The 57,109-nt window shown below is 66.0% G+C and carries 50 protein-coding genes and 1 tRNA gene; 15 read left to right on the top strand and 36 right to left on the bottom strand.

Going from position 1 to position 57,109, the window contains the following annotated elements; translation table 11 throughout:
* Positions 1–75: 75 nt before the first annotated feature.
* The 5 genes from U4012_RS05155 to U4012_RS05135 form a co-directional block, all read right to left on the bottom strand.
* Positions 76–1,287, bottom strand: a complete 1,212-nt coding sequence (locus U4012_RS05155; RefSeq protein ID WP_044844206.1) for a ribonucleotide-diphosphate reductase subunit beta — start codon at positions 1,285–1,287, stop codon at positions 76–78.
* A gap of 363 nt (positions 1,288–1,650) precedes the next feature.
* Entirely contained in the window at positions 1,651–4,647 is a 2,997-nt protein-coding gene (locus U4012_RS05150; protein ID WP_044844207.1) for a ribonucleoside-diphosphate reductase subunit alpha, read from the bottom strand.
* 463 nt (positions 4,648–5,110) lie between these two features.
* Positions 5,111–5,701, bottom strand: a complete 591-nt coding sequence (gene ampD, locus U4012_RS05145) for a 1,6-anhydro-N-acetylmuramyl-L-alanine amidase AmpD (protein ID WP_124488232.1) — start codon at positions 5,699–5,701, stop codon at positions 5,111–5,113.
* A complete protein-coding gene (locus tag U4012_RS05140) occupies positions 5,698–6,012 on the bottom strand; it encodes a PP0621 family protein (RefSeq protein WP_124488231.1) in 315 nt (104 codons plus the stop codon). The genes ampD and U4012_RS05140 overlap by 4 nt, the downstream gene beginning before the upstream one ends.
* 13 nt (positions 6,013–6,025) lie before the next feature.
* Positions 6,026–6,919 (bottom strand): inner membrane protein YpjD, encoded by an 894-nt coding sequence (locus U4012_RS05135; protein WP_124488230.1) that lies wholly within the window; start codon positions 6,917–6,919, stop codon positions 6,026–6,028.
* Between the two features lie 90 nt (positions 6,920–7,009).
* Between U4012_RS05135 and ffh the strand changes: the two genes are divergently transcribed.
* The gene (gene ffh, locus U4012_RS05130; RefSeq protein ID WP_039317379.1) at positions 7,010–8,377 is read left to right on the top strand and encodes a signal recognition particle protein; all 1,368 of its coding nucleotides are present in this window, start codon (positions 7,010–7,012) and stop codon (positions 8,375–8,377) included.
* Between the two features lie 94 nt (positions 8,378–8,471).
* A complete protein-coding gene (locus tag U4012_RS05125; RefSeq protein WP_044844211.1) occupies positions 8,472–9,023 on the top strand; it encodes a hypoxanthine-guanine phosphoribosyltransferase in 552 nt (183 codons plus the stop codon).
* Between the two features lie 85 nt (positions 9,024–9,108).
* Here the strand turns inward: U4012_RS05125 and U4012_RS05120 are convergent, their stop codons facing one another.
* Positions 9,109–9,717 carry a MarC family protein gene (locus tag U4012_RS05120; RefSeq protein ID WP_044844212.1) on the bottom strand — a complete coding sequence of 203 codons (609 nt, stop codon included), beginning with the start codon at positions 9,715–9,717 and terminating at the stop codon, positions 9,109–9,111.
* Between the two features lie 21 nt (positions 9,718–9,738).
* Positions 9,739–11,475, bottom strand: a complete 1,737-nt coding sequence (locus U4012_RS05115; protein ID WP_044844213.1) for a proline--tRNA ligase — start codon at positions 11,473–11,475, stop codon at positions 9,739–9,741.
* 218 nt (positions 11,476–11,693) lie between these two features.
* On the opposite strand from U4012_RS05115, the gene U4012_RS05110 reads away from it, so the two are divergent.
* Together U4012_RS05110 and U4012_RS05105 are read left to right on the top strand one after the other, a co-directional pair.
* Complete coding sequence (locus tag U4012_RS05110) at positions 11,694–12,341, top strand: RNA pyrophosphohydrolase (protein WP_044844214.1); 648 nt, start codon at positions 11,694–11,696, stop codon at positions 12,339–12,341.
* 13 nt (positions 12,342–12,354) lie between these two features.
* Positions 12,355–12,963, top strand: a complete 609-nt coding sequence (locus U4012_RS05105) for a CNP1-like family protein (RefSeq protein ID WP_044844215.1) — start codon at positions 12,355–12,357, stop codon at positions 12,961–12,963.
* Between the two features lie 102 nt (positions 12,964–13,065).
* Here U4012_RS05105 and proB read toward each other — a convergent pair whose 3' ends face one another.
* From proB to rplU, 4 genes are all read right to left on the bottom strand, one after another.
* Positions 13,066–14,184 (bottom strand): glutamate 5-kinase, encoded by a 1,119-nt coding sequence (proB, locus tag U4012_RS05100; RefSeq protein ID WP_121858525.1) that lies wholly within the window; start codon positions 14,182–14,184, stop codon positions 13,066–13,068.
* 90 nt (positions 14,185–14,274) lie between these two features.
* Entirely contained in the window at positions 14,275–15,387 is a 1,113-nt protein-coding gene (cgtA, locus tag U4012_RS05095) for an Obg family GTPase CgtA (RefSeq protein WP_321796714.1), read from the bottom strand.
* A gap of 188 nt (positions 15,388–15,575) precedes the next feature.
* A complete protein-coding gene (gene rpmA, locus U4012_RS05090) occupies positions 15,576–15,839 on the bottom strand; it encodes a 50S ribosomal protein L27 (protein ID WP_006476999.1) in 264 nt (87 codons plus the stop codon).
* A 24-nt stretch (positions 15,840–15,863) separates the two neighbouring features.
* The gene (rplU, locus tag U4012_RS05085; RefSeq protein WP_006025184.1) at positions 15,864–16,175 is read right to left on the bottom strand and encodes a 50S ribosomal protein L21; all 312 of its coding nucleotides are present in this window, start codon (positions 16,173–16,175) and stop codon (positions 15,864–15,866) included.
* 210 nt (positions 16,176–16,385) lie between these two features.
* Between rplU and U4012_RS05080 the strand changes: the two genes are divergently transcribed.
* From U4012_RS05080 to U4012_RS05040, 9 genes are all read left to right on the top strand, one after another.
* Positions 16,386–17,381, top strand: a complete 996-nt coding sequence (locus tag U4012_RS05080) for a polyprenyl synthetase family protein (protein ID WP_044844218.1) — start codon at positions 16,386–16,388, stop codon at positions 17,379–17,381.
* Positions 17,382–17,529: 148 nt separating this feature from the next.
* Positions 17,530–17,606, top strand: a tRNA-Pro gene (locus U4012_RS05075).
* A 149-nt stretch (positions 17,607–17,755) separates the two neighbouring features.
* Positions 17,756–19,042 carry an HlyC/CorC family transporter gene (locus U4012_RS05070; RefSeq protein ID WP_082088470.1) on the top strand — a complete coding sequence of 429 codons (1,287 nt, stop codon included), beginning with the start codon at positions 17,756–17,758 and terminating at the stop codon, positions 19,040–19,042.
* A gap of 82 nt (positions 19,043–19,124) precedes the next feature.
* On the top strand, positions 19,125–20,402 hold the full coding sequence (locus U4012_RS05065) for a GspE/PulE family protein (protein WP_321796710.1): 1,278 nt from the start codon (positions 19,125–19,127) through the stop codon (positions 20,400–20,402).
* 5 nt (positions 20,403–20,407) lie between these two features.
* A complete protein-coding gene (locus U4012_RS05060) occupies positions 20,408–21,613 on the top strand; it encodes a type II secretion system F family protein (RefSeq protein ID WP_321796708.1) in 1,206 nt (401 codons plus the stop codon).
* A gap of 45 nt (positions 21,614–21,658) precedes the next feature.
* Positions 21,659–22,570 carry an A24 family peptidase gene (locus U4012_RS05055; RefSeq protein ID WP_321796706.1) on the top strand — a complete coding sequence of 304 codons (912 nt, stop codon included), beginning with the start codon at positions 21,659–21,661 and terminating at the stop codon, positions 22,568–22,570.
* Positions 22,571–22,654: 84 nt separating this feature from the next.
* On the top strand, positions 22,655–23,263 hold the full coding sequence (gene coaE, locus U4012_RS05050) for a dephospho-CoA kinase (protein ID WP_124488225.1): 609 nt from the start codon (positions 22,655–22,657) through the stop codon (positions 23,261–23,263).
* Positions 23,264–23,372: 109 nt separating this feature from the next.
* Positions 23,373–24,128 carry a cell division protein ZapD gene (gene zapD, locus U4012_RS05045; protein ID WP_044844223.1) on the top strand — a complete coding sequence of 252 codons (756 nt, stop codon included), beginning with the start codon at positions 23,373–23,375 and terminating at the stop codon, positions 24,126–24,128.
* 28 nt (positions 24,129–24,156) lie between these two features.
* Entirely contained in the window at positions 24,157–24,357 is a 201-nt protein-coding gene (locus U4012_RS05040) for a DNA gyrase inhibitor YacG (protein WP_039317342.1), read from the top strand.
* A gap of 61 nt (positions 24,358–24,418) precedes the next feature.
* Here the strand turns inward: U4012_RS05040 and U4012_RS05035 are convergent, their stop codons facing one another.
* The 4 genes from U4012_RS05035 to secA form a co-directional block, all read right to left on the bottom strand.
* Positions 24,419–24,862, bottom strand: a complete 444-nt coding sequence (locus tag U4012_RS05035) for an NUDIX domain-containing protein (RefSeq protein WP_044844224.1) — start codon at positions 24,860–24,862, stop codon at positions 24,419–24,421.
* Positions 24,859–25,728 carry an ATP-binding protein gene (locus U4012_RS05030; protein ID WP_044844225.1) on the bottom strand — a complete coding sequence of 290 codons (870 nt, stop codon included), beginning with the start codon at positions 25,726–25,728 and terminating at the stop codon, positions 24,859–24,861. The genes U4012_RS05035 and U4012_RS05030 overlap by 4 nt, the downstream gene beginning before the upstream one ends.
* A gap of 19 nt (positions 25,729–25,747) precedes the next feature.
* The gene (argJ, locus tag U4012_RS05025) at positions 25,748–26,989 is read right to left on the bottom strand and encodes a bifunctional glutamate N-acetyltransferase/amino-acid acetyltransferase ArgJ (RefSeq protein WP_321796699.1); all 1,242 of its coding nucleotides are present in this window, start codon (positions 26,987–26,989) and stop codon (positions 25,748–25,750) included.
* A 143-nt stretch (positions 26,990–27,132) separates the two neighbouring features.
* Positions 27,133–29,931, bottom strand: coding sequence for a preprotein translocase subunit SecA (secA, locus tag U4012_RS05020; protein ID WP_124488223.1), 2,799 nt, complete (start codon positions 29,929–29,931; stop codon positions 27,133–27,135).
* 267 nt (positions 29,932–30,198) lie between these two features.
* Between secA and U4012_RS05015 the strand changes: the two genes are divergently transcribed.
* A complete protein-coding gene (locus U4012_RS05015) occupies positions 30,199–30,678 on the top strand; it encodes a DUF721 domain-containing protein (RefSeq protein ID WP_044844228.1) in 480 nt (159 codons plus the stop codon).
* A gap of 87 nt (positions 30,679–30,765) precedes the next feature.
* Here the strand turns inward: U4012_RS05015 and lpxC are convergent, their stop codons facing one another.
* The 18 genes from lpxC to coq7 form a co-directional block, all read right to left on the bottom strand.
* Entirely contained in the window at positions 30,766–31,683 is a 918-nt protein-coding gene (gene lpxC / locus U4012_RS05010) for a UDP-3-O-acyl-N-acetylglucosamine deacetylase (RefSeq protein ID WP_044844229.1), read from the bottom strand.
* A gap of 240 nt (positions 31,684–31,923) precedes the next feature.
* Positions 31,924–32,430, bottom strand: coding sequence for a peroxiredoxin (locus U4012_RS05005; protein ID WP_321796695.1), 507 nt, complete (start codon positions 32,428–32,430; stop codon positions 31,924–31,926).
* A 189-nt stretch (positions 32,431–32,619) separates the two neighbouring features.
* Entirely contained in the window at positions 32,620–33,813 is a 1,194-nt protein-coding gene (gene ftsZ / locus U4012_RS05000; protein WP_044844231.1) for a cell division protein FtsZ, read from the bottom strand.
* Between the two features lie 111 nt (positions 33,814–33,924).
* Positions 33,925–35,157 carry a cell division protein FtsA gene (gene ftsA / locus U4012_RS04995; RefSeq protein ID WP_044844232.1) on the bottom strand — a complete coding sequence of 411 codons (1,233 nt, stop codon included), beginning with the start codon at positions 35,155–35,157 and terminating at the stop codon, positions 33,925–33,927.
* A 26-nt stretch (positions 35,158–35,183) separates the two neighbouring features.
* A complete protein-coding gene (locus U4012_RS04990; protein ID WP_124520021.1) occupies positions 35,184–35,936 on the bottom strand; it encodes a cell division protein FtsQ/DivIB in 753 nt (250 codons plus the stop codon).
* A 19-nt stretch (positions 35,937–35,955) separates the two neighbouring features.
* Positions 35,956–36,897, bottom strand: coding sequence for a D-alanine--D-alanine ligase (locus U4012_RS04985; RefSeq protein WP_321796691.1), 942 nt, complete (start codon positions 36,895–36,897; stop codon positions 35,956–35,958).
* A 1-nt stretch (position 36,898) separates the two neighbouring features.
* Complete coding sequence (murC, locus tag U4012_RS04980; protein WP_044844234.1) at positions 36,899–38,296, bottom strand: UDP-N-acetylmuramate--L-alanine ligase; 1,398 nt, start codon at positions 38,294–38,296, stop codon at positions 36,899–36,901.
* Positions 38,293–39,396, bottom strand: a complete 1,104-nt coding sequence (murG, locus tag U4012_RS04975) for an undecaprenyldiphospho-muramoylpentapeptide beta-N-acetylglucosaminyltransferase (RefSeq protein WP_044844235.1) — start codon at positions 39,394–39,396, stop codon at positions 38,293–38,295. Before murG ends, murC begins: the two co-directional genes overlap by 4 nt.
* A gap of 121 nt (positions 39,397–39,517) precedes the next feature.
* Positions 39,518–40,801: a putative lipid II flippase FtsW gene (ftsW, locus tag U4012_RS04970; RefSeq protein ID WP_044844236.1), complete on the bottom strand. Its 1,284-nt coding sequence runs from the start codon at positions 40,799–40,801 to the stop codon at positions 39,518–39,520.
* On the bottom strand, positions 40,798–42,309 hold the full coding sequence (gene murD / locus U4012_RS04965; RefSeq protein WP_321796688.1) for a UDP-N-acetylmuramoyl-L-alanine--D-glutamate ligase: 1,512 nt from the start codon (positions 42,307–42,309) through the stop codon (positions 40,798–40,800). Before murD ends, ftsW begins: the two co-directional genes overlap by 4 nt.
* Positions 42,310–42,337: 28 nt before the next feature.
* Positions 42,338–43,507: a phospho-N-acetylmuramoyl-pentapeptide-transferase gene (gene mraY / locus U4012_RS04960; RefSeq protein WP_006752439.1), complete on the bottom strand. Its 1,170-nt coding sequence runs from the start codon at positions 43,505–43,507 to the stop codon at positions 42,338–42,340.
* Between the two features lie 16 nt (positions 43,508–43,523).
* Positions 43,524–44,930, bottom strand: coding sequence for a UDP-N-acetylmuramoyl-tripeptide--D-alanyl-D-alanine ligase (locus tag U4012_RS04955; protein ID WP_321796686.1), 1,407 nt, complete (start codon positions 44,928–44,930; stop codon positions 43,524–43,526).
* Complete coding sequence (locus U4012_RS04950) at positions 44,927–46,465, bottom strand: UDP-N-acetylmuramoyl-L-alanyl-D-glutamate--2,6-diaminopimelate ligase (RefSeq protein ID WP_321796684.1); 1,539 nt, start codon at positions 46,463–46,465, stop codon at positions 44,927–44,929. The genes U4012_RS04955 and U4012_RS04950 overlap by 4 nt, the downstream gene beginning before the upstream one ends.
* Entirely contained in the window at positions 46,462–48,309 is a 1,848-nt protein-coding gene (locus tag U4012_RS04945) for a peptidoglycan D,D-transpeptidase FtsI family protein (protein WP_124488219.1), read from the bottom strand. The genes U4012_RS04950 and U4012_RS04945 overlap by 4 nt, the downstream gene beginning before the upstream one ends.
* Positions 48,306–48,647, bottom strand: a complete 342-nt coding sequence (ftsL, locus tag U4012_RS04940; protein ID WP_044844241.1) for a cell division protein FtsL — start codon at positions 48,645–48,647, stop codon at positions 48,306–48,308. Before ftsL ends, U4012_RS04945 begins: the two co-directional genes overlap by 4 nt.
* Positions 48,644–49,585: a 16S rRNA (cytosine(1402)-N(4))-methyltransferase RsmH gene (gene rsmH, locus U4012_RS04935; RefSeq protein ID WP_044844251.1), complete on the bottom strand. Its 942-nt coding sequence runs from the start codon at positions 49,583–49,585 to the stop codon at positions 48,644–48,646. The genes ftsL and rsmH overlap by 4 nt, the downstream gene beginning before the upstream one ends.
* Before the next feature lie 23 nt (positions 49,586–49,608).
* Positions 49,609–50,037, bottom strand: coding sequence for a division/cell wall cluster transcriptional repressor MraZ (gene mraZ, locus U4012_RS04930; protein ID WP_006400450.1), 429 nt, complete (start codon positions 50,035–50,037; stop codon positions 49,609–49,611).
* A gap of 388 nt (positions 50,038–50,425) precedes the next feature.
* Positions 50,426–51,052: a 2-polyprenyl-3-methyl-6-methoxy-1,4-benzoquinone monooxygenase gene (gene coq7, locus U4012_RS04925; RefSeq protein ID WP_124488218.1), complete on the bottom strand. Its 627-nt coding sequence runs from the start codon at positions 51,050–51,052 to the stop codon at positions 50,426–50,428.
* 277 nt (positions 51,053–51,329) lie between these two features.
* Between coq7 and U4012_RS04920 the strand changes: the two genes are divergently transcribed.
* Positions 51,330–52,487: a porin gene (locus U4012_RS04920; protein ID WP_044844243.1), complete on the top strand. Its 1,158-nt coding sequence runs from the start codon at positions 51,330–51,332 to the stop codon at positions 52,485–52,487.
* On the opposite strand, the gene U4012_RS04915 is transcribed toward U4012_RS04920, so the two are convergent.
* The 3 genes from U4012_RS04915 to U4012_RS04905 form a co-directional block, all read right to left on the bottom strand.
* On the bottom strand, positions 52,484–52,708 hold the full coding sequence (locus U4012_RS04915) for a hypothetical protein (protein ID WP_321796674.1): 225 nt from the start codon (positions 52,706–52,708) through the stop codon (positions 52,484–52,486). The genes U4012_RS04920 and U4012_RS04915 overlap by 4 nt on opposite strands.
* Positions 52,709–52,902: 194 nt before the next feature.
* Positions 52,903–54,576 carry a long-chain fatty acid--CoA ligase gene (locus tag U4012_RS04910; RefSeq protein WP_257768783.1) on the bottom strand — a complete coding sequence of 558 codons (1,674 nt, stop codon included), beginning with the start codon at positions 54,574–54,576 and terminating at the stop codon, positions 52,903–52,905.
* Between the two features lie 136 nt (positions 54,577–54,712).
* Positions 54,713–56,788 (bottom strand): molybdopterin oxidoreductase family protein, encoded by a 2,076-nt coding sequence (locus tag U4012_RS04905; RefSeq protein ID WP_321796671.1) that lies wholly within the window; start codon positions 56,786–56,788, stop codon positions 54,713–54,715.
* Positions 56,789–57,109 lie beyond the last annotated feature (321 nt).

Raw genomic sequence — 57,109 nt, 5'->3', positions numbered from 1 at the left:
CTTGCTCCTAAACCTTGGGCCGGGGCCGAGAGGCCGCCGGCTGCTCACATCATGTGACGGGTTCGCTGCTGCGGGTTATTCCCAGGACAGCGCGCCGCCCGTCTGATACTCGATCACACGCGTCTCGAAGAAGTTGCGTTCCTTCTTCAGGTCGATCATCTCGCTCATCCAAGGGAACGGGTTTTCCTCGTTCGGGAACAGCGGGTCGAGGCCGATCTGCTGGCAACGGCGGTTGCTGATGAAGCGCAGATAGCTCTTGAACATCGACGCGTTCAAACCCAGCACGCCGCGCGGCATCGTGTCCTCGGCGTAGCGGTATTCGAGTTCGACAGCCTGCTTGAACAGCTCGCGGATCTCGGCGCGGAATTCCGCGGTCCAGAGATGCGGGTTCTCGAGCTTGATCTGGTTGATCAGGTCGATGCCGAAATTGCAGTGCATCGACTCGTCACGCAGGATGTACTGATATTGCTCTGCAGCACCCGTCATCTTGTTCTGGCGGCCGAGCGCGAGAATCTGCGTGAAGCCGACATAGAAGAACAGGCCTTCCATGATGCAGGCGAACACGATCAGCGACTTCAGCAGCTTCTGATCCGCTTCGAGCGTGCCGGTCTTGAAGGCCGGGTCCGTCAGCGTGTGGATGAACGGGATCAGGAATTCGTCCTTCGCGCGGATCGACGTGACCTCGTGGTACGCGTTGAAGATCTCGCCTTCGTCGAGACCGAGCGATTCGACGATGTATTGGTACGCGTGCGTGTGGATCGCCTCTTCGAACGCCTGGCGCAGCAGGAACTGCCGGCACTCGGGCGCCGTGATGTGGCGGTACGTGCCGAGCACGATGTTGTTCGCGGCGAGCGAATCGGCCGTCACGAAGAAGCCGAGGTTGCGCTTGACGATGCGGCGCTCGTCCTCGGTCAGACCGTTCGGATCCTTCCACAGGGCGATGTCGCGGGACATGTTGATTTCCTGCGGCATCCAGTGGTTCGCGCAACCTGCCAGATACTTTTCCCACGCCCACTTGTACTTGAACGGCACCAGCTGATTGACGTCAGTCTGGCCGTTGATGATGCGCTTGTCTGCAACGTTGACCCGCGCTTCCGAACCGCCGGCGGGAACAGCCGATGCTTGCGGCGGCACCGCAAGATCGCCTTCGAAAATGTCGCGGACCTGATGGGCGGCAGGCGTTGCAGCCTGCATTCCGACAGCCATCCCTGCGGAGGTGCGCAACGCGTTTTGCTGCGCTCCGCTCGCGGGGGTTACGGCAGTCTTCTCGTCATCCCAGTTGAGCATAAATTCTCACCATCAATTTAGAACGGTTTGTACCATCTTTTCCTGAGCGATAAAAGGGCTCGCTCACGAAAAATCCTTTTTTCGATTCGCGTTGCGACCTCGATACAACACTTTGAGCAACGCATCGTCGTTCATGCAGCGCGCGACGTGTGTCGCACGTGTATCGCGAGGTGCGCTCGACGCATCGAACGCTGATCGAAACGCGACGTCGTCGGGGATGTTTCGATCGCTTGTCACTGCCTGCAACGCGAGTGCCGCGTTACAGATTCCTTATCATTTTTTTAGTTGAGAGCGGCGCACACTTCAACCTCGATCGGTTGTCGTGCGCGCCGCCCGAACCTTCTTCAGGTCATGCGCGCCGCGTTACTGGCAGGCTTCGCACTCGTCGAAGCCGGGATCGCCCGGGCGCATCGTGCATACCGGACCGTCCGCTTCGACCGGTGCGAGTGCCGGCGCCGCGTCGACTGCGCCCGACGACGACGCTGCGCCGCCTGCCGCGCCGAAGCCGCCTGCCGCGCCTTGCGCGCCGCCGCTGCTCGAGCCGCCGCTCGTCGGCACTGCGTTCAGCGCGCCGTGTGCAACCGTCGACTTCTCGACGTGCGTCGCCGCCATCGTGCGGAGGTAGTAGGTCGTCTTCAGACCGCGCAGCCACGCGAGCTTGTAGACCTCGTCGAGCTTCTTGCCCGACGCGCCGCCCATGTAGATGTTCAGCGACTGCGCCTGGTCGATCCACTTCTGGCGACGCGATGCCGCTTCGACCAGCCACGTCGGGTCGACTTCGAACGCGGTCGCGTAGATCGCGCGCAGGTCGGCCGGGATGCGGTCGATGCGCGACAGCATGCCGTCGAAGTACTTCAGGTCGGCGACCATCACTTCGTCCCACAGGCCGCGTTCCTTCAGGTCGCGGACGAGGTACTCGTTGACCACCGTGAATTCGCCCGACAGGTTCGACTTCACGTACAGGTTCTGGAAGGTCGGCTCGATGCATGCCGACACGCCGATGATGTTCGAGATCGTCGCCGTCGGCGCGATCGCGACGCAGTTCGAGTTGCGCATGCCGTGCGCGGCGATCCGCGAACGCAGCGTCGTCCAGTCGAGCGACTCGGACGTGTCGACCTCGACGTAGCCGCCACGCGCTTCCGTCAGCAGCTTCAGCGTGTCCTGCGGGAGGATGCCGCGATCCCACAGCGAGCCGCGGTAGCTCGAGTAGCGGCCGCGTTCCTCGGCCAGCTCGGTCGACGCGTAGTACGCGTAGTAGCAGACCGCTTCCATCGAACGATCGGCGAACTCGACCGCCGCTTCCGACGCGTACGGCGTGCGCAGCAGGTGCAGGCAGTCCTGGAAACCCATGATGCCCATGCCGACCGGACGGTGCTTCAGGTTCGAGTTACGCGCCTTCGGCACCGCGTAGTAGTTGATGTCGATCACGTTGTCGAGCATGCGCATCGCGACGCTGATCGTGCGCTTCAGCTTGTCGTGGTCGAGCGCGTAGCTGCCGTCGGCCTGCTTCACCAGGTGGGCGACGAGGTTCACGGAGCCGAGGTTGCACACCGCGATTTCGGTGTCGCTCGTGTTCAGCGTGATTTCCGTGCACAGGTTCGACGAGTGGACAACGCCGACGTGCTGCTGCGGCGAGCGCACGTTGCACGGATCCTTGAACGTGATCCACGGGTGGCCCGTCTCGAACAGCATGCCGAGCATCTTGCGCCAGAGCTGCTGCGCCGGGATCTTCTTGAACAGCTTGATCTCGCCGCGCGCGACCTTGTCTTCGTAAGCCGTGTAAGCCGCTTCAAACTCCGCGCCGAACTTGTCGTGCAGGTCCGGGCAGGTCGACGGCGAGAACAGCGTCCAGTCGGCGCCTTCCATCACGCGCTTCATGAACAGGTCGGGAATCCAGTTCGCCGTGTTCATGTCGTGCGTACGGCGGCGATCGTCGCCGGTGTTCTTGCGCAGCTCGAGGAACTCCTCGATGTCGAGGTGCCACGATTCGAGGTACGCGCACACCGCGCCCTTGCGCTTGCCGCCCTGGTTGACCGCGACGGCCGTGTCGTTGACGACCTTCAGGAACGGGACCACGCCTTGCGACTTGCCGTTCGTGCCCTTGATATGTGAGCCGAGTGCGCGCACGCGGGTCCAGTCGTTGCCGAGACCGCCGGCGAACTTCGACAGCAGCGCGTTTTCCTTCAGCGCTTCATAGATGCCGTCGAGATCGTCCGCGACCGTCGTCAGGTAGCACGACGACAGCTGCGAGCGGTGCGTGCCCGAGTTGAACAGCGTCGGCGTCGAGCTCATGAAGTCGAAGCTCGACAGCACGTTGTAGAACTCGATCGCGCGCGTTTCGCGGTCGATCTCGTTCAGCGACAGGCCCATCGCGACGCGCATGAAGAATGCCTGCGGCATTTCGATGCGGCTGCCGTCGACGTGCAGGAAGTAGCGGTCGTACAGCGTCTGCAGGCCGAGGTAGCCGAACTGCAGGTCGCGGTTCGCGTCGAGCGCTTCGCCCAGACGCTTCAGGTCGAACTGCAGCAGCTTGTCGTCGAGCAGGCCGGCGTCGACGCCGCGCTTCAGGAACTGCGGGAAGTATTCCGCGTAGCGGGCCGACATCTCGGCCTGGACCACTTCCTCGCCGAGGATCTCGCGACGGATCGTGTGCAGCAGGATGCGGGCCGTGACCTGGCTGTATGCCGGATCCTTTTCGATCATCGTGCGCGCAGCGAGGATCGCCGAGTCGTAGACCTGGCTCATCGGCACGCCGTCGTACAGGTTCTTCACCGTTTCCGCGACGATCGGGTCAGGGTTAACCGCAGCGCCGAGACCGTCGCATGCCGACACGATCAGCGCGCGCAGTGCGTTCAGGTCGAGCGGGCGCGTGACGCCGTTGTCGACGACGTTGATGCCGGTGCTCGACTCGCCGCCCGCTGCCGCTGCTTCCTCGCCCGCATGCTGGCGCTCGAGGTGACGCTTCTCGCGATACAGCACGTATGCACGCGCGACGTTGTGCTCGCCGCCGCGCATCAGCGCGAGTTCGACCTGGTCCTGGATGTCTTCGATATGGAACGTACCGCCGTTCGGACGGCTGCGCACGAGCGCGCGCACGACGTTGTGCGTGAGCTGCTCGACGAGTTCGCGTACGCGTGCCGATGCCGCGCCCTGCCCGCCATTGACGGCCAGGAAAGCCTTGGTCACCGCAATCGCGATCTTCGAAGGCTCGAACGACACCACGCTGCCGTTGCGGCGGATCACCTTGTAGTCGGCGAACGTGGCCTGCGGCGCGAGCGCCTGCGCGCCCTGTTCGGTCCCGCCGAGCGGACGGCTCGAGGCGCTCTCGTACTGGGACGTCGCGTTGTCGGTGGTTTGCATGTGCAAAGCTCCTGGTGTTGGATGGTGCGGAGAGAACCGCGGATTAAAACGAACGCTGCGCTATCGGATGCGCGAGCGGTAAGAGGCGAGCGATGCGTCGGGGAAGCCGGTTCGGTCGATGCGCGACAACCGATCCGGTCGTGTGCTTCATCATGTGTACGCTGCCCCGTCGAAGTTCGCTGCGCTTGATTGCGACGCCCGGACCGCCCGGCCTGGCGCGCCGCACTGAGAACCCTGGCCGCCGGCGTTGCCCGCCGGCCGGTGCCGCTCGGGTTTCCCCTGCGACACACACTATATCTAGTACAGAACCGCTCAACTGGCACCAAGTATAGTGGACATTCCGGCGACATCAAAACGGAGAATTTTCGCCGGAGGTATTGACATCAACCCGGCCGCCCGGACGGGCAGACGTGACAAGGCATTGGTCGGAAAAAAAAATTTCGCCCGCTCAAAAACCCTGCGATCAGTGCTGACGGAAAGGAAAGTATTCGGCGGAAAACCCGGCATCGCTCGCGAAGCGTTGCCAATCGAAGTGCGGACCCGGGTCGGTCTTGCGGCCCGGCGCGACGTCGGAATGCCCGGCCACCGCATCGATCGGGTAGCGCGCGGCGAGCGTGCGCGCGAGCACCCCGAGCGTCGCGTACTGCGCCGCGTCGAACGGCACGTCGTCCGCACCTTCGAGTTCGATGCCGATCGAGAAGTCGTTGCAGCGCGGCCGGCCGAAGAACTCGGACGCGCCCGCATGCCATGCACGCTCGTCGCACGACACGAACTGCACGAGTTCGCCGTCGCGGCGGATCAGGAAGTGCGCGGACACGCGCACGTCGCGCAGGTGACGCTGGTAATAGGGGTGCGTATCGCAATCGAGGCGATTCAGGAACAGCGCCTCGATCGCATCGCCGCCGAACTCGCCGGGCGGCAGGCTGATGTTGTGGACGACGACGAGCGTCGGCACCGCGCCCGCGGGCCGCGCCTCGAAATTCGGCGACGGCGCGTGGCGCGCTTCGCGCACCCAGCCGTTCGCGTCGACCGACAGCAGCGCTGCGTCGCTCATCGGGCGTCGTGGCCGCTCGCGTGTGCGCCGTGGCGCTGCGCGTGCTCGGTGCTGCAGAAGTATTCGCCGCCCGCGGCGACGGCGTCGCCCTGCGGCGTATGCACGCCGCATTCGGCGCAACGCACCATCGGTTCGGGCAGCGAGCGCGCGTCGCCGTTCGGGCGTGCCGCCCCGGCGCCGGGACCCGGTGCGCCGTCGTTGCCGCCACCGCGGCCGGCGCGCGCCTGCGCGTGCTCCTGGGCCTGGCGCAGCTTGCGCGTGAGCCACGAACCCGCGAAGAAGAGAAGAATCAGGAGAAGAATCTGTCGCATCGGAAACCTGCGTTCAAACCACGGAGCGGTGCAGCAGCACCTCGAAAACGAACCGGCTGCCGACATACGCGAGCAGCAGCGCGGCAAACGACACGAGCACCCAGCGCGCGGCGCCGCGCCCGCGCCAGCCCGACGTCTTGTGGGCGACCAGCAGGCCGCCGAACATCAGCCACGACAGCACCGCGAACACGGTCTTGTGATCGAGCCGCAGCGCGCGTGCATCGACCTGCTCGCTGAACAGGATCCCCGACGCGAGCGTCAGCGTCAGCAGCACGAAGCCGGCACCGATCAGGCGGAACAGCAGCTTCTCGAGCGTGAGCAGCGGCGGCAGCGTTTCGAGCCAGCTCGCGATCCAGCCGGTCGAGCCGTCGCGGCCGCCGCTCCTCAGCGACTGCAGGCGCCGCTCGACCATCAGCATCAGGACCGCGTGCAGCGCGGCGATCGCGAAAAGGCCGTACGCGATGTTCGCGATCAGGAAGTGCATCTTGAACAGCGGCGCTGCGGCATAAGGCAGCACCCGCACGCCACCGAACACGAGCGGCAGCAGCGACGCGCCGCACGCGAGCGGCAGCACGAGCAGGCGCAGGCTGTCGAGCGGGAAGAAGAAGCTCTCGATCCAGTAGATGCCGGCGCCGAGCCAGAACATCGCGGACAGCGCGAACGCGAAGCCGAAGACCATCGCGTCGTGCGGGAAGATCGTCGTGTGCAGCAGCACGCCGTGCGCGACGAGCGCCGCGAACAGCAGCGCGCGGCCGGCGCCGCTCATTCCCGACGCGGCGGACGCCGGCACCGGCACGGCCGGCACGCTCGCGACGAGCGGCGTCGCACCCTGGCGGTGCGTGCGCCAGCCTGCGACGGCGAGGCCGCCGTACAGGAATGCGGTGAGGGCATACAGTACAATATCCATGTTCGAAGTTTACACTAGGCCCCCTTCCCGCGACGGCTCCCTTTTGTACGGTTCCGTCGCGCCTTCGGGCCCCACTGTCCATCGCTCCCCATGCTCGACAATCTCACTCAACGGATGGCGCGCGTCGTCAAGACGCTGCGCGGCGAGGCCCGGCTTACCGAGGCGAACACCCAGGAGATGCTCCGCGAGGTGCGTCTCGCGCTGCTGGAAGCCGACGTCGCGCTGCCGGTCGTCCGCGAATTCATCGCCAAGGTCAAGGAAAAGGCGCTCGGCGAGGAAGTGATCAGCAGCCTGTCGCCGGGCCAGGCGCTCGTCGGCGTGGTCCAGAAGGAACTGACCGCCGTGATCGGCGGCGACTACGAAGGCAAGGCCGCCGAGCTGAACCTCGCGGTCACGCCGCCCGCCGTGATCCTGATGGCCGGCCTGCAGGGCGCCGGCAAGACCACGACCGCCGGCAAGCTCGCGAAACTCTTGCGCGAGAAGTACAAGAAGAAGGTGCTGACGGTGTCGTGCGACGTGTATCGCCCGGCCGCCATCATGCAGCTGAAAACGGTGAGCGAACAGGTCGGCGCCGATTTCTTCCCGTCGACGCCGGACCAGAAGCCCGTCGACATCGCACTCGCGGCCGTCGACTGGGCGAAGCGCCACTACCATGACGTGCTGATCGTCGACACGGCCGGCCGCCTCGGTATCGACGAGGCGATGATGCAGGAAATCGCCGCGCTGCACGGCACGCTGAAGCCGGCCGAAACGCTGTTCGTCGTCGACGCGATGCTCGGCCAGGATGCGGTCAACACCGCGAAGGCGTTCAACGACACGCTGCCGCTCACCGGCGTCGTGCTGACCAAGCTCGACGGCGATTCGCGCGGCGGTGCCGCGCTGTCGGTGCGCCACATCACGGGCAAGCCGATCAAGTTCGTCGGCGTCGCCGAGAAGCTCGACGGCCTCGAGGTGTTCCACCCGGACCGGATGGCGAACCGGATCCTCGGCATGGGCGACATCCTCGCGCTCGTCGAGGAAGCGCAGCGCGGCGTCGACGTGCAGGCCGCGCAGAAGCTCGCCGACAAGGTCAAGAAAGGCGGCGACTTCGACCTGAACGATTTCCGCGCGCAGATCTCGCAGATGAAGAACATGGGCGGCCTGTCGTCGCTGATGGACAAGCTGCCCGCGCAGTTCCAGCAGGCGGCGGCCGGCGCCGACATGGGCCAGGCCGAGAAGTCGATCCGCCGGATGGAAGGCATCATCAGCTCGATGACGCCCGCCGAGCGCGCCAAACCCGAAATCATCAAGGCGACGCGCAAGCGCCGCATTGCAGCCGGCGCGGGCGTGCCGGTGCAGGAAGTCAACCGGATGCTGAACCAGTACGACCAGATGCGTACGATGATGAAGAAGCTGAAGGGCGGCAACATGCAGAAGATGATGCGCGGCCTGAAGGGCATGATGCCCGGCATGCGCTGATTCCGCCCGTCGGCCGGCGCGCGGGTTTTTGCCGTAGCGCGCGCCAGCCGTTCTGCTTCATTCTTATTTGTATACCGACTGCCCGCCAGAACTCATGAACCGCGAAGAAGCCCTCCACATTTTCGAACACTCCGAAGAGATCGTCTCGGCGGACGCCGTCAACGCGTCGATCGCCCGGATGGCCGAAGCGATCCGCGCCGAGATCGGCGACGCGTTCCCGCTCGTCCTCTCGGTGATGGGCGGCGCCGCGGTGTTTACCGGGATGCTGCTGCCGCATCTCGATTTCCCGCTGGAATTCGACTACATCCACCTGACCCGCTACCGCAACACGACGCAGGGCAGCCCGGAGATGCACTGGCGCGTCGCGCCGCGCGAATCGGTGAAGGACCGCATCGTGCTCGTGCTCGACGACATCCTCGACGAAGGCGAGACGATGGCCGCGATCCGCGACCGCATCCTCGACATGGGCGCGAAGCGCTTCATGTCCGCCGTGCTGTGCGAGAAGACGCTCACGAAAGCGAAACCGCTGCATCCCGACTTCTGCGGCTTCTCGGTGCCCGACCGCTACGTGTTCGGCTGCGGGATGGACGCCAAGGGCTACTGGCGCAACCTGCCGACGATCCGTGCGCTGACCGCGAACGTCTGATCGCCGCCCTGCCCGCTATATAAATGGAAAGCGGCGCTCCGGTTACCCGGAGCGCCGCTTTTTTTCGTCGGTACGCACCGACGCGTTACATCTGCAGCTGGTGCACGAACGCCTTGATGCCGGCGAGCAGCATCTCGACCGAGATCGCGACGAGCACGAGACCCATCAGCCGCTCGAACGCGGCGACGGTCCGCTCGCCGAGCCACTGCTGGATCCGTTCGGCCAGCACCAGCGTGATCGCGCAGACGATCATCGTGACCGTCAGCGCGCCGACCCACTCGAACATCTTGCCCGGCGCCTGCGACGTCAGCAGCATCACCGTCGCGAGCGCGGACGGCCCGGCCAGCGCGGGAATCGCGAGCGGCACGATGAACGGTTCACCGCCGGCGCGCGGATCGCTGCCGAGCGCGCCGTCCGGATGCGGGAAGATCATCCGCAGCGCGATCAGGAACAGCACGATCCCGCCGCCGAGCCGCAGCGACAGGTCGGTAAGGTTCATCATCCGCAGGAAGCGGTCGCCGACCACCATGAAGAACAGCAGGATCACGAACGCGATCCCGACTTCACGCAGGATCAGCTTCACGCGCCGCTCGCGCGGCACGTCCCGCATCGCCGTGATGAACAGCGGGATGTTGCCGAGCGGATCCGTGATCAGCACGAGGAGCACGGTGGCCGACAGGAAGGTGTATTCCACCGTGTCCTCCGGTCGAAGCGCTTAGCGCGCGAGCGCGGCGCGGATCTTCTCCGTCACCGTCGCCGCGGCCGCGTCGGCCGGCAGCAGCGTCGCCTCGGCGTCGCGGCGGCCCTGATACTCGATCTTGCCTTCCTTCAGGCCGCGCTCGCCGATCACCAGGCGATGCGGCACGCCGATCAGTTCCCAGTCGGCAAACATCACGCCCGGGCGCTCGCCGCGGTCGTCGAGGATCACGTCGATGCCGGCCGCGGCCAGTTCCGCGTACAGCTTGTCGGCGGCCTCGCGGACCATGTCGCTGCGATCGTAGCCCATCGGGCACAGCACGACTTCGAACGGCGCGATCGACTCGGGCCAGATGATGCCGCGCTCGTCGAAGTTCTGTTCGATCGCCGCGCCGAGAATGCGCGTGACGCCGACGCCGTAGCAGCCCATCAGCATCGGCTGCGGCTTGCCCGACTCGTCGAGGAAGGTCGCGCCCATCGCTTCCGAGTACTTGGTGCCGAGCTGGAACACGTGGCCGACTTCGATGCCGCGGCAGATGTCGATCTCACCCTTGCCGTCCGGCGACGGATCGCCCTTCTTCACGTTGCGCACGTCGGCGACGTCCGGCTCCGGCAGGTCGCGGCCCCAGTTCACGCCGGCGATGTGATAGTCGACCTCGTTCGCGCCGACGACGAAATCGCTCATGTTCGCGACCGTGCGATCGGCGATCACCTTCACCGGCTTCTTCGTGCCGACCGGGCCGAGGTAGCCCGGCGGCGTGCCGAACCACTCGACGATTTCCTGCTCGGTCGCGAAGCGGTGGTTCTTCAGCCCCGGCAGCTTCGACACCTTGATCTCGTTCAGGTCGTGGTCGCCGCGCAGCATCACGAGCCAGATGGTCGGCTCGGCGCCTTCGTTGTCGGTGGCGAGCACGATCGACTTGATCGTGCGCTCGAGCGGGATCGACAGCAGTTCGGCGACGGCCTCGCACTTCGCCTTGCCGGGCGTCGCGACCTTTTCCATCGCTTCGGCGGGTGCCGCGCGTTCGGCGATCAGCGGCAGCGCTTCGGCCGCTTCGACGTTCGCCGCGAAGTCGGACGTCGGGCAGTAGGCGATCGCGTCCTCGCCGGTATCGGCGATCACGTGGAACTCGTGCGAGAAGTTGCCGCCGATCGAGCCGCTGTCGGCCGCAACCGCGCGGAACTCGAGGCCGAGGCGCGTGAAGATGCGCACGTATGCGTCGTACATCTTGCGATATGACTCGTTCAGGCCGGCCGCGTCCTTGTCGAACGAATACGCGTCCTTCATGATGAACTCGCGGCCGCGCATCACGCCGAAGCGCGGACGGATCTCGTCGCGGAACTTCGTCTGGATCTGGTAGAAGTTCACCGGCATCTGCCGGTAGCTCTTGATCTGGTTGCGCGCGATGTCGGTGATGACTTCCTCGTGCGTCGGCCCGATCACGAAGTCGTTGTCCTTGCGGTCCTTGAAGCGCAGCAGCTCGGGGCCGTACTGCTCCCAGCGGCCCGATTCCTGCCACAGCTCGGCCGGTTGCACGGCCGGCATCAGCAGCTCGATGGCGCCTGCCCGGTTCATTTCCTCGCGCACGATCGCCTCGACCTTGCGAATCGAACGCAGGCCGACCGGCAGGTAGTTGTAGATGCCGCCGGCGACGCGACGGATCATGCCGGCGCGCACCATCAGCTTGTGGCTGACGATCTCTGCGTCGGCCGGTGCTTCTTTGAGGGTGCCGATAAAGAAACGGGAAGCTTTCATGCGGACGGTTCCAAATACGGCGCCCCCAGGCGGGGCGCCCGAAAAAGTTTCAAGGTGAAAAAGCTGCGCGCGACGAACGACGATGGCGCAGATGACTTAGCAGACAAATCAGGGACAATTCAGCCGGTGTACCCCGCGCGGTTTCGCTCCGTCACGGTGCGCAGCGCCCGTTATCTGTTTATAATCAAAGCAATTTTAAAGGATTCGAAGGTGGTTGTATGCTGGATCGTGAAGGCTTTCGCCCGAACGTCGGCATCATCCTCTTGAACGCGCGCAACGAGGTGTTTTGGGGCAAGCGGCTCCGCGAGCATTCCTGGCAGTTTCCTCAAGGTGGGATCAAGTACGGCGAGACCCCCATGCAGGCGATGTACCGGGAACTGCACGAGGAGACGGGCCTGCACCCGGAACACGTCAAGATAATCGGCCGCACTCGCGACTGGTTGCGTTACGAGGTGCCTGACAAGTTCATCAAACGCGAAGTACGCGGACATTACCGCGGCCAGAAGCAGATCTGGTTCCTTCTGCGGATGGTCGGACGCGATTGCGACATTTGCTTGCGCGCGACCGACCACCCGGAGTTCGATGCGTGGCGCTGGAACGAGTACTGGGTGCCGCTCGATGCGGTGATCGAGTTCAAGCGGGATGTCTATCAGTTGGCGCTGACGGAACTGTCGCGCTTCCTGCGCCGCCCGGCGCAGCGAGCCGAAAAGCCGCGTGGGCCGCGTCTGTCGCGCTATCCGCGCGTCATCGGCGCGCAGGCCCAGCAGACGCTGACGATTGTCGACACATCGGTGGTCTGTTCGGAGATCGAAGTGGAGGCGAGCACGCTCGACGAGATGCCGCCCCGCGTGATCGTCGGCAAATGACGAGTCGGACTGCATGACCGGGCGCGACCTTGGTGTCGCGCCCTTTTTTTACGAGGAATGCATATTGAAAGCGATTGCTCTCGCGCTCGCATCGATCGTCGCGGCGGCCACGCTGGCCGGTTGCGCGAATTCGAAGACGCCGACCAACAAGGATGACAGCGAGTTCGTGTACCTGCTGGACCGCCAGGGCAACTGGAAGGAAAACCCGGTCGACACGCTGCCGCCGCTGCCGCAAGCGGGCGATCTGCTGCCGTTCAACGTGTCGCAGAACACGCCGCTCAAGTTCTCCGTCGATGCGAAGTCGCTAGCGGTCGGCAGCGACGGCGTCGTGCGCTACGCAGTCGTCATCACGAGCCCGGCCGGCGCGCGCAACGTGAACTACGAAGGCATCCGCTGCGACACCTACGAATGGCGTCAGTATGCAGGCCTGAATTCGGATCACGACGGCTGGGACCGCACGGTCGAGAACGACTGGCGTCGCATCGAGAACGGCGAGCTGAACGCGTACCACTCGGCGCTGTACCAGGACTATTTCTGCGCGAACAAGATGCCGCAGGGCACGACCCAGCAGATCCTCGAGAACATCAAGTTCCATCGCACCGCGATGAGCCAGCTGCGCTGACCGCGCAACCGAGGCCGGCTGCCCGGCCTCGTTTCGCTTCGTCACAACAAAAAGCCCGCGCGATGCGGGCTTTTTGCTGTCTCGCGACGCCTGGCCGAACGGTTACACGAGCACGAGGTTGTCGCGGTGAATCAGCTCCGGCTCCAGCATGTAGCCGAGCACCGTCTCGATCTCGCCGCTCGGCTTGCGGTGAATCAGCTTCGTTTCCGCGCTGCTGTAGTTCGTGAGGCCGCGCGCCACTTCACGCCCGTCGGGGCCGACACACGCGATCACCTCGCCGCGTGCGAACGCGCCCTGCACGCCGATCACGCCGATCGGCAGCAGGCTCTTGCCGCCGGCCGTCAGCTTCTCGACCGCGCCCGCATCGATCACGACGTGCCCGCGCACCTGCAGGTGATCGGCCATCCATTGCTTGCGCGCGGCCATCCGCGCGGTGCGCGCGATCAGCTGCGTGCCGATCGCCTCGCCCGCCGCCAGCCGCACCAGCACGTCGGCTTCGCGGCCGCTCGCGATCACGGTGTTCGCGCCGCTGTGCGCCGCGCGCTTCGCCGCGAGGATCTTCGTCAGCATCCCGCCGCGGCCGAGGCTCGAGCCTGCGCCGCCGGCCATCGCCTCGAGCTCCGGCGCGCCCGCGCTGGCTTCCGCGACCAGCGTCGCATTCGGATCCTTGCGCGGATCGGCGGTGAACAAGCCCGTCTGGTCGGTCAGGATGATCAGCGCATCGCCTTCGATCAGGTTCGCGACGAGCGCGCCGAGCGTGTCGTTGTCGCCAAACTTGATTTCGTCGGTGACGACCGTGTCGTTCTCGTTGATGATCGGCACGACGCCGAGCCGCAGCAGCGTGAGCAGCGTCGAGCGCGCATTCAGGTAGCGCTCGCGATCGGCCAGGTCGGCGTGCGTCAGCAGGATTTGCGCGGTGCGGATATCGTGCTCGGTAAAGCGGCTTTCATAGACTTGCGCGAGCCCCATCTGGCCGACCGCGGCGGCGGCCTGCAGCTCGTCGATCTCGCGCGGACGCTTGCTCCAGCCGAGCCGCTGCATCCCTTCGGCAATCGCGCCCGAGCTGACGAGCACCACTTCCTTGCCCTGCGCGCGCAGCGCGGCGATCTGGGCCGCCCAGCGGCCGATTGCAGCATGATCGAGCCCCTTGCCGTCGTTGGTCACGAGGCTGGAGCCCACCTTCACCACCAATCGCTTCGAATCCGCGATGATCGAACGCATCGTGCGCCGTCTCCTGTATCTGATGCCTGCCCGGCCGGGCGCAATTGAATTCAGGCACCGGACGCGATGTCCGGTGCGTGTCGGGCCCGCTCAGGCGTCGTCGCCGGACGTCGCGCCGCCATCGGCTTGCGGCGCATCGCGGAACCGCACGTCCGCGGCCAGATCTTCCTCTTCCGCCGCACGATGCGCGTCCGAATGCTCGGCGAGGTAATCGTAGATCGCGTAGCACAGCGCTTCGCAGCCCTGGCCCGTGAGCGCCGAAATCTCGAACACCGGGCCGTCCCAGCCGAAACGGTCGAGGAAATCGGCGACGCGCGCCTCGCGCTCGTCTTCCGGCACCATGTCGAGCTTGTTGAGGACGAGCCAGCGCGGCTTCTCGTACAACGCCTCGTCGTACTTGCGCAGCTCGCCGACGATCGCGGTCGCTTCCGCGACCGGATCGACGCTTTCGTCGAACGGAGCCAGATCGACGAGATGCAGCAGCACGCCGGTGCGCTGCAGGTGTCGCAGGAACTGGTGGCCGAGGCCCGCGCCTTCGGCGGCGCCCTCGATCAGCCCCGGAATATCGGCGATCACGAAGCTCTTGCTCGGGCCGACCCGCACGACGCCAAGGTTCGGCGCGAGCGTCGTGAACGGATAGTCGGCGATCTTCGGCTTCGCGTTCGACACCGACGAGATGAAGGTCGACTTGCCGGCGTTCGGCATGCCGAGCAGACCGACGTCGGCGAGCACCTTCAGCTCGAGCCGCAGCATGCGCCGTTCGCCGGGCTTGCCGTCGGTTTTCTGGCGCGGCGCGCGGTTCGTGCTCGACTTGAAATGCAGGTTGCCGAGACCGCCTGCGCCGCCCTTCGCGAGCATCACCTGCTGATCGTGCTCGGTCAGGTCGGCGATCAGCTCGCCCGTATCCATGTCGGTCACGACCGTGCCGACCGGCATGCGCAGCGTGACGTCGTCCCCGCCCTTGCCGTAGCAATCCGAGCCGCGACCGTTTTCGCCGTTGCGCGCCAGGTGCTTCTTCGCGTAACGGTAGTCGATCAGCGTGTTGATGTTGCGGTCGGCGATCGCGTAGACGTTGCCGCCCCGGCCGCCGTCGCCGCCGTCCGGCCCGCCGAACGGAACGAATTTCTCGCGGCGCATCGACGCGCTGCCATCGCCTCCGTCGCCGGCGATGACTTCGATTCGTGCTTCGTCAATGAACTTCATTCGTCACTCCGACCAGTATTTCCGCTATTGTGCCGCGCGCCGGCGCGCTTGAACAATCTGCCGTTCGGCCGATTGCCCGCCAGTGTCGCGACAGCCGCCGGCGCGCACATGCGCCCGGCGGCCAAATAAAAAAAGGCCCCGCGAAGACTGCGGGGCCTTTCGGCTACGAAGCCCGTGGGTGCCTGAACTTAGGCAGCCGCCGGGACAACGATGACCAGATGCTTCTTGTCCGCGCCCTTGGTCGCGAACTTGACGTGACCGTCGACCAGCGCGAACAGGGTGTGATCCTTGCCCATGCCGACGTTCTCGCCAGCGTGCATGCGCGTACCGCGCTGACGCACGATGATGCCGCCAGCGTTGATCGCCTGGCCGCCGTACACTTTCACGCCGAGACGTTTCGACTCGGAGTCGCGGCCGTTCCGGGAAGAGCCGCCTGCCTTTTTGTGTGCCATCTGATTGCTCCTTTACCGAGGCGCTTACGCGTTGATCGCGTCGATGCGCAGCTCAGTGTAGTTCTGGCGGTGGCCGCCGTGCTTTTGGTAGTGCTTCCGGCGACGCATCTTGAAGATGGTGACCTTGGCATGACGACCGTGCGACACAACGGTGGCCTTGACGGAAGCCCCACTGACCAGCGGCGTACCGAACTTAATCGATTCGCCTTCGCCCACTGCGAGAACCTGGTCGAGCGTGATTTCAGCGTCAATGTCAGCCGGTATCTGTTCTACTTTGAGTTTTTCGCCAACGGCAACCTTGTACTGCTTGCCGCCGGTTTTTATGACCGCGTACATTGAGAACCTCACTCTGGATCCAATTTTTCCGCACACCACGCGCGGAAAACACGTGATTATACATGGGCTTAGCACCCAAGTCAAAGCCGATCCACGATTACCGCCCGCAAGCCCTGGCCGGACGGCCAAAATCACCGGGCAGACACGTCCGACAGACCGGCATATCGCGGATTCGACTTATAATCCGCGGCATCACCCATTTCGATCATCATGTCGTCGTCCACCGCCTCCCCCACCCTCAGCGCCGCCCACCTGCTCGCCCCGATCGCCAGCGACATGGAGCAGGTGAATCGCGTTATCCGGCAAAGCCTCGCGTCCGACGTGCTGCTGATCAACCAGATCGCCGAGTACATCATCGGCGCGGGCGGCAAGCGGCTGCGTCCGGCCCTGCTGCTGCTCGTCGCCGGCGCGCTCGGCGAGACGTCGCACCAGCGGCACGTGCTGGCCGCCGTCGTCGAGTTCATCCACACGGCCACGCTGCTGCATGACGACGTCGTCGACGAATCCGAACTGCGGCGCGGCCGCCAGACGGCCAACGCGCTGTTCGGCAACGCGGCGAGCGTGCTGGTCGGCGACTACCTCTATTCGCGTTCGTTCGAGATGATGGTCGGCGTCGGCAAGATGCGCGTGATGGAAATCCTGTCGGAAGCGACGACGATCATCTCCGAAGGCGAAGTGCTGCAGCTCCTGAACATGCACGACGCGGACGTCGACGAGACGCGCTACATGCAGGTGATCCGCTACAAGACGGCGAAGCTGTTCGAGGCATCGGCCCGCCTGGGCGCGGTGCTCGCCGGCGCCGATGCGCCGACCGAAGCCGCCGCCGCCGAATACGGCCGCCGGATCGGCACCGCATTCCAGATCATGGACGACTGGCTCGACTACGCGGGCACGGCCGAAGCGATGGGCAAGAATGCCGGCGACGACCTGCGTGAAGGCAAGCCGACACTGCCGCTCATCTATCTGATCGAACGCGGCACGCCCGAGCAGTCGGCGCTCGCCCGCGAGGCGATCGAACAAGGCGGCACCGATCGCTTCGACACGATCTTCGACGCGATCACGCGTTCGGGCGCGCTCGACCATACGCTCGAATGCGCGCGCCAGGAAGCACAGGCCGCTGCGGCCGCGATCGCCGCGTTCCCGGATTCGATCTACAAGGAAAGCCTGCTCGCGCTGTGCTCGTACTCGACGTCGCGACAGTCGTAAGCGCGCGGCGACCGCGACGCGAACCGCTTTTCGAAAAATTTCTTCATCAAGGTATTCCCTTTTCGAAAAAACATCGTTATAGTTACGTTCTTGCTTGTGACGACGCAGCGATCTGAACGAAAGCGGCGAAGTCGGAAGAGCAAAAAATCGGGGTGTAGCTTAGCCTGGTAGAGCGCTACGTTCGGGACGTAGAGGCCGGAGGTTCGAATCCTCTCACCCCGACCAGATTTTGAAAAAACCGTGCACCGTGTGCACGGTTTTTTTTTGCCTTCTTCTGCCTGGTCTCGCGAGCGCGCGTGTCGCGCACGACACATCCCGGCCGCCGGCCTCTGCTATATTCCCTCCATCCCTGTCCTTCACTGCCCTTCTGACGCGTGGACCAAATTCCCTTATGGGCGCAAATCGGCGCCGTCTTCCTGCTTCTCCTCTGCTCCAGCTTCTTTTCCATTTCCGAGACCGCGATGATGGCGCTCAACCGCCATCGGCTGAAGCATCTCGCCGGCCAAGGCGTGCTCGGCGCGAAAACCACGCAGGGTCTCCTCACGCGCACCGACCTGCTGCTCAGCGTGATCCTGATCGGCAACAACCTGTTCAACACGATCATCCCGGTCCTGACGACGTCGCTCGCGCTGCACACGTTCGGCCGTAACAACCTGGCGCTGTCGATCGCGACCGGCATCGTCGCGTTCCTGATCATCGTGTTCGCGGAAATCGCGCCGAAGATCGTCGGCGCGACCTTTCCCGAACGCATCGCGCTGCCCGCCAGTCTCGTGATCGCGCCGCTGATGCGCGTGTTCAAGCCGGTCGTCTGGTTCGTCAATGAACTGGCGAACGGCGTGCTCTGGATGCTGCGCATCAATACGAAGAAGGGCCGCGACCAGCGGATGTCCGCCGACGAGCTGCGCGCGATCGTGCTCGAGTCGAGCAGCTTCATGCCGACCAAGCACCGCAGCATCCTGCTCAACCTGTTCGACCTCGAGAACATCACGGTCGACGACGTGATGGTGCCGCGCCGCCAGATCGAGTCGCTTAACTTCTACGCGCCGCTCGACGACATCCTGCATCAGCTCGAGACCTGCTATCACAACCGCCTCGTCGTATACGAAGGCGATATCGACAAGGTGCTCGGCGTGCTGCACGTCCGCAAGACGCTCACCGGGCTGCACAATCAGGATTTCGACCGCGAAACGTTGCGCACGCTGCTCGCCGAGCCGTACTACGTGCCGTCGGGCACGCCGGTCGTCCAGCAGCTCCAGTATTTCCAGGAAAGCCGGCAGCGGACCGCGCTCGTCGTCAACGAGTACGGCGAACTCGAGGGGCTCGTCACGCCCGAGGACATCATCGAGGAACTGATCGGCGAATTCACGACGTCGATGCCGCGCGGCGAACGCGCGGGCGGCTGGAACGAGAACGGCGAATGCATCGTCGCCGCCAGCATGCCGCTGCGCGAACTGAACCGCTGGCTGCACCTGCAACTGCCGACCGACGGGCCGAAGACGCTGAACGGCCTGATCCTCGAAATCCTCGAGGAAATTCCCGAAGGCGACGTGTGCCTGAAGATCCGCGACGTGATGCTCGAGGTCATGCGCAGCGATGACCAGGCCGTGCGCACCGTCAAGCTCTTCAAGCCGCGCAGCACGCGCGCACGCGGCGCGCGCTAGCCGAACGGCCGACTGTCGGCGCCGCGCGCGATACGCGACCATTTGCCGGTCACGATCAACAGGCGGCCGAGCGCCGGCTCACATGCAGTTCCCACTTCCCGGGGCGCCGCTGCACACGCAGCGGCCGCCTGTCTCCACCGACGCATCGCCCGCCGAAACACCGCGGTCGCTCGATGCGGCGCAACTCGACGACTCGCCCGCCGTCCGGCTGCTGACCGACACGCTGCACGCCGCCCGCGTGCGCGACGCGTCCGACATCCACGTCGAACCGTTCGAAGCAGGCTGGCGCATCCGCCTGCGCATCGATGGCGTCCTGCATGAACACGCGCGGCCGCCCGCTCATCTGCGCGATGCGCTCGTGACGCGGATCAAGGTGCTCGCCCGCATGGACATCGCCGAGCGCCGGCTTCCGCAGGACGGCCGGCTGCGCATCGCGGTCGACGGCGGCACGCGCGGCGACTACCGGGTCAGCTCGCTGCCCACGCTGTTCGGCGAGAAGCTCGTGTTGCGCCGCCTCGAAACGCTGCCGCCCGACCTCACGCTCGCGCGTCTCGGCTTCGACGCACGGCAGGCCGCGGCGATGGAAGCCGCGATACGCGCGCCGCACGGTCTCGTGCTCGTGACCGGGCCGACCGGCAGCGGCAAGACGCTGTCGCTCTACTGCGCGCTGCAGATGCTCGACCGCGATGCGCACAACGTATGCACGGTCGAGGATCCGGCCGAGATCCAGCTCGACGGCATCAACCAGGTCGGCGTCGCCGAAAAAGCCGGGCTGACGTTCGCCACTGCGCTGCGCGCGCTGCTGCGTCAGGACCCGGACGTCATCATGGTCGGCGAGATTCGCGATGCGGAGACGGCCGACGTCGCGATCAAGGCCGCACAGACCGGGCACCTCGTGCTGTCCACGCTGCATACGAACGACGCGCCGGCAGCCGTCGCGCGACTGCTCGACATCGGCGTCGCGCCATACAACCTCGCCGCCGCGTTGCGCCTCGTCACCGCGCAACGCCTCGTGCGGCGCCTGTGCCCCACCTGCCGCGTGCGTTCGGACGCGTCGGTGCGCGCGCTGCGCGAAGCAGGCTGCAATCCGGCAGCACTGGAATCCGGGTGGCGCCCGTTCGTCGCGCGCGGCTGTGCCGCCTGTCACGGCATCGGTTATCGAGGCCGCATCGGCCTGCATCAGACGATGCCGGTTTCACCGGAGATGGCGGAACGCATCGTCGCACGCGCAAGCGTCGGTGCGCTCGCGCAATGCGCGGCAGCCGAGGGCGTACGCAGTCTGCGCGACGCGGCACTCGCGCACGTTCGCGACGGTACGACGAGCGTCGCGGAAGCACTGGCCGCGACGCCCGACGCGTGATCGCGATGCCTGCACCGCCGCACGAGACGCGTTTCGCGTGGCGTGGCCGTCGTCGCGACGGCACGCCATGCCGCGGGAACGTCATCGCCTTCGATGCCGCCGCCGCACGTGCGACGCTCACGCGCGACGGCGTCACGGTGCTGTCGCTCGATGTCCGCGGCACGGCCCGGCCGCCGTCGGCCGGCGCGCGGGAAGTCACGCGCTTCACGCGTCAGCTCGCGAGCCTGCTGCAGGCCGGACTGCCGCTCGCACCGTCGCTCGAGATGCTCGCGCGCACCCGCACGCGCGACGGGCTGCCGCGCATCGCCGCCGGCCTCGCACGCGAGATCGTCGGCGGGCAACGCTTCGCCGCCGCGCTCGCACGCTACCCGTCCCAGTTCGGCACGCTGTATCGCCAGTTGATCGAGGTAGGCGAAGCATCGGGCGCGCTCGGCACCGTACTGACCCGCGTCGCGGAACACCGCGAACGCGCCGACGCGCAATGGCGCAAGCTGCGTGCCGCGCTCGCCTACCCGGTCGCCGTCATCGTGTTCGCGCTCGCGATCTCGGCCGCGCTGATGGTGTGGGTCTTGCCGACGTTCCGGCAGATCTTCGACGGCTTCGGCGCGGCCTTGCCGGCGCCGACCCGAGCCCTGCTCGCCCTCTCGTCCGCGACCTCGGCCTGGGGCGGCACGTTCGTCGCCGGGGCAGCGGTGGCGGGGCTCGCCGCACGTCACGCGCTGCGGCGCTCGCCATCGCTGCGCTACACGGCCGCGCGGCACGTGCTGGATGCGCCGCTCGTCGGCGGCGCGCTCACGCGGTTCGCCACCGCGCGCTGGTGCCGCTCGCTCGCAACGCTGCTCGGTGCGGGCGTCCCGCTCGCCGATGCATTCGCCACGCTCGAACGCACCGCCGGCCATCCGGTGTTCGAGCAGGCCACCGCGCAGATCGCGACGCAGGTGCTGCGCGGCGCGCGTCTCGCCGATGCGATGCACGCGGCGGGCTGCTTCCCGGACGACGTCGTGCAGCCGATCGCCGTCGCCGAGGAAACCGGCGCACTCGACACGATGCTCGCCGATATCGCCGCGCTATGCGAGCGGCAGCTCGACGCACGCCTCGATGCGCTCACCGCGCTCGGCGAGCCGCTGATCGTGATCGTCCTGGGTGCGCTCGTCGGCGGCCTCGTGATCGCGATGTATCTGCCCATCCTTCAGCTGGGCAACGTGGTGTAGCATCGCAACCGATTCTGTCGCCTTTCAAGCCCGAACCCGAGCCCCATGACGCCCGCGCCCCTGACCGCCGTTTTCGACTCGCCCGACAGCACGTTGCACGCGCTGGCGATGCTGCCGCTCGCGGTGCAGTATGCGTTCGCCGTCGTGCTCGGCCTGTGCGTCGGCAGCTTCGTGAACGTCGTCGTGCACCGGATCCCGGTGATGATGCAGCGCGCGTGGCAGGCCGAAATCGCGGAAGCAACCGGCAGCGCAAGCTCGCCGCCGGACGACGGCTATCCGCCGCACTACGATCTGTGGCGCCCGCGCAGCGCCTGTCCGCATTGCGGTCACGTGCTGCGCGCGTGGGAAAACATCCCGCTCGTCAGCTACCTGCTGTTGCGCGGGCGCTGCCGTCAGTGCGGCCATGCGATCGGCGTGCGCTATCCGCTCGTCGAGCTCGCCGGTGCGCTGCTCGCCGCCGGTTCGCTCGCCGCGTTCGGCCCCACCGTTGCCGCACTCGCCGCGCTCGGACTGTGCGCCGCGCTGCTGGCGATGAGCGCGATCGATATCCAGACCGGCTACCTGCCCGATTCGATGACGCTGCCGCTGCTGTGGGCCGGGCTCGCACTGAATCTCGGCGGCACGTTCACGTCGCTGCGTTCGGCCGTGGTCGGCGCGATGGCCGGCTACCTGTTCCTGTGGTCGGTCTACTGGCTGTTCAAGTGGCTGCGCGGCATCGAGGGCATCGGCTTCGGCGACCTGAAGTTGCTCGCCGCACTCGGCGCATGGATGGGCTGGGCCGCGCTGCCGCAAGTCGTGCTGTTCGCCGCGGTGACGGGTGCGCTCGTCGGGCTCGTCGCGACCTGGCGCGGGCGCATGCGCTTCGAGGAGCCGATTCCGTTCGGCCCGTTCCTCGCGGCAGGCGGCGTCGCCACGCTGTTTTTCGGTACCCCTTTCTATTCGGCGCTCGGCGGCTGACATGACACGCTGCCAACGTCCGCCATGTTCGCTGCGTCGCGGGGAGGCGCTTCGCTTCCGCGCGGCGGCCCGGCGGAGGCTCACATGTTTGCAATAGGACTGACCGGCGGCATCGGCAGCGGCAAGACGACCGTCGCCGACCTGTTCGCCGCACGCGGTGCATCGCTCGTCGACACCGACCTGATCGCGCACCGCATCACCGCACCGGCCGGTCTCGCGATGCCCGCGATCGAACACGCATTCGGACCGGACTTCGTCGCGGCCGACGGCTCGCTCGATCGCGCGAAGATGCGCGCACTCATTTTCAGCGACGACGACGCACGCCGGCGCCTCGAGGCGATCACGCATCCGCTGATCCGCGCCGAAACCGATCGCGAAGCCCGCGCAGCGCAGGGCCCTTACGTGATCTTCGTCGTGCCGCTGCTCGTGGAGTCAGGTAACTGGAAGGCGCGCAGCGATCGTGTGCTCGTGGTCGACTGTCCGGTCGAAACGCAGATCGCACGTGTGATGCGACGCAATGATTTCACGCGCGAACAGGTCGAAGCGATCATCGCGAGACAGGCAACGCGCGAAGCGCGTCTCGCAGCGGCCGACGACGTGATCGTCAACGACGCGACGACGCCCGATGCGCTCGCCGCGCAGGTCGATGCACTGCACCAACGCTATCTCGCATTGGCGGCTGCCGCGCACTGATCGCGGCGTGCGATCGTGATGGTGTACGAAATTGGTGCGTTGCTAGGGTAGACAGTGAGCATTAGAATGTCCTGCATTGTTTCAATCCCTACCCTAGAGGCGAGCGCGCTTGATTCTTTACGAGTATCCGTTCAACGAGCGAATTCGCACGCTGTTGCGCCTCGAAGACCTATTCGAGCGCTTCGCGTTCTTTTTGGCTCAGGAGGACCCGCGTGAGCATCACGTCGCGCTGACGACGCTGTTCGAAATCGCCGAGGTCACGGGCCGCGCGGACCTGAAATCGGATCTGATGAAAGAGCTCGAACGTCAACGCCAGACGCTCGCCCCCTTTCGCGGCAATCCGGGCATCGAACAGAATGCGCTCGAGTCCGTGCTCGGTGAAATCGAGCAGACGCTCGCCAATCTTGCGCAGATGCAGGGCAAAACCGGGCAGCATCTGGTCGACAACGAGTGGCTCGCCAGCATCCGCAGCCGCGCGGTGATTCCCGGCGGCACGTGCAAGTTCGACCTGCCGTCGTACTACGCGTGGCAGCAATGGCCCGCGGAACAGCGGCGCCAGGACATCGCGAAATGGATCCTGCCGCTGCTGCCGCTGCGCGATGCCGCGGCGATCGTGCTGCGGCTCGCGCGCGAATCGGGCCAGGCGTCGAAGGTGATGGCGATGCAGGGCAGCTACCAGCAGATGCTGTCGGGGCGCACCTATCAGCTGATGCAGGTGCGCGTGCCGCCGGAGCTGCGCGTGATTCCCGAAGCGAGCGCCAACAAATACATGTTGTGGGTACGGTTCACCATGCAGGACGGCGACGTGCGGCCGCGCGCGGTGGACATCGACGTGCCGTTCCATCTGACACTGTGCAATCTGTAACGGCCGTGTGCCGGTTCGACGCTTTCGTATGACTACCGTTGTGAAATGTCCTTCGTGCGGCGCAGAAGTGCGCTGGACGCCTGAAAACAAGTTCCGTCCCTTCTGTTCGGCCCGCTGCAAGCAGCTCGACCTCGGCGCATGGGCCGCGGAAAAGTACCGGATCGGCGGGTCCTCCGACGAGGGTCCGTCTTCGGAGGAAGACGGCACCGACGGCCGCCGCGACAGCTGAGCGGCGCACGGCACCGCCCATGGGCGGATACGGCCCGCCTTCCAGGCGAGCCGTCACGGCGTCATTGCGACGCCGCTTCCTTCTCGAGCAGTTCCAGCACCGGCAGCGCCGCCGGCAACAGCGGCGCGACCTCGACCGGCAGTTGCTGCCATACGAACGCCTGCCCTTCCTTGCTGTGCGGCTCGCCCGTCCAGCCCGTCACCTTGCAGAAATAGAGCCGCACGTACGCGTGTGGATAATCGTGTTCGAGCGTATGCCAGCGGTGGCTGGCCGTGACTTCGATGCCGAGCTCCTCGTGCAGCTCACGCGCCAGCGCGTCCTCGACGCTCTCCCCGGCCTCCAGCTTGCCGCCCGGAAACTCCCAATAGCCTTCATACGGCTTGCCCTGCAGCCGCTGCGCGAGCAGGTAGCGACCGTCTGGCTGCACCATCACGCCGACCGCGACCTCCGTCACCTTCCGGCCGTCGGGCGCGCGCACGGCGCTCGTTACGGAATCCGTGCTCATGCCTGCTCCTTGCGGCCCGACCAGTCGCGCGCGAACTGCCATGCGACACGCCCCGAACGCGAACCGCGCTCGAGCGCCCAGACGAGCGCATCGCCGCGTGCCGTCTCGATCTCGGCGTCCGCGCAACCGAAATGGCGCAGCCAGTGCGCGACGATGTCGAGGTAGTCGTCCTGCTTGAACGGGTAGAAGCTGACCCACAGGCCGAAGCGCTCCGACAGCGAGATCTTTTCCTCGACGACTTCGCCGGGGTGGATCTCGCCGTCCGGCAGATGCTTGTACGACTCGTTGTCGCTCATGTACTCGGGCAGCAGATGGCGGCGATTCGACGTCGCGTAGATCAGCACGTTGTCGGACTGCGCGGCGATCGAGCCGTCGAGCGCGACCTTCAGCGCCTTGTAGCCCGATTCGCCGTCCTCGAACGACAGGTCGTCGCAGAACACGATGAACCGCTCCGGACGCTGCGAGATCACCTCGACGATGTCGCCGAGATCGTGAAGATCGTCCTTGTCGACTTCGATCAGGCGCAGCCCGTCCTTCGCATAGGCGTTCAGGCACGCCTTGATCAGCGACGACTTGCCGGTGCCGCGGGCACCGGTCAGCAGCACGTTGTTCGCCGGCTTGCACTGCACGAACTGTCGCGTGTTCTGCTCGATCAGCCCTTTCTGCCGATCGATGTTGTGCAGGTCATCGAGCGTGATCGTCGACGCTGCCGGCACCGGCTGCAGATAGCCGCGCCCCTGGCGCTTGCGCCAGCGAAACGCGGTGGCGGCGTTCCAGTCGACGGCCGCCGGCGCCGGGGGCAGCATCCCCTCGAGGCGGCCGAGCAGCGCTTCCGCGCGCGTCAGAAACTGTTCGAGCTTGTCCATGTCGTTCGAGCGCTCCCGATCAGGAGCGGTAGTCCGCGTTGATGCTCACGTAATCGTGCGACAGGTCGCACGTCCAGACCGTTGCCTGCGCGTCGCCGCGGCCAAGCAGCACGCGAATCGTGATTTCGCTCTGCTTCATCACGCGCTGGCCGTCCTCTTCCTGATAAGCCGGGTTACGGCCGCCGGCCTTCGCGACGAGCACGTCGTCGAGATAGAGATCGATCTTGCCGACGTCGAGATCCGTGACGCCCGCGTAGCCGATCGCCGCGAGAATCCGGCCCAGGTTGGGGTCGGATGCATAGAAGGCCGTCTTCACCAGCGGCGAATGCCCGATCGCATACGCGATCTGGCGGCACTCGGCGACGCTCTTGCCGCCCTCGACCTGCACCGTCATGAATTTCGTCGCGCCTTCGCCGTCGCGCACGATCAGCTGCGACAGCTGCTGGGCGACCTGCGTCACAGCATCGCGCAGCGCCGCATAAGCCGGCGAGTCGGTCGACGTGATCGCGGGCAGCGTGCTTTTGCCCGACGCGATCAGGATGAACGAGTCGTTCGTCGACGTGTCGCCGTCGATCGTGATGCAGTTGAACGAGCGGTCGGCCACTTCCTTCACGAGCGTGTCGAGTACCGGCTGCGCGACGTTCGCATCGAACGCGAGGAAGCCGAGCATCGTCGCCATGTTCGGCTTGATCATGCCCGCGCCCTTGCTGATGCCCGTCAGCGTGACCGTATGGCCGTCGATCGTCACCTGGCGCGACGCGGCCTTCGGCAGCGTGTCGGTCGTCATGATCGCCTGCGCGGCGTCGTACCAGTTCGCGGCCTTGCGGTTCGCGAGCGCGGCCGGCAGCCCGGCCTTCAGGCGGTCGATCGGCAGCGGCTCGAGAATCACGCCGGTCGAGAACGGCAGCACCTGGGCGGCGTCGAGGCCCGCGAGGCGCGCGAGTTCCGCGCAGGTTTCGCGGGTGTTCGCGAGGCCTGGCTCGCCGGTGCCCGCATTCGCGTTGCCCGTGTTCACGACGAGCGCGCGGATGCCCGCGCCGCCCGCGCGCACCTTCGCGAGATGCTCGCGGCACACGATCACGGGCGCGGCGCAGAAGCGGTTCTCGGTGAATACGCCGGCGACCGTCGCCCCTTCGTCGACGGAGATGACCAGCACGTCCTTGCGATTCGGCTTGCGGATGTTCGCTTCCGCCCAGCCGAGCGTGACGCCGGCGACGGGATGGAGTTGGGCGGGATCGATCGACGGAAAATTGACAGCCATGGGGCACACCTGCCGGATGGAAAATGCCGGCACGCGCCGGCATCGATTGGAAGAACCGGCGGCCGCACGCGCGGGCCGCCGCAACTCACGTCACTGACTCGAAGCTGCGAACGAAGCGGCACGCGGATGCGCGCCGCCGCCGATCATGACAGCTTCCCGTGACATTGCTTGTACTTCTTGCCGCTGCCGCACGGGCACGGGTCGTTGCGGCCGACCTTCGGCATCTCGCCGCCGGGGCCGCTGTGGGTCATCGCGCTGCCGACCATGTCGGCCGTCGCCGTGGCCGCGGTGGCGGCCGCGACGTTCGCGACCGGCGCGCCGGATTCCGCGTAGTCGGCGTGCTGAAACTCGACGTTTTCGAGATGACCGCCGCGCTCCTCGATCTGCTCGGCGGCTTCCTCGAGCTGCTCAGGCGACTGGATCTGCACGTTCATCACGATGCGCGTGACTTCCTGCTTGATCGCGTCGAGCATCGCGGCGAACAGCTCGAACGCTTCGCGCTTGTATTCCTGCTTCGGGTTCTTCTGCGCATAGCCGCGCAGGTGGATGCCCTGGCGCAGGTGGTCGAGCGCCGCGAGGTGCTCGCGCCACAGCCGGTCGACCGTCTGCAGCATCACCGAACGCTCGAACGCGCTGAACGATTCGCGGCCGACCAGCGCGACCTTCGCCTCGTACTGCTCGTCGGCGGCGGTCGTCACGGCTTCGAGAATCTCCTCGGCCGTGATCGACGACGACTCGTTCACCATTTCCTGGATCGCGAGGTCGAGCTGCCAGTCGTTGCGCAGCGCTTCCTCGAGCTCGGGCACGTCCCACTGTTCCTCGATGCTGCCTTCCGGCACGAACTGGCGGACGACTTCGGTGATCACGCCGTGACGCATCGCCGAGATCGTCTCGGTGATGTCGTGCGCTTCGAGCAATTCGTTGCGCTGCTGGTAGATCACCTTGCGCTGGTCGTTCGACACGTCGTCGTATTCGAGCAGCTGCTTGCGGATGTCGAAGTTGCGCGCTTCGACCTTGCGCTGCGCCGATTCGATCGAACGCGTGACGATGCCGGCCTCGATCGCCTCGCCTTCCGGCATCTTCAGGCGATCCATGATCGAGCGCACGCGGTCGCCCGCGAAGATGCGCAGCAGCGGATCGTCGAGCGACAGGTAGAAGCGCGACGAGCCCGGATCGCCCTGGCGGCCCGCACGGCCGCGCAGCTGGTTGTCGATCCGGCGCGATTCATGGCGCTCGGTGCCGATGATGTGCAGGCCGCCCGCGGCCTTCACCTGCTCGTGCAGCGTTTCCCATTCGTCGTGCAACTGCTTGATGCGGCGCGCCTTTTCGTCGGCCGGGATCGCTTCGTCGGCTTCGATGAACGCGGCCTGCTTCTCGGCGTTGCCGCCGAGCACGATGTCGGTACCGCGACCGGCCATGTTGGTCGCGATCGTGATGCGCTTCGGACGGCCGGCTTCCGCGACGATCGCCGCTTCACGCTCGTGCTGCTTCGCGTTCAGCACCTCGTGCGGCAGCCCGGCCTGCTTCAGCAGGTGCGACAGCAGTTCCGAGTTCTCGATCGAGGTCGTGCCGACCAGCACCGGCTGACCGCGCTCGTAGCACTCGCGAATGTCGCGGATCACCGCGTCGTAGCGCTCCTTGGCCGTCTTGTAGATCTGGTCCTGCTTGTCGATCCGCTTCGGCGGACGGTTGGTCGGGATCACGACCGTCTCGAGGCCGTAGATCTCGTTGAATTCGTACGCTTCGGTGTCCGCCGTGCCCGTCATGCCCGCGAGCTTCGCGTACATCCGGAAGTAGTTCTGGAACGTGATCGAGGCGAGCGTCTGGTTCTCGCTCTGGATCTTCACGTGCTCCTTCGCCTCGACCGCCTGGTGCAGGCCGTCGGACCAGCGGCGGCCCGCCATCAGGCGGCCCGTGAATTCGTCGACGATCACCACTTCGCCGTTCTGCACGACGTAGTGCTGATCCTTGTGGAACAGCGTGTGGGCGCGCAGCGCCGCGTACACGTGGTGCATCAGCGTGATGTTCTGCGGTGCGTACAGGCTCTCGCCCTCGCCGATCAGGCCCCACTCGGCGAGCAGCCGCTCGGCCTTCTCGTGGCCCGACTCCGTCAGGAACACCTGGCGCGACTTCTCGTCGAGCGTGTAGTCGCCCGGCTTCTCGACGCCCGTGCCATCGGCCTTCTCCTCGCCGATCTGGCGCTCGAGCAGCGGCGGCAGCGCGTTCATCCGCACGTACAGCTCGGTGTGGTCTTCCGCCTGGCCCGAAATGATCAGCGGCGTACGCGCCTCGTCGATCAGGATCGAGTCCACTTCGTCGACGACCGCGAAGTTCAGGGCCCGCTGCACGCGCGCGTCGGTCTCGTAGACCATGTTGTCGCGCAGGTAGTCGAAGCCGAACTCGTTGTTCGTGCCGTAGGTGATGTCCGACGCGTAGGCCTGCTGCTTCTGGTCGTGCTCCATGCCGGACAGGTTGATGCCGACTGACAGACCGAGGAAGTTGTAGAGGCGCGCCATCCATTCGGCGTCGCGCTGCGCGAGGTAGTCGTTGACCGTCACCACGTGCACGCCACGGCCGGCCAGCGCATTCAGGTACACGGGCAGCGTCGCGACGAGCGTCTTGCCTTCGCCGGTGCGCATTTCCGCGATCTTGCCGTAGTGGAGCACCATGCCGCCGATCAGCTGCACGTCGAAATGGCGCATCTTCAGCACGCGGCGGCTCGCCTCCCGGCAGACCGCGAACGCCTCGGGCAGCAGCTTGTCGAGCGACTCGCCGCCCGCGATCCGCTGGCGGAACTCATCCGTCTTGCCGCGCAACTGGTCGTCCGTCAGCTTCTCGATCTGCGTTTCGAGCGCATTGATCGTCGCGACGGTCTTTTGGTATTGCTTGACGAGCCGCTGGTTGCGGCTGCCAAAAATTTTCTGGAGAAAACCGGTTGTCATCGGATCGGATCCTGCGTCGCAGCACCGGCGCCCGGCGCGTGTTGCGCGCCCCGACGCCCGAGCCTCGGCGGCTTAGCGAATTAGTGGAATCAAACGAGGAATTTTAGCACGCGAGGAAGCATGCGCCGGTGTCCCGGCCCGACCCACGCCGCACGCCGAACCCGTGCAGGCAACCGGGCGCACGGCCCGAAAGCCGCCCGTGCGGGAGCCGGCGCGGGTACAATCGGCGTCAACGTCCGCGCCCGTGCGCGCCCGAAGAATGCCTCGATGAACCGATTTTCCAAGCGTTTCGGCCCGCTCCCCGCGTATCGCCCGCAACCCGTGTCCGAAGTGCTCAACCGCACCGACGCGTTCGCGGCGCTGCGCGCCGGCGTCGAGCAGGTCGCGTCGCTGCAGCGCGACCTCGCGGCGCTCCTGCCCGACTATCTTGCGAGTCATGTCGAACCGGGCTCCATCAAGGACGGCACCCTGACCCTCTTTGCCGCGCACAATGCGCTCGCGGCCCGCCTGCGGCAGGTCGAGCCGCGCCTGCTCGCCGATCTCCAGAAGCGCGGCTGGCCGGTCTCGGCGCTGCGCGTTCGCGTGCGTCCGAAGGACGCGCCGGAACCGCCGCACGTGAAGCAGGCGCGCATGACGACCGTCGGCGCCGCCGCGTTGCGCGAGCTCGCCGATCACCTCGAGCCGTCGCCGCTGCAGGCCGCGCTCGCGCGGATGGCCGCACGGCACGGCGCGAAGTCGTCGCGCTGAACGCGCGCCCCCGCCCGTGCGGGCCGGCCGCCCAATAAAAAAGCGACCCGAAGGTCGCTTTTTTTATCGCGGGGCGCCGGACGCCGATCAGGCGAAGGCCGTCTGCGCGTCGAACGCGAAGCCCTTCGGCGCAGCCTGCGGATCGTCGAACGTGACGATCTCGTACGCGTCTTCGTGCGCGAGCAGTTCGCGCAGCAGCGCGTTGTTCAGCCCGTGCCCCGACTTGTACGCGGTGTACGACGCCAGCAGCGGATGGCCGACCACGTACAGGTCGCCGATCGCATCGAGCATCTTGTGCTTCACGAACTCGTCGTCGTAACGCAGCCCGTCGTTGTTCAGGATCCGGTACTCGTCGAGCACGATCGCGTTGTCCATGCTGCCGCCGCGCGCGAGACCCAGCTCGCGCATCATTTCGACTTCATGGGCAAAACCGAACGTGCGCGCACGCGCGATCTCGCGCACGTACGACGTATTCGCGAAATCGACCTCGAGTTCCTGGCCGGTCTTGTCGACGGCCGGGTGACGAAAGTCGATCGTGAACTTCAGCTTGAAGCCGAAATACGGATCGAGACGCGCGAACTTGTCGCCGTCGCGGATTTCGACCGGCTTCTTCACCTTGATGAAGCGCTTCGGCGCGTTCTGCTCCTCGATGCCCGCGGACTGGATCAGGAACACGAAGGACGCGGCGCTGCCGTCCATGATCGGGATTTCCTCGGCCGTCACATCGACATAGAGGTTGTCGATGCCGAGGCCGGCGCACGCCGACATCAGGTGCTCGACGGTCGACACGCGCGCTCCATCCTTCTGCAGCACCGACGCGAGCCGCGTGTCGCCGATCGACATCGCGGATGCCGGAATGTCGACAGGCGTGGGCAGGTCGACGCGCGAGAATACGATCCCCGTGCCCGGCGCGGCCGGGCGGAGCGTCAGTTCGACCTTGCGGCCCGAGTGGAGACCGATGCCCACGGTCTTCACGATCGATTTGATGGTGCGCTGCTTCAACATGGTGTTCTTCGTCTTGATTGAGAATATCAATCAGGAGTTATATTCGATAGGTGAGATTATAGCGTAATTCCCTATTCGACGCTGTTTGAAACTGCGTATCAATCTGTTTCGACTGGTTACCCGCGCCGATACGGGACGGGCCGATGCCCGGAACGGAGGCGTTTCCGGTCATCGGCCCGTGTTACAACTGCCCTGAGGCCGGTGAGCAGCGTTGCCGGCAGGCAACGGCGCACCGCACGATCAGGACTTCAACGTCGCGAGCACACTCGCCGCATCGCTCACTTCGAACTTGCCCGGCGCTTCGACGGCCAGCGTCTTGACCACACCGTCGTCGACCACCATCGCGTAGCGCAGGGAACGGATTCCCATGCCACGCGCGGACAAATCCTGCGTCAGCCCCAGCGCATGAGTGAAAGCAGCGCTGCCGTCCGCCATCATGCGCACCTTGCCCGCGGTGTGCAGATCACGTCCCCATGCGCCCATCACGAATGCGTCGTTGACGGACACGCACCAGAGCTCGTCGATGCCCGCCGAGCGCAGTTGCTCGGCGTGCTCGACATAGCCCGGCACATGCTGCGCCGAGCAGGTCGGCGTGAAAGCTCCCGGCAATCCGAAGATCACCACCCGCTTTCCCGCAACCTGGTCGCGCACGCGGAAGGCATTCGGCCCCAGCGTGCAGCCTTCGCGCGCGTCGTCGATGAACTCGAACAGTTGCGCGTCGGGCAGCGCGTCGCCCACTTGAATCATGGCTGGTCCCTCATAGCGATACGGTTTTTCAGCGTGTTGCGGACAGCACGGCCCATCCCGCCTCGCTCGAGCGAAGAGGGCACGTTTCCCGGCCCGGCGTCGCATCCGACGCGGCCTGTCGTGGTCCGTGGCATCCGTCACGCCGGCGTTACCGCGGCAAACTTGCCGCGGCTTCGCCTGTGTGCGTCGTCAGTCAGCCTGCTTGCGCAGGAAAGCCGGGATGTCGTACGTGTCGACCCCCTTCTCCTGCAGCGCCTGCACGTGCGATGCCGCGGTTTCGCGCGAGTTGCGCCACACCGCCGGCGTATCGAGCGCGCCGTAGTCGGCCGTGCTGACGTGCTGCGGCTGCGCATAGCCGTGCGAGACGTTCACCGGCTGGTTGTCGGTGCCGGTGCGCAGCAGCGTCATCGGAGCCGATTGCTGCTTCTTCGCCGCACGGCCCAGACCCGTCGCCACGACCGTCACGCGCAACGCATCGCCCATCGCGTCGTCGTACACCGCACCGAAGATCACCGTGGCATCTTCCGCCGCGTAGCTCTTGATCGTGTTCATCACTTCGCGCGTTTCCGACAGACGCAGCGAACGGCTCGACGTGATGTTGACCAGCACGCCGCGCGCGCCCGACAGATCGACGCCTTCGAGCAGCGGGCTCGCCACGGCCTGTTCCGCCGCGAGGCGTGCGCGATCGACGCCGGCGACCGTCGCCGTGCCCATCATCGCCTTGCCCTGCTCGCCCATCACCGTCTTCACGTCTTCGAAGTCGACGTTCACGAGGCCATCGACATTGATGATTTCGGCAATGCCCGCAACCGCGTTGTTCAACACGTCGTCCGCGCACTGGAAGCACTTGTCCATCTCGGCGTCATCGCCCATCACGTCGAACAGCTTGTCGTTCAGGACGACGATCAGCGAGTCGACGTGATCCTCCAGTTGCTGCGAGCCTGCTTCCGCGACGCGCATGCGCTTGCCGCCTTCGAATTCGAACGGCTTGCTGACGACACCCACCGTCAGGATGCCCATCTCCTTCGCGATCTGCGCGACCACCGGCGCCGCGCCCGTGCCCGTGCCGCCACCCATGCCGGCCGTGATGAACACCATGTGCGCGCCACGCAGTGCGTCGGCGATGCGCTCACGCGCCTCTTCCGCCGCCGCCTTGCCCATTTCCGGCTTCGCGCCGGCGCCGAGGCCCGTGTTGCCGAGCTGGATCACGGACGGTGCGCGCGCACGCGACAGCGCCTGTGCGTCGGTGTTCATCACGATGAAGTCGACGCCCTGCACGCCACGGTTGATCATGTGCTGAACGGCATTGCCGCCAGCGCCGCCAACGCCGACCACCTTGATGATGGTGCCGTTGGTTTCGGTTTCCAGCATTTCGAATTCCATTGTTGCCTCCGTCAAGAAAATAGAACTACTCGGCCGTTATTCGGCAGGAGATCGGGCAACCCCCTGTCGCGCGCCAGCCGCCGGCACCGGCGCGAATTTCGATTCGGTATGTCAAAAGTTGCTCAGGAACCATTCCTTCATCCGCGAGAAGATCTGCCCCGCGTTGCCGGACTGCACGGCGACCTTGCGGCCGCGCATGCGCTGCGCACTGCCTTCGACCAGCAGGCCCATCGCCGTCGAGTAGCGCGGGTTGCGCACCACGTCGGCGAGGCCGCCTGCGTATTCCGGCGCGCCGATGCGCACCGGTTTCAGGAAAATGTCTTCGCCGAGCTCGACCATGCCCGGCATCATCGAAGCCCCGCCGGTAATGACCACGCCGGAGCTCAGCAGTTCTTCGTAACCCGACTCGCGCACGACCTGCTGCACGAGCGAGAACAGTTCCTCGACGCGCGGCTCGATCACGGCGGCAAGCGCCTGGCGCGACAGCGTGCGCGGACCGCGTTCGCCGAGGCCCGGCACTTCGACCATCTCGTCCGGATCGGCGAGCGCCTGCTTCGCGATCCCGTAGCCGACCTTGATGTCTTCCGCGTCCGGCGTCGGCGTGCGCAGCGCCATCGCGATGTCGCTCGTGATCTGGTCGCCGGCGATCGGAATCACTGCGGTGTGGCGGATCGCGCCTTCGGCGAAGATCGCGATGTCGGTCGTGCCGCCGCCGACGTCGACCAGCACCACGCCGAGATCCTTCTCGTCTTCAGTCAGCACGGCCAGCGACGACGCGAGCGGCTGCAGGATCAGGTCGTTCACTTCCAGCCCGCAGCGGCGCACGCACTTGACGATGTTCTGCGCGGCGCTGACCGCACCGGTCACGATGTGCACCTTCACCTCGAGGCGGATCCCGCTCATGCCGATCGGCTCGCGCACGTCTTCCTGGCCGTCGATGATGAATTCCTGCGTGAGGATGTGCAGCACCTGCTGGTCGGTCGGGATGTTGATCGCCTTCGCGGTCTCGATCACGCGCGCGACGTCGGTCTGCGTGACTTCCTTGTCCTTGATCGCGACCATCCCGCTCGAGTTGAAGCTGCGGATGTGGCTGCCGGCGATCCCCGTGAACACGTTGGTGATCTTGCAGTCGGCCATCAGCTCGGCTTCCTCGAGCGCGCGCTGGATCGACTGCACGGTGGCCTCGATGTTGACCACCACGCCCTTCTTCAGACCTTTCGACTCGCTCTGGCCGAGGCCGATCACCTCGTAATGGCCTTCGCCCTTCAGCTCGGCGACGATGGCCACCACCTTCGACGTGCCGATGTCGAGGGAAACCAGCAGATCCTTGTAGTCTTTGCTCATAAAGTGCTCTTGCGTGTGATCTCTCGTTACTTCTTGCGCTTGTCGGTATCGGTCAGGAACCGCATGCCTGCCGCACGAATCGCGAATCCGTTCGGATAACGCAGGTCCGCGTACTCGATGTCGTTGCCCCAACGCTCCGTGACAGCCGGCCACGCGGCGACGAGGCGCTGGCTCCGGTCATGCAGCGACTCGCTGTTGCGTTCCTTGCCCAGCTCGACCTGCATGCCGTTCGACAGCTTCACCGTCCACGCGTAGCGCGCCGACAGCGTCACTTCTTCCGGCGCCGCCTTCAGCGGCGCAAACCAGTTCGCGAAGTCGTGATACCGCGTGACGACTTCCTTCGCACTGCCCTCCGGGCCGTCGAACGCGGGCAATTCCTGATCCAGTTCGCCCTGGTTCGCGGTGAACAGCTCGCCGTCGACGCTCACGAGCTGCGCACTGCCCCAGGTCCCGAGCGGTTTGTACTCCTCGAGCGTGACAGCCAGCGCATTCGGCCACACCCGGCGCACGCTCGCGTGGCGCACCCACGGCATCTGCTCGAACGCGGCCCGCGCCGCGTCGAGATCGACCGTGAAGAAATTGCCCTTCAGCCGGCCGACCACGCCCGCACGCACCGTCGGCGAGTTGATGTGCTCGGTGTCGCCATCGATCCGGATTTCGCGCAGCGCGAACGTCGGACGCTGGATCAGCCAGTAGCAGCCGGCCGCCGCCAACACGAGCAGCAACAGCGCGTACAGCGCGCTGGCGGCAAGGTTGAGTTGGCGAACGTTGTTCCACATACGTCGTTCCGTTCCTGCGTCAGTCGTTGAGCGTAAGCGACAGCACCTTCACGACCAGCTCCGAATAGCTGATGCCGATCGAGCGCGCGGCCTTCGGCGGCAACGAGTGGTCGGTCATCCCGGGGGCCGTGTTCACTTCCAGGAAATACGCGTTGCCGGCGGCGTCGAGCATGAAGTCCGCCCGGCCCCAGTCGGTGCAGCCGAGCACGTCGAACGCGCGGCGCGCGATGCGCTTCAGTTCCGCTTCCTGTTCGGCGGGCAGGCCGCACGGGATCAGGTACTGCGTGTCGTCGGCGACATACTTCGCGTGGTAGTCGTAGAACTCGCCGGCCGGCACGATCTTGATCAGCGGCAGGTCGAGATCGCCGGCGATGCACGCGGTGTATTCACCGCCGCCTTCGATGCTCTTCTCGACGATCACGATCTTGTCGTGCGTCGCCGCTTCCGACAGTGCGGCGGGCAACGCGTCGGCCGTCTTCACCTTCAGCACCGCGACGCTCGAGCCTTCGCTCGCCGGCTTCACGAACAGCGGCAGGCCGAGCTTCGCGACGAAGTCCGTCGCGCGCGCCGCGTAGTCGTCGCCGCGCATCACCGTCTCGAACGGCGGCGTCGGCACGCCCGTCTGCTGCCACACGAGCTTCGTGCGGAACTTGTCGAGGCCGAGCGCCGAGCCGAGCACGCCGCTGCCCGTGTAGCGGATCCCGTAGAAATCGAGTGCGCCCTGGATCTGGCCGTTCTCGCCGTAGCCGCCGTGCAGCGCGTTGAACGCGCGCACGAAGCCTTCGTCCTTCAGCGCCGACAGCGGCCGCTCGGCCGGGTCGAACGGATGCGCGTCGACGCCCGCGTCGCGCAGGCCCTGCAGCACGAGGCGGCCCGAGGTGAGCGACACCTCGCGCTCGGCGGATTCGCCGCCGAACAACACCGCCACCTTGCCGAAACGTTTCGGATCGATCCCGCTCATGTCATGCCTTCTGTTGAGTGTGTTGCACGAGCTTCGCCGGCACGCCGCCGATCGAACCCGCGCCCATCGTGATCACCACGTCGCCGTTCTGCGCGACCTTCGCCAATGCATCCGGCACGTCGTCGACCGTCGCGACGAACACCGGGTCAACCTTCCCCACCGCGCGCAGCGCACGCGACAGCGCGTCGCCGTTGGCCGTCGCGATCGCCGCTTCGCCCGCGGCATAAACTTCCGTCAGCACCAGCGCGTCGACCGTCGACAGCACGTTGACGAAATCGTCGAAGCAGTCGCGCGTGCGCGTGTAGCGGTGCGGCTGGAACGCCAGCACGAGGCGGCGGCCCGGGAACGCGCCGCGCGCGGCCGCGATCGTCGCGGCCATCTCGACCGGGTGGTGGCCGTAATCGTCGATCAGCGTGTACTGGCCGCCGTCCGCGCTCGGCACCTCGCCGTAGCGCTGGAAGCGCCGGCCGACGCCGTTGAATTCCGCGAGCGCCAGCTGGATCGCGTCGTCCGCCACGCCGAGATCGGTCGCGATCGCGATCGCCGCGAGCGCGTTCTGCACGTTGTGCAGGCCCGGCAGGTTCAGCACCACCGCGAGCGGCGCACGGCCTTCGCGGATCACCGTGAAGTGCATGCGGCCGTCGCGCGCGTCGATGTCTTCCGCGCGCACCTGCGCGTCCGGCGACAGCCCGTAGCGCACGACCGGCTTCGAGATGAACGGGATGATCTGCCGCACGTTCGGATCGTCGACGCACACCACCGCGCTGCCGTAGAACGGCAGGCGCTGCGTGAACTCGATGAACGCCTGCTTGAGCCGCGCGAAATCGTGGCCGTAGGTGTCCATGTGATCGGCGTCGATGTTCGTGATGACTTCGATCACCGGATACAGGTTCAGGAACGACGCGTCCGACTCGTCGGCCTCGGCGACGATGAAGTCGCCCGTGCCGAGCCGCGCGTTCGCGCCGGCGCTGATCAGCCGGCCGCCGATCACGAAGGTCGGGTCGAGGCCGCCTGCCGCGAGCACGCTCGCGACGAGGCTCGTCGTCGTGGTCTTGCCGTGCGTGCCGGCGATCGCGATGCCCTGCTTCAGGCGCATCAGTTCCGCGAGCATCACCGCGCGCTGCACGATCGGCACGCGCTGGCTACGCGCGGCCAGCACCTCAGGGTTGTCCGAGCGCACGGCCGTCGATACGACGACCGCGTTCGCGCCCTCGATGTTCGCCGCGTCGTGGCCGATCGCGATCCGCGCGCCGAGCGCCTCGAGACGGTCAGTCACCGCGTTGCGCGACAGGTCCGAGCCGCTGACCTCGTAGCCGAGGTTGACGAGCACTTCGGCGATGCCGCTCATGCCCGCGCCGCCGATCCCGACAAAATGAATGTGTTTGACGATGTGTTTCATTGCAGTTTTTCCAGGTTCGCGCCGGCCGCCTTCGCGCAGACACGCGCGACTTCGTCGGTGGCCTCGGGCTTCGCCAGCGAGCGCGAACGCTCCGCCATGTCCGCGAGCGACGCCCGCGACTGGCCGCGCAGCCAGTCGGCGAGCAGTTCCGCCGACAGGTCGCGTTGTTGCACCAGCACGGCCGCGCCCGCATCGGCGAGGAACGCGGCGTTGGTCGTCTGGTGGTCGTCGACCGCGTACGGGAACGGCACGAACAGCGCCGCCACGCCCACCGCCGCGATCTCCGACACCGTCATCGCGCCGGAACGGCAGATCACCAGATCCGCCGCCGCGTACGCGCTCGCCATGTCGTCGATGAACGGCACGAGCCGCACGTCTTCGCCGGCCGCGAAACCGGCCGCTTCGTAATTCGCCTTCAGCGCGTCGATGTGCTTCGCGCCGGCCTGGTGCACGACGCGCGGGCGCTCGTCCGGCGTCAGCAGCGCCAGCGCGCGCGGCACGACTTCGTTCAGCGCGGCCGCACCGAGGCTGCCGCCGACGACCAGCACGTTCAGCGGGCCGCTGCGCGACGCATAGCGTGCTTTGGGCGGTTCCGTGTGCGCAAGTTCCGCACGAATCGGGTTGCCCGTCCATTCCGCGTGCGGCAGCGCGCCGGGAAACGCGACGAGCACGCGTTTGGCCAGTTTCGCGAGCACCTTGTTAGTCAGGCCCGCGATCGAATTCTGTTCGTGCAGCACCAGCGGACGACCCGACAGCGCGGCCATCACGCCCGCCGGGAACGTGATGTAGCCGCCCATCCCGAGCACGACGTCGGGCCGCACGCGGCGCAGTGCGCCGAGGCTCTGCCAGCATGCGCGCAGCAGGTTGAACGGCAGCGTCAGCTTGGTCTTCAGGCCCTTGCCGCGCAGTCCGCCGAAGCGCACGTATTCCATCGGAATGCCGTGCTTCGGCACGAGCGTCGCTTCCATCCCGGCCGGATTGCCGAGCCATACGACGCGCCAGCCCGCCGCTTCCATCCGGTGCGCGACCGCGAGCCCCGGGAACACGTGGCCCCCGGTGCCGCCTGCCATCACCATCAGCGTGCGTCGCGACGCGGTCATACCTTCCCTCCCCGCATCAGCAAGAATGAACGAACGTTTTGGCTACGGCCGCTACGCTTAACTTCGCACGCTTCGCGCACGAAGTTAGCCTTCGCCGAAATCGCGTACTGACGCAGGGAGGTCATACCTTCCCTCCCCGCATCAGTACGCGATTTTCATAATCGACCCGCAGCAGCACCGCGAGCGCGACACAGTTCAGCAGGATGCCCGAACCGCCATAGCTCACGAGCGGCAGCGTCAGGCCCTTGGTCGGCAGCAGGCCGAGGTTCACGCCCATGTTGATGAACGTCTGCGCGCCGAACCAGATGCCGATGCCCTTCGCCGTCAGGCCCGCGAACGTGCGATCGAGCGCGAGCGCCTGGCGGCCGATCTCGAACGCGCGGCGCACGATCCAGTAGAACAGCAGGATCACGACCATCACGCCGACGAAGCCGAGTTCCTCGCCGATCACCGCGAGGATGAAGTCGGTATGCGCTTCGGGCAGGTAGTTCAGCTTCTCGACGCTGCCGCCGAGGCCGACGCCGAACCACTCGCCGCGGCCGAACGCGATCAGCGAATGCGTGAGCTGGTACGCCTTGCCCTGCGCATAGCGTTCGTCCCACGGATCGAGATACGCGAAGATCCGCTCGCGACGCCACGGCGACAGCCATACGAGCATCGTGAAGGTGCCGACCGCCGTCGCGACCAGGCCGCCGAACAGCTTGCCGTTCACGCCGCCGAGGAACAGCACGCCCATCGCGATCGCGGCGACCACCATGAACGCGCCCATGTCCGGCTCGAGCAGCAGCAGCGCGCCGACGAGACCGACCGCGAACGCCATCGGAAGAAAGCCTTTCGCGAAGCTCTGCATGTACTCCTGCTTGCGCACCGTGTAGTTCGCCGCGTAGATCGTCACCGCGAGCTTCATGATTTCCGACGGCTGCATGTTCGTGATGCCGAGCGGAATCCAGCGGCGCGCGCCGTTCACGCCCTTGCCGACGTGCGGGATCAGCACGATCACGAGGCCGACCAGCGCGATCAGGAAGAGATGCGGCGCGTATTTGTCCCAGGTCGACACCGGCACGCGGAACGCGATCACCGCCGCGATGAACGCGACGACGAGCGACACGCAGTGGCGCATCAGGAACGCGTAATCGTGATACGACGCGTATTTCGGCGAATCGGGCATCGCGATCGACGCCGAATACACCATCACGACGCCGAGCCCGAGCAGCGCGATCGCGACCCACAGCAGCGAGTAGTCGAAGTCGAGCATCCGCGAGCGGCTCGGCCGCACGCCGTTGACGACGCTCGCGAGGCCGCCGGTCGCAGCGCGCGTGGCGGACGCGACGCGGCCGCCGGCGGCATTGCCGCCGGTGTCGCGCCGGTCGTTGAAACGGGAGACGAGGCGATCGGACCAGCTCATGGCGTCGCTCCTTTGTCGATGGCGACTTCATCCACCGCCGCGCGGAACACCTCCGCGCGATGGGCGTAGTTCCTGAACATGTCGAGGCTCGCGCACGCGGGCGACAGCAGCACCGCATCGCCCGGCTCGGCGAGCTCGGCGGCGGCACGCACCGCGCCTTCGAGCGTCGCGTGGTCCGCGAGCGGCACGCCGGTTTCGGCGAGCGTGTCGCGAATCGCCGGCGCGTCGCGGCCGATCAGCATCACCGCACGACACCAGCGCGCGACCGGCGCGACCAGCGGCGCGAAATCCTGCCCCTTGCCGTCGCCGCCGGCGATCAGCACGACCTTCTGCGCGAGCCCGTCGAGCGCGGCCACCGTCGCGCCGACGTTCGTTCCCTTGCTGTCGTCGACGTAGTCCACGTCGTCGATCGTCGCGATCACTTCGACGCGATGCGCCTCGCCGCGGTATTCGCGCAGCGCGTGCAGCAGCGGCGCTGCGGCCAAGTCGATCGCACGCGCGAGCGCGAACGCGGCCAGCGCGTTCGCCGCGTTGTGCAGCCCGCGGATGCGCAGCGCGTCGACCGGCATCAGGCGCTTCTGCGCGATGTCGGGCGTATGCGCGCCGTCGCGCTTGCGCCGGCGGGTCGTCGTCGTTTCGTCCGGCGCGTCGCGGTCGACCGCTTCGACCAGCCACGCGATACCGTTATCGCGGGACAGCCCGTAGTCGCCGTCCTGCACCGGTTCGTTCAGCCCGAACGTGACCGTGCGCGCCGCATCGGCCGCGCCGGCGGCCGGCGCGAACTTCATCACGGCCGCATCGTCGCGGTTGAGCACGCGCGTGGTCGTCGCGCCGAAGATCCGGCCCTTCGCGGCCGCATACGCGTCGAAGCTGCCGTGCCAGTCGAGGTGATCCTGCGTGATGTTGAGAATCGCGGCCGCGTCGGGCGCGAACGTGCGCGCCGTCTCGAGCTGGAAGCTCGACAGTTCGAGCACCCAGACGTCGGGCAGCGCCGTCTCGTCGATCGCGCCCGCGAGCCGGTCGAGCATCGCCGGGCTGATGTTGCCGGCGACGGCGACCTTCTTGCCCGAACGCCGGCACAGCAGGCCCGTCAGGCTCGTCGTCGTGGTCTTGCCGTTGGTGCCGGTGATCGCGAGCACCTTCGGCTGGTAGCCGCTCGTGCCGAGCGCGCGCAGCGCCTGCGCGAAGAATTCCAGTTCGCCCCAGACCGCGATCGCGCGCTCGTTCGCGGCCGCGATCAGCGCCGCCAGCGCCGGTTCGAGCGGCGACAGGCCGGGGCTCAGCCCGACGATCTCGACGCCGCCGTCGAGCAGCGCGGGCGTGAACGGCCCGCCGACGAACTCCGCATCGATGCCTTCGGCCTGCAGCGCGGCAAGGTTCGGCGGCGCCTCGCGGGTATCGGCAATACGCAGCCGGCACCCGTGCCTCGCGCACCACCGCGCGATCGCGAGACCCGATTCACCGAGCCCCAGTACGAGCACCATCGGCCGCTGCCGATCTCCAAACATCTCGCCAGACATCCTTGTTACCTTTCCTTTACCGCAGCTTGAGGGTGGACAGACCGAACAGGCACAGCATCAGCGTGATGATCCAGAAACGCACCACCACCTGCGTTTCCTTCCAGCCGGACAATTCGAAATGGTGATGCAGCGGCGCCATCTTCAGCAGGCGCCGCCCTTCGCCGTAACGCTTCTTCGTGTACTTGAACCACGACACCTGCAGCATCACCGACAGCGTTTCCGCGACGAAGATGCCACCCATGATGAACAGCACGATTTCCTGGCGCACGATCACCGCGACCGTGCCGAGCGCGCCGCCGAGCGCCAGCGCGCCGACGTCGCCCATGAACACCTGCGCGGGGTGCGTGTTGTACCAGAGGAACGCGAGCCCTGCCCCGCCCATCGCGGAACAGAAGATCAGCAGTTCACCGGCGCCCGGGATGTGCGGGAACAGCAGGTATTTCGAATAGACCGAGCTGCCCATCACGTACGCGAACACGCCGAGCGACCCGCCGACCAGCACGACCGGCATGATCACGAGCCCGTCGAGGCCGTCGGTCAGGTTCACCGCGTTGCTCGCGCCGACGATCACGAAATACGTCAGCACGATGAAGCCCCAGACGCCCAGCGGATAGCTGATCGACTTCAGGAACGGCAGCATCAGGTCGGCCCGCGCCGGCAGCCCCATCGACAGGCCGCTCCTCACCCACGCCATGAACAGGTCGAACACGCGCACGTTGTTCGCCTCCGACACGCTGAATGCGAGGTAGACCGCCGCGAACAGCCCGATCACCGACTGCCAGAAATACTTTTCGCGCGACGACATCCCGCGCGGGTCCTTGTAGACGACCTTGCGGTAGTCGTCGACCCAGCCGATCACGCCGAAGCCGAACGTGACGAGCATGACGATCCAGATGAAACGGTTCGTCAGGTCGCCCCACAGCAGCGTCGCGACCGCGATGCCGATCAGGATCAGCACGCCGCCCATCGTCGGCGTGCCGGACTTGACGAGATGGCTTTGCGGGCCGTCCTTGCGCACGGCCTGCCCGACCTTCATTTGCGTCAGCTTGCGGATCACCCACGGTCCGCACACGAGCCCGATACCGAGCGCGGTGATGGTAGCCATCACCGCACGGAACGTCAGGTACGTGAACAAGCGCAAAAAGCTTGCGTCTCCCTGCAGCCATTGCGCCAGCGCCAGCAGCATGCTTCCTTCCTTCTACTCAGTGTGCGGCGGGCACCGTGCCCGCCGCGGGTTGGTTCGTCAGCGCGTCGACCACGCGCTCCATCTTCATGTACCGCGAGCCCTTCACGAGCACCGTCGCCCGCGCGCCATAGCCCGCCGCGAGCAGCGCCGTCACCAGCGCGCCGACGTCGCCGAAGTGGCGGGCCGTCTCGCCGTACGCCGTGCACGCATCGCGCGACGCATCGCCGAGCGCGAACAGCGCATCGATGCCGCGCTCGCGCGCATACGCACCGATCTCCCGGTGAAACGCCGGGCCTTCGTCGCCGACTTCACCCATGTCGCCGATCACCAGCACGCGCGGCGCCGGATGGGCAGCAAGCACGTCGATCGCCGCACGCATCGAATCGGGGTTCGCGTTGTATGTATCGTCGACGACCGTCGCGCCCGCGAGGCTGCCGGCGATCACCTGCTTCACCTGGAGCCGGCCCTTGACCGGTTCGAACGACTCGAGGCCCTGCTTGATCGCCGACAGCTCGACACCCGCGCCCAGCGCCGCGGCCGTCGCGGCCAGCGCGTTGCGCGCGTTGTGCTCGCCGAGCGCACGCAACCGCACCGTGACGGCGCCAGCCGGCGTGTCGATCGCGAGTTCGCCGCCGTGAAGGCGACCGACGACCTGCGCATCGTTCTGCCGTTCGGCGTCGTGCAGTGCGAAATCGAGGATCCGGTTGCCGGTCGCCGCGACGCGCCAGATGCCCGCGTACGCATCGTCGGCCGGGAACACCGCGACGCCGTCCGGCGGCAGCGCGTGGATCACGGCCGCGTGTTCGAGCGCGACGGCTTCGACCGTCGCCATGAATTCCTGGTGTTCGCGCTGCGCGTTGTTGACGAGCGCGACCGTCGGCGCGGTGAGGCGCGCCAGAACTTCGGTCTCGCCCGGGTGGTTCATGCCGATCTCGATCACCGCGAGGCGATGCGCGGTCGACAGGCGCAGCAACGTCAGCGGCAGCCCGACGTCGTTGTTCAGGTTGCCGGCCGTCGCGAGCCGCGCGTCGGTACCGACCGCCGCGGCGAAGATCGACGCGATCATTTCCTTGACGGTCGTCTTGCCGTTGCTGCCCGTCACCGCGACGAGCGGCAGCGCGAATCGTTTGCGCCAGCCGTGCGCGAGCGCGCCGAGCGCGGCACGCGTTTCGCCGCCTTCGATCGCCGGCATCGCGAGGCCCGCCGGCACGTGTGCGACGAGCGCCGCCGACGCGCCGCGCGCGGCCACGTCGCCGAGGAAGTCGTGCGCGTCGAAGCGCTCGCCCTTCAGCGCGACGAACAGGTCGCCGGGGCCGACCGTGCGGCTGTCCGTCGACACGCGCTCGAACGTGGTGTCCGGATCGCCGTGGACGGTGGCGCCGGGAATCAGGCGGGCGGCTTCGCCCAGACTGAGCATCGTCATTCGCCGCCTCCCTTGCCGTGCGTCGCGCGTGCCGCGAGTGCGAGCCGCGCGTGATCCTGATCGGAGAACGTGCGCTTCTTGCCCATGATTTCCTGCGTTGCCTCGTGCCCCTTGCCGGCCAGCACGACGACATCCTCGCGGGCGCCGCCGCGCACGGCCTGCAGGATCGCGCTCGCGCGATCCTCGATGCGGCGTGCGCGATCGGGCGCGGTCATGCCCGCGATGACCTGGTCGATGATGCGCTGCGGATCCTCGCTGCGCGGGTTGTCGCTCGTGACGACGACTTCGTCGGCGAGCCGCTCGGCGATCGCGCCCATCAGCGGACGCTTGGTCGCATCGCGATCGCCGCCGCAGCCGAACATGCAGACGAGCCGGCCGCCGCGCGCCGCCGCGATCGGGCGCAACGCGTCGAGCGTCTTCTCGAGCGCGTCGGGCGTATGTGCATAGTCGATCACGACCAGCGGTTCATCGTTCGCCAGCCGGCCGCCCAGGCGCTGCATGCGGCCGTTGACGGACTCGAGCCGCGCAATCTCCGCGACCGCCGCGTCGAACGGCAGGTCGGCCGCGAGCAGCGAGCCGAGCACCGCGAGCAGGTTGCTGACGTTGAACGTGCCGAGCGTGCCGACCTCGATGTCAGCGTCGCCCCACGACGAGCGCAGGCGGAATGCCGTGCCGGTGGCGGTCGCGCGCACGTCGAGCGCGACCAGCTCGCGATCGGCGTCGGCCGCGTGCACGTCGCCGATTCCGTAGGCGATCGTGCGCACGCGGCCGGCCAGCTTCTCGAGCAGGCGGCGGCCGGCTGCGTCGTCGCGATTGACGACCGCCGCGCGCAGGCCGCGCCATGCGAACAGTTTCGACTTCGAGGCTTCGTACGCATCGAACGTGCCGTGATAGTCGAGGTGATCCTGCGTGAGGTTCGTGAACACGGCGATGTCGAACGCCGTGCCGTTCACGCGGCCCTGGTGCAGCGCGTGCGACGACACTTCCATCGCGACGGCCTTTGCGCCCGCGTCGTGCAGTTGCGCGAGGCTGCGCTGCAGCTGCGGCGCGTCCGGCGTCGTGAAGCCGGTCGGCACCAGCTGCCCCGGCATGCCGCTGCCGAGCGTGCCGATCAGCGCGCACGGCTGGTGCAGCGCCGTCAGCGCGGCCGCGATCCAGTGCGTGCACGACGTCTTGCCGTTGGTGCCGGTCACGCCGATGGCGAGCAGGCCGTCGCTCGGGTCGCCATACCAGCCGCTGGCGATCTCGCCGGCCAGCTGGTCGAGCGCCGGCACCGCGAGTGCGACGGGTGCGGCCGGCGCGGCTGCGAGGCCTTCCGGCTGATACAGCACGGCGGCCGCACCGCGGGAGACGGCCTCGGCAATGAAGGCGCGATTGTCTGCCCCGTCGACCGCATAGCCGAGAAACACGTCGCCTGCCTGCAGGCTGCGGGTGTCGGCATGCAGTTGCGCCGCGGGGGCCACATGCTGGCGCAGCCACGCAAGCGCGGCCGCGATCTGCTGATGCGCCGGATGGGAACTGCGAGCGGCGCTCATCGAACAACTCCTGGTGAATTACGTGTCGTGCTGGATACGATCATATGCTTCGCACCGCCGCCGGCGGCGAGCTTTTGCGGGCCCGTCCTGGCGGGCGTGCCCGGCGTGTCGTCGGACACGACCAGTTGCTTGATCGGCATGTTCGGCGGCACGTTCAGCGCACGCATCGTATCGCCCGCGATCGCCGAGAATACGGGGCCCGACACCTGGCCGCCGAAGTGGCTGCCGGCGGTCGGCTCGTCGACCGACACCGCGATCACGACGCGCGGATTCGGCATCGGTGCCATCCCGACGAACGACGCGCGGTACTTGCGCGTGTAGCCGTGACCTTCATGCTTGTACGCGGTACCGCTCTTGCCGCCGACCCGATAACCCGGCACGGCCGCATCCGGCGACGTGCCGCCCGGCGCGACCACCGTCTCGAGCATCGCGCGCACTTCGCGCGCGGTGGTCGGGTTGAACACCTGCGTGCCCACGATCGGCTGATTGGGGTCGGTCTTGAAAATGGTCACGGGCATCAGCTCGCCGTCGTGCGCGATCGCCGTGTAGGCGCGTGCGAGCTGGAACAGCGACACCGACAGGCCGTAGCCGTACGACATCGTCGCCTGCTCGATGCGCCGCCAGTTCTTCCACGGACGGAGGCGGCCGGCCACCGCGCCCGGGAACCCGACCTTCGGCGCCTGACCGAGGCCGATGCTCGTATACATATTCCACATTTCCTCGGGCCGCATCGTCATCGCGATCTTCGTCGCGCCGATGTTGCTCGACTTCTGGATCACGCCGCCGACCGTCAGCGTGCCGAAACCCGCGTCGTCGGTGATCGGCGCGCCGTCGAGCACGAAATGCCCGTTGCCCGTTTCGACGAGCGTGTTCGGCGTCACGCGGTGCAGGTCGAGCGCGAGCGACACCGTAAACGGCTTCATGATCGAGCCCGGCTCGAACACGTCGGTCATGATCCGGTTGCGCAACTGCTCGCCCGTCATGCGCGAACGGTCGTTCGGGTTGTACGTCGGATAGTTGACGAGCGCGAGCACCTCGCCGGTACGCACGTCGACCACCATCGCCGCGCCGGCCTTCGCCTTGAACTTCTCGACGGCGGCCTTCAGGTTCGCATACGCGATGTACTGGATCTTGCTGTCGATCGACAGGTCGACGTCCGTCCCGTTGTGCGGCGGAATCTGCTCGGCGACGTCCTCGACGATGTGCCCCATCCGGTCCTTGATCACGCGGCGCACGCCGGACGTGCCGGACAGCATCTTCTGGTCGCCGAGCTCGACGCCTTCCTGCCCTTCGTCCTCGACGTTCGTGAAGCCGATCAGGTGAGCGGTGATCTCGCCCTCCGGATAGAAGCGCTTGTATTCGTTGCGCTGATAGACGCCGGGGATGTCGAGCGCGGCGACCTTGTCCGCGATGTCGATCGGCACCTGGCGCTTCACGTAGACGAAACCCTTGTCTTCCGACAGCTTCACGCGCAGTTCCTTCGGCGTCATGCCGAGGAGCTTGCCGAGCTGATTGACCTTGTCCGCGCCGAGATCGTCCGGCACCGCATCCGGAATCGCCCAGATCGCGCGCACGGGCAGGCTCGTCGCGAGCACGAGCCCGTTACGGTCGAGGATCTTGCCGCGCGTGGCCGGCAGCTCGATCGTGCGCTGGTAGCGGCTTTCGCCCTGCTTCTGATAGAACGCGTTGCCGGGCCCCTGGATCCAGAACGCCCGCGCGGCCAGCGCGACGAACGCCATGAACAGCAGGAACACGACGAATTTCGAGCGCCACATCGGCAGGTGCACGCCGAGCACGGGGCTCGACGAGAATTTCACGTCCTGACGCTTTTGTGCCGGCTTCATCGCGCGCCTCCCCCGCCCTTGGCGGCCGTCTCGGCCGAAGCCGGAATCGGTGCGTCGATCGCCTTCACGGCGCCCGGCGGCAGCGTCAGGTATTGGGTGCGACCCGTCGTGATCGCCTGCATCTTCAGCGAATCGTTCGCGAGTTGCTCGATACGCGATGTCTTCGACAGCGCGCTCTGCTGATATTGAAGCTGCGCGTAATCCTGCTGGAGCTGACGCTCCTGCGACTGCGCGCGCTGCAGCTGGATGAAGATCTGGCGCTGCTGGTTCGTCGAGTTGACGACCGACAGCGCGCAGCCCATCACGATGATCAGCAGGAAGATATTGAAGCGGCTCATGGCGTGACGCGCTCCGCGATGCGCATCACGGCCGACCGGGCGCGCGGATTCGCGGCAACTTCCGCTTCGCTCGGAAACTGACGGCTGATGATCTTGAGCGGCGGGCTCGGGAGGTCGACGGCACGGATCGGCAGGCGACGATCGACCGCAGGCGCGCTCGCGTGCGCCTGCATGAATCGCTTGACGATCCGGTCCTCGAGTGAATGAAAGCTGATGACCACCAGCCGCCCCCCTTGCTCCAGCAACGACAATGCCGCGTCTAGTACGACTTGCAGGTCCGCAAGCTCTTGATTGACGTGAATCCGTATAGCCTGAAAGGTGCGGGTTGCCGGATCCTTGCCCTTCTCACGGGTTTTGACGACGTTACCCACGATTTGGGCAAGCTCGCCCGTGGTGTCGAGAGGCCCAAGACGGTCGGACTCTGCCCGGCGAGCAACAAGCGCCTTTGCAATCTGAAAAGCAAACCGTTCTTCCCCATAATCCCGTATCACCTCCGTCAATTCCTGCACCGAAGCCCGCGCGAGCCACTCGGCCGCCGACTCGCCGCGCGTCGGATCCATTCGCATGTCCAGCGGGCCATCCGCGCGAAAGCTGAAGCCGCGCGCCGGATCGTCCACCTGCGGCGAGGACACGCCCAGGTCCAGCAACACACCCGACACCTTCTCGACGCCGCGCGCCGCAAGCGCGTCGCGCATCGATGCAAAGCTGTCATGCACGATCGAGAAGCGCGCATCCTCGATGCGCTGCGCCGTCTCGATCGCCCTCGGATCCTTGTCGAACGCGATCAGCCGGCCGGCCGCCGCCAGCCGCGCGAGCACCGCGCGGCTGTGACCGCCGCGCCCGAACGTACCGTCGACATAAATGCCGTCCGGCCGCGTCACGAGCGAATCGACCGCTTCGTCCAGAAGCACGGTCCGATGCTGCAATTCGTTTCCCATCGCGGGCGTCTCCGTCACCGCAATCAGAACGTGAAATTCTTCAGCGCGTCGGGCATGCCCTGCGCCATCGCTGCCTGCTCCTTCGCGATGTAGGTCTGCGAATCCCACAGCTCGAAGTGACTACCCATTCCCAACAACATGACTTCCTTTTCCAGTCCGGCCGCCATCCGCAGCTCGGGCGATACGAGAATCCGGCCCGCGCTGTCGAGATCGACATCCATCGCATTGCCGAGAAAGATCCGCCGCCACCAATGTGCATCCATCGGCAGCGCGGCGATCTTGGCGCGGAATACCTCCCATTCGGGGCGCGGAAACAGCAACAGGCAGCCGTCCGGGTGCTTGGTCACAGTCACCCGTCCTTCTGCCTGTCCTTGCAGCGCTTCGCGATAGCGAGCCGGCACCGACATCCGCCCTTTCGCATCGAGCGTCAGCGCCGACGCCCCTTGGAACACTTTCCGCTCTCCCGTTCAGGGCACCGAAGCACCCGCTCAACGCTCAAGAATTTAGCCCGAATAGCCCGCCAAATCACACAAAAATACACTTTCTCACACTGTCTCCCACTTTAGAGGAAGGGTTTGGCACGGTCAAGGGAGCGGCCCGGTTTTTTGACGAATTTTGTTAGTTAGAACAAGGACTTACGCGCACATGCTCATGCGGCCCCTCATACCAAAAACCGTTATAAATGAATGAGCTAGTGCAACTTGTGAAGGTGATACGTGAGAAAGGCGGGCCAGACTGGCGTGCGGACGGGGCTTTCGGGGGCGGGAAAACGCGGAAAAAACGGGCGGTATCGATGGGTGACGGAGGTGGGCGGCGTCATGCGCCGCCCACCTCCGAATGTCACAGATAGTATGCAGTCCGCGTCATGACTTTCGACGCGGCGCGCATCAGCATCCGCGCGGGCAGCGGCAGTTCGATTCCGCCGGCATCGGTCGCGGCCTTGCCGTGCTTCACCTCGTCGAGCCGCATCTGCTCGACGATCGCGCGCGACGCCGTGTCGGTCGCCGGCAGCTCGGACAGGTGTCCGTCGAGGTGGCTCTCGACCTGACGCTCCGTCTCCGCCATGAAGCCGAGGCTGACCTTGTCGCCCAGCGTGCCGGCGACGACGCCGATCGCGAGCGCGCCGGCGTACCACAGCGGGTTGAGCAGGCTCGGACGCGAATCGAGTTCCTTCAGCCGATGCGCGGTCCACGCGAGATGATCCTCCTCCTCGCGGGCGGCTTCCTCGAACATCGCCTTCGACGACGACGAGCGCGCGGTCAGCTTCTGCGCCTGATAAAGCGCCTGCGCACAAACCTCGCCGACGTGGTTCACGCGCATCAGCCCGGCGGCATGCGTGCGCTCCGCGGGCGTCAGTTCGCCGGCCGGCGGCTCCGCCGGCGCGGGCACCGGGCGGCTCATCCGGCTAATGCCGGTCAGCGATCGCAGGCCGCGATCGAATTCGCTGATCAGTTCGTCCAACACCATCCTGTTCTCCTGGCTGCGTGCGCTGCCGCGAGCGGCAACGGCACGTGCTCCGCTACGTAACCGACTTGATTATTCAGCGGAAATTGCGGTTAACCCGTGATTTTAACCATTGTTGCATAAAGGAAACATGGCAACCTTGAGCCACGGCATTTCGCTTTGTCGGAAAAATCGGCTTTGCTACATTACGTGCGACTTCTTGCGAAGTTGATGGGGCCCGTCAACACACCATAACTATCCGCCCCGCCAAAAAAATTCAGTGATTCTTGGAGATCCGTTAATGAAAAAGTCGCTTCTCGCGCTCGTCGCGCTGGGCGCGTTTGCTGGCGCTGCACATGCGCAAAGCAGCGTGACGCTTTACGGCATCATCGATGAAGGCTTCATCTTCAACAACAACGCCAAGGGCGGCCACCTGTACGGCCTGGCAAGCGGCGTGATGCAAGGCAGCCGCTTCGGCCTGCGCGGCACCGAAGATCTGGGCAGCGGCCTGAAGGCGATCTTCGTGCTCGAGAACGGTTTTGACGTCAACTCCGGCAAGCTCGGCCAGGGCGGCCTGATGTTCGGCCGTCAGGCTTACGTCGGCCTGTCGAGCCAGTACGGTACGGTCACGCTGGGTCGCCAGTACGACTCCGTCGTCGACTTCGTCGGCCCGCTCGAGGCAGGCGACCAGTGGGGCGGCTACATCGCCGCTCACCCGGGCGACCTCGACAACTTCAACAACGCTTACCGTGTGAACAACGCGGTCAAGTACACGAGCCCGACCTACGGCGGCTTCTCGTTCGGCGGCCTGTACAGCTTCGGCGGTCAAGCCGGCCAGTTCTCGAAGAACCAGGTCTGGTCGCTCGGCGCCGGTTACAACAACGGCCCGCTGGTGTTGGGTGTCGGCTACTTGAACGCACGTACGCCGGCGAACTTCGGCGGCATGTTCAATACGGGCGCGTCGGCTGCGGCGACGGCCGTGTCGTCGCCGGTCTACGGCGCGTATGCGAACAGCGCGAACACGTACCAGGTCATCGGTGCGGGCGGCGCATACACGTTCGGCGCAGCGACGATCGGCGCGACGTACTCGAACACGAAGTTCAAGGGCTTCTCGGTCGGTCCGTTCGTGAACCAGACCGCGACCTTCAACAACGGCGAAATCAACTTCAAGTATCAGCTGACCCCGGCATTGATCGTCGGCGCGGCGTACGACTACACGCAAGGCAGCAAGATCGACGGCAACTCGGCAGCCAAGTACCACCAGGGCTCGCTGGGCGTCGACTACTTCCTGTCGAAGCGCACGGACGTCTACGTGATCGGCGTGTACCAGCATGCATCGGGCAACACGCTCGACTCGGCAGGCAACGTCGTTCAGGCACATGCTTCGATCAACGGTCTCGATCCGTCGACGACCAGCAACCAGGTCGCAGCGCGTGTCGGTATCCGTCACAAGTTCTAATCAGCTTGCCTGACAAGCCGCAGCATCTTGAAGGCGCCTTCGGGCGCCTTTTCTTTTGGGGCTGCGAAGCGGTGTGCGGTGTGCGGTGTGCGGTGTGCGGTGTGCGGTGTGCGGTGTGCGGTGTGCGGTGTGCGGTGTGCGGTGTGCGCGGAATGATCGACGGGTAACGCGCTCTTGGCGACGAATCGTTCGCGATGCTGACTCGACACGAACGCCACCATTTGCCGACTCCGGCATGCAACGAAGTGCCGCCCCGTTCGAATCGAATCGGCCGCGGACAGCCCGACCGGGGCGCTCCGCCCGCCACGGCGCACCCGGACGAACGCGCGCCGTTCCGATATGGCGCGGCAGCCCTGATGCGCACCACAAACAAAAGAGCCCGGCACAGACCGGACTCCTTCGTTCGACTTGAGTGTTACGCGCGTCCGTCGCGCAGCTCGCGCCGCAGGATCTTGCCGACGTTCGTCTTCGGCAGCTCCGTGCGGAACTCGACGAGTTTCGGCCGCTTGTAACCGGTGAGCCGCTCCTTGCAGTACGCGAGGATGTCCTTGTCGGTCAGCGCCGGATCCTTCTTCACGACGAACAGCTTCACGGCTTCGCCCGAGTGCTCGTCCGGAACACCGACCGCCGCCACCTCGAACACCCCCGGATGCGACGCCACCACGTCCTCGACCTCGTTCGGATACACGTTGAAACCGGATACCAGGATCATGTCCTTCTTCCGGTCGACGATTTTCACGTAACCGCGCGCGTCCATCACGCCGACGTCACCGGTCTTGAAGAAACCGTCCGCGAACATGACCTTCGCGGTTTCTTCCGGGCGGTTCCAGTAGCCGGCCATGACCTGCGGCCCGCGGATGCAGATCTCGCCCGGCTCGCCGAGCGCGACGTCATTGCCGGCGTCGTCGCGGATGGCAATTTCGGTCGACGGCAGCGGCAGGCCGATCGTCCCGCTGTACTCGGTCGCCGTCACGGGGTTGCAGGTCGCGACCGGCGACGTTTCGGACAGGCCGTACCCTTCGATGATCGCCGTTTGGGTCTTCTCGTACCAGCGCTTCGCGACGCCTTCCTGGATCGCCATGCCACCGCCGTTGGCGATCACGAGCTTCGACAGGTCGAGCTGGTTGAATTCGGGATGGTTCAGCAGTGCGTTGTACAGCGTGTTGACGGCGGGAATCGTCGAGATCTGGTATCCCTTCAGTTCCTTGATCATGCCGCCGATGTCGCGCGGATTCGGAATCAGGATGCCCATGCCGCCCGTGCGCATCGTCAGGAAGCCGCAGACCGTCAGCGCGAACACGTGATAGAGCGGCAGCGCGACAACCGTCACGAATTGCTTCACCTCCGGGTACTTCGCGTGCGCGGGATGGTGCCAGGCGCCGGCCTGCAGCACGTTCGACACGATGTTCCGGTGCAGCAGCGTCGCGCCCTTCGCGACACCGGTCGTACCGCCCGTGTACTGGAGGAACGCGACGTCGTCTGGGCCGAGCTTCGGCGGCTTGAAGGTCTGCCGCGCCCCTTCGGACAGCGCGGCCTTGAAGCGCGTGAACGACGGGAGCTGCCAGGCCGGCACCATCTTCTTCACGTTGCGTACGACGTAATTGACGAGCCAGCCCTTGATGCCCAGCAGGTCGCCCATCGACGCGACCACGACATGCTTGACGGCGGTATTGGCGATAACGGCCTGCAACGTCGACGCGAAATTCTCGAGAATGACGATCGCCTCGGCCCCGCTGTCCTTCAGCTGATGTTCGAGCTCGCGCGGCGTATAGAGCGGGTTGACGTTGACGACGGTGTAGCCCGCGCGGAGCACGGCAACGATCGCCACCGGGTACTGCAGCACGTTCGGCATCATGAGCGCGACGCGTGCGCCGCGCTTCAGGCCACGCGACTGCAGCCACGCGCCGAACCGGCGCGACAGTGCATCGAGTTCGCCGTACGTGATGCTCTTGCCCATGCAGACGAACGCCTTGCGGTCGCGATACTGCCTGAAGCTCTCGTCGAGGAGATCCGGGACGGAAGGATATGGAGAAGCGTCGATTTCGGCTGGAACGCCGGGTGGGTACGATTTCAGCCAAATTTTGTCCATACCGCGCGTCTCCTCACTGATTTTCGAATGGTCGTGCTAAAACGCATCGTAGCGGCTCGCCCGTCCTGAGACAACAGGGTTAGATGTCCACTTCGAACTTTCGAACGCATTTGTCCGATCATATCTGGAAGTTCCGTCAAGTCCGCTCAACTTCCACCAAACAATCGTAAAAGGTCGCCGAGTTGCCGAGGTCGGTCAGCGCCTGGCTCGTCACTTCGTTCGCGTTCCGACCGTCCGCCGACAATTTCTTCCACCAGATCGACAGTCCGACGACGAGCCCCGCCCGCGCACGATCGGTCACTCTTGCGACCGCCTGCATCGATCCGCGGTCGTTGAATATGCGTACGACGTCGCCCTCCGCGATGCCGCGCGCATCGGCGTCGGCCGGGTGAATATCGAGATGCGGCTGGCCTTCCGTGCTGCGCAGGCTGTCCACGTTCACGAACGTGCTGTTCAGGAAGTGCCGGGCCGGCGGCGAAATCATCGCGAGCGGGTAGCGGGCGGCAAGCTCAGGCGCCGCCTCCGCCGATTCGAACGGCGGCAGGTAATCGGGCACCGGGTCCATGCCCATCTGCTCGAGTCGCGCGCTGTAGAACTCGCATTTGCCGGACGGTGTGCGAAAGCCGCCATTCGCGAAAGGCGCGTCCGCAACCTTGAGCTTCAGCCAGCCGGCACGCTTCAACGTCTCCCAGTCGCTGTCGAGTGCCGGATCGTCCCAGCGAAGCGCCGCCTGCGCGACCTCTTCGTCGCTGTGATAAAGCGCGGGCTCGTCCAGCCCCATGCTGCGCGCGATGCCGCGAAAGATTTCGGTGTTCGGTCGTGCGTCGCCGACCGGCGGAATCGCCGGCAGATTCGCCATCACATAGGTGTGGCCGTACGACTTGTGGACGTCGAGATGCTCGAGCTGCGTCGTGGCCGGCAACACAATGTCGGCGAAGTCGACGGTATCTGTCTTGAAGTGCTCGAGAACGACCGTGAACAGGTCTTCGCGCGCGAACCCGGCGGCGACTTTCGACGAGTCGGGGGCAACCGCAACCGGATTCGAGTTGTAGACGATCACTGCTTCGACCTTCGGCCCGAAAGTCGCGTCGCCCGGATGCAGCAGTGCATCGCCGATGGCATTCATGTTGATGATGCGCGGCAGTTTCTGCGGCCAGCCGGGCATCAGATCGGGGCGCAGCAGCGCCGCCTGATTGACCGGTGCAGATTCCGACGACGACAGCAGCAGTCCGCCGGCCCGGTCGCGCCACGCGCCCGTCAGCGCAGGCAGGCTCGCAATCGCGCGCACGGCGTTGCCGCCCCCGCGCACGCGCTGCATGCCGTAATTGAGGCGGATTGATGCCTTGCGGGTCGCACCGTAACGACGTGCGAGTTCAATCAGTTCCGACGCCTCGATGCCGCAGATTTGCGCGACACGCTCCGGCGGATAGGACAGGGCTCGCGCCTTGAGCGCATCGAAGCCGAGCGTATGGCGTGCGATGTAGTCGTGATCGAGCAGATCCTCGGTGATCAGCACATGCATCATGCCGAGCGCGAACGCTCCGTCGGTGCCCGGTTTCAATGCGATGTGCTGATGGCATTTCTCTGCCGTCAGCGAGCGGTAGGGATCGATTGCGACGAGACGGGCACCGCGACGCTTGGCTTCCTGCGCACGGGTCCAGAAATGCAGGCTGGAGGCGATCGGGTTGGCGCCCCAGATCAGGATCAACTCGCTTTCCTCGAAATGCTCGAGATGCATGCCGACGCTTCCGCCATACGTATAGCGCAACCCTGCTGCGCCGGCCGCCGCGCAGATGGCCCGCTCGAGCCGGGACGCACCGAGTTTATGGAAGAACCGCTGGGCGATGCCTTCGCCCTGCACGAGCCCCATCGTTCCCGCGTAGCTGTACGGCAGGATCGCCTCCGGCGCGCGCGCGGCGATTTCGCCGAGACGACGACCGATCTCGTCGAATGCTTCGCTCCAGCTGATCGGCACGAAGCGCCCCTCCCCCTTCGCGCCCACGCGCTTGAGGGGCACAGTGAGTCGGTCGGGATGATGAACGCGGTCGGCGTAGCGGCTGACTTTCGTACACAGCACGCCTTGCGTCGGCGGATGGTCGGGATCGCCCGCGACCTTGATCGCTCGACCGTTTTCGACGGTCACACGCATTGCGCACGTGTCCGGACAATCGTGCGGGCATACGGCCCGAGCTATCTGAGTGGCGGCGTTCATCGTTCTGGATGCTACTGGGGTGGAGATTCGCAAATTCTACGTGGCCGCGCCGAATAAGGCGTCATTTCGCACGAGTTTCCGGCCTATTTGGCGAAAAAGCGGTGGCGGCCGATGGCGAATATCGATACGGGACGAACTTTGAAAAGTCGGTGCGACGATGTGGAGCGGGTATGAATGGTGCCAGGCCAGCGGCTTCGCCGAGTTCGCGCGAGTCGATTATTGACCGAAGATAGAAGCGAACAAGCGGGCAAATGGTCCTGGAGGATGGAAAGTGGATATTCGTTGCGGCTTGAGCAACAAACGGGAGAGATTCGACGGCTC

It is taken from the genome of Burkholderia sp. BCC1988 (assembly GCF_905339895.1).
GTDB lineage: Bacteria > Pseudomonadota > Gammaproteobacteria > Burkholderiales > Burkholderiaceae > Burkholderia.
The sequence above is the reverse complement of the archived record's forward strand: the minus strand, read 5'-3'. Positions and strand labels throughout refer to the sequence as shown.

Coding starts and splice junctions, on each gene's coding strand:
- U4012_RS05030 (WP_044844225.1), bottom strand. CDS start 25,728: ATGGACAAGCTCGAACAGTTTCTGACGCGCGCGGAAGCGCTGCTCGGC.
- U4012_RS05105 (WP_044844215.1), top strand. CDS start 12,355: ATGACCGGGCGCGACCTTGGTGTCGCGCCCTTTTTTTACGAGGAATGC.
- U4012_RS05040 (WP_039317342.1), top strand. CDS start 24,157: ATGACTACCGTTGTGAAATGTCCTTCGTGCGGCGCAGAAGTGCGCTGG.
- U4012_RS05035 (WP_044844224.1), bottom strand. CDS start 24,862: ATGAGCACGGATTCCGTAACGAGCGCCGTGCGCGCGCCCGACGGCCGG.
- U4012_RS05005 (WP_321796695.1), bottom strand. CDS start 32,430: ATGATTCAAGTGGGCGACGCGCTGCCCGACGCGCAACTGTTCGAGTTC.
- argJ (WP_321796699.1), bottom strand. CDS start 26,989: ATGGCTGTCAATTTTCCGTCGATCGATCCCGCCCAACTCCATCCCGTC.
- U4012_RS04945 (WP_124488219.1), bottom strand. CDS start 48,309: ATGAAGCCGGCACAAAAGCGTCAGGACGTGAAATTCTCGTCGAGCCCC.
- secA (WP_124488223.1), bottom strand. CDS start 29,931: ATGACAACCGGTTTTCTCCAGAAAATTTTTGGCAGCCGCAACCAGCGG.
- U4012_RS05140 (WP_124488231.1), bottom strand. CDS start 6,012: ATGCGACAGATTCTTCTCCTGATTCTTCTCTTCTTCGCGGGTTCGTGG.
- U4012_RS05150 (WP_044844207.1), bottom strand. CDS start 4,647: ATGCAAACCACCGACAACGCGACGTCCCAGTACGAGAGCGCCTCGAGC.
- U4012_RS05055 (WP_321796706.1), top strand. CDS start 21,659: ATGACGCCCGCGCCCCTGACCGCCGTTTTCGACTCGCCCGACAGCACG.
- U4012_RS05065 (WP_321796710.1), top strand. CDS start 19,125: ATGCAGTTCCCACTTCCCGGGGCGCCGCTGCACACGCAGCGGCCGCCT.
- U4012_RS05015 (WP_044844228.1), top strand. CDS start 30,199: ATGAACCGATTTTCCAAGCGTTTCGGCCCGCTCCCCGCGTATCGCCCG.
- U4012_RS04920 (WP_044844243.1), top strand. CDS start 51,330: ATGAAAAAGTCGCTTCTCGCGCTCGTCGCGCTGGGCGCGTTTGCTGGC.
- U4012_RS04915 (WP_321796674.1), bottom strand. CDS start 52,708: ATGGTGGCGTTCGTGTCGAGTCAGCATCGCGAACGATTCGTCGCCAAG.
- rplU (WP_006025184.1), bottom strand. CDS start 16,175: ATGTACGCGGTCATAAAAACCGGCGGCAAGCAGTACAAGGTTGCCGTT.
- ampD (WP_124488232.1), bottom strand. CDS start 5,701: ATGAGCGACGCAGCGCTGCTGTCGGTCGACGCGAACGGCTGGGTGCGC.
- ftsW (WP_044844236.1), bottom strand. CDS start 40,801: ATGAGCTGGTCCGATCGCCTCGTCTCCCGTTTCAACGACCGGCGCGAC.
- lpxC (WP_044844229.1), bottom strand. CDS start 31,683: ATGTTGAAGCAGCGCACCATCAAATCGATCGTGAAGACCGTGGGCATC.
- murG (WP_044844235.1), bottom strand. CDS start 39,396: ATGACCGCGTCGCGACGCACGCTGATGGTGATGGCAGGCGGCACCGGG.
- murC (WP_044844234.1), bottom strand. CDS start 38,296: ATGAAACACATCGTCAAACACATTCATTTTGTCGGGATCGGCGGCGCG.
- proB (WP_121858525.1), bottom strand. CDS start 14,184: ATGCGTTCGATCATCGCGGATTCGAAGCGATTGGTGGTGAAGGTGGGC.
- coaE (WP_124488225.1), top strand. CDS start 22,655: ATGTTTGCAATAGGACTGACCGGCGGCATCGGCAGCGGCAAGACGACC.
- murD (WP_321796688.1), bottom strand. CDS start 42,309: ATGTTTGGAGATCGGCAGCGGCCGATGGTGCTCGTACTGGGGCTCGGT.
- U4012_RS04905 (WP_321796671.1), bottom strand. CDS start 56,788: ATGAACGCCGCCACTCAGATAGCTCGGGCCGTATGCCCGCACGATTGT.
- U4012_RS05060 (WP_321796708.1), top strand. CDS start 20,408: ATGCCTGCACCGCCGCACGAGACGCGTTTCGCGTGGCGTGGCCGTCGT.
- U4012_RS05125 (WP_044844211.1), top strand. CDS start 8,472: ATGAACCGCGAAGAAGCCCTCCACATTTTCGAACACTCCGAAGAGATC.
- U4012_RS04955 (WP_321796686.1), bottom strand. CDS start 44,930: ATGACGATGCTCAGTCTGGGCGAAGCCGCCCGCCTGATTCCCGGCGCC.
- U4012_RS05080 (WP_044844218.1), top strand. CDS start 16,386: ATGTCGTCGTCCACCGCCTCCCCCACCCTCAGCGCCGCCCACCTGCTC.
- rsmH (WP_044844251.1), bottom strand. CDS start 49,585: ATGGGAAACGAATTGCAGCATCGGACCGTGCTTCTGGACGAAGCGGTC.
- U4012_RS04910 (WP_257768783.1), bottom strand. CDS start 54,576: ATGGACAAAATTTGGCTGAAATCGTACCCACCCGGCGTTCCAGCCGAA.
- ftsL (WP_044844241.1), bottom strand. CDS start 48,647: ATGAGCCGCTTCAATATCTTCCTGCTGATCATCGTGATGGGCTGCGCG.
- rpmA (WP_006476999.1), bottom strand. CDS start 15,839: ATGGCACACAAAAAGGCAGGCGGCTCTTCCCGGAACGGCCGCGACTCC.
- U4012_RS05110 (WP_044844214.1), top strand. CDS start 11,694: ATGCTGGATCGTGAAGGCTTTCGCCCGAACGTCGGCATCATCCTCTTG.
- U4012_RS05115 (WP_044844213.1), bottom strand. CDS start 11,475: ATGAAAGCTTCCCGTTTCTTTATCGGCACCCTCAAAGAAGCACCGGCC.
- U4012_RS05155 (WP_044844206.1), bottom strand. CDS start 1,287: ATGCTCAACTGGGATGACGAGAAGACTGCCGTAACCCCCGCGAGCGGA.
- ffh (WP_039317379.1), top strand. CDS start 7,010: ATGCTCGACAATCTCACTCAACGGATGGCGCGCGTCGTCAAGACGCTG.
- ftsZ (WP_044844231.1), bottom strand. CDS start 33,813: ATGGAATTCGAAATGCTGGAAACCGAAACCAACGGCACCATCATCAAG.
- U4012_RS04990 (WP_124520021.1), bottom strand. CDS start 35,936: ATGTGGAACAACGTTCGCCAACTCAACCTTGCCGCCAGCGCGCTGTAC.
- coq7 (WP_124488218.1), bottom strand. CDS start 51,052: ATGGTGTTGGACGAACTGATCAGCGAATTCGATCGCGGCCTGCGATCG.
- cgtA (WP_321796714.1), bottom strand. CDS start 15,387: ATGAAGTTCATTGACGAAGCACGAATCGAAGTCATCGCCGGCGACGGA.
- ftsA (WP_044844232.1), bottom strand. CDS start 35,157: ATGAGCAAAGACTACAAGGATCTGCTGGTTTCCCTCGACATCGGCACG.
- U4012_RS04985 (WP_321796691.1), bottom strand. CDS start 36,897: ATGAGCGGGATCGATCCGAAACGTTTCGGCAAGGTGGCGGTGTTGTTC.
- U4012_RS05135 (WP_124488230.1), bottom strand. CDS start 6,919: ATGGATATTGTACTGTATGCCCTCACCGCATTCCTGTACGGCGGCCTC.
- mraY (WP_006752439.1), bottom strand. CDS start 43,507: ATGCTGCTGGCGCTGGCGCAATGGCTGCAGGGAGACGCAAGCTTTTTG.
- U4012_RS04950 (WP_321796684.1), bottom strand. CDS start 46,465: ATGAGCGCCGCTCGCAGTTCCCATCCGGCGCATCAGCAGATCGCGGCC.